59 protein-coding genes, 1 tRNA gene, 2 CRISPR repeat arrays and 1 riboswitch (1 of these 63 only partly in view) are annotated in these 57671 nt (G+C 47.9%); of the genes, 50 read left to right on the top strand and 10 right to left on the bottom strand.

Going from position 1 to position 57671, the window contains the following annotated elements; all coding sequences use genetic code 11:
* Positions 1–119, top strand: partial view of a gp53-like domain-containing protein gene (locus tag ACE418_RS01075; protein ID WP_416448749.1) — the 3' end only. It extends 901 nt beyond the left edge of the window; 119 of the gene's 1020 nt are visible here — the last part of the coding sequence; its start codon lies off the left edge, out of view; it ends in the stop codon at positions 117–119.
* A 1459-nt stretch (positions 120–1578) separates the two neighbouring features.
* On the opposite strand, the gene ACE418_RS01070 is transcribed toward ACE418_RS01075, so the two are convergent.
* The gene (locus ACE418_RS01070; RefSeq protein ID WP_416448747.1) at positions 1579–2187 is read right to left on the bottom strand and encodes a tyrosine-type recombinase/integrase; all 609 of its coding nucleotides are present in this window, start codon (positions 2185–2187) and stop codon (positions 1579–1581) included.
* 454 nt (positions 2188–2641) lie between these two features.
* Here ACE418_RS01070 and ACE418_RS01065 point away from each other — a divergent pair, with 454 nt between their 5' ends.
* The 11 genes from ACE418_RS01065 (at position 2642) to ACE418_RS01015 (ending at position 7299) form a co-directional block, all read left to right on the top strand.
* Positions 2642–3088 carry a hypothetical protein gene (locus ACE418_RS01065; protein ID WP_416448746.1) on the top strand — a complete coding sequence of 149 codons (447 nt, stop codon included), beginning with the start codon at positions 2642–2644 and terminating at the stop codon, positions 3086–3088.
* The gene (locus ACE418_RS01060; RefSeq protein WP_416448745.1) at positions 3085–3252 is read left to right on the top strand and encodes a hypothetical protein; all 168 of its coding nucleotides are present in this window, start codon (positions 3085–3087) and stop codon (positions 3250–3252) included. The genes ACE418_RS01065 and ACE418_RS01060 overlap by 4 nt, the downstream gene beginning before the upstream one ends.
* Positions 3252–3506 carry a hypothetical protein gene (locus ACE418_RS01055; protein WP_302349453.1) on the top strand — a complete coding sequence of 85 codons (255 nt, stop codon included), beginning with the start codon at positions 3252–3254 and terminating at the stop codon, positions 3504–3506. Before ACE418_RS01060 ends, ACE418_RS01055 begins: the two co-directional genes overlap by 1 nt.
* A gap of 1 nt (position 3507) precedes the next feature.
* Positions 3508–3822 carry a hypothetical protein gene (locus ACE418_RS01050; protein WP_416448743.1) on the top strand — a complete coding sequence of 105 codons (315 nt, stop codon included), beginning with the start codon at positions 3508–3510 and terminating at the stop codon, positions 3820–3822.
* Positions 3823–3831: 9 nt separating this feature from the next.
* Entirely contained in the window at positions 3832–4158 is a 327-nt protein-coding gene (locus ACE418_RS01045; RefSeq protein ID WP_416448742.1) for a hypothetical protein, read from the top strand.
* On the top strand, positions 4155–5168 hold the full coding sequence (locus tag ACE418_RS01040) for a hyaluronate lyase N-terminal domain-containing protein (protein WP_416448741.1): 1014 nt from the start codon (positions 4155–4157) through the stop codon (positions 5166–5168). Before ACE418_RS01045 ends, ACE418_RS01040 begins: the two co-directional genes overlap by 4 nt.
* A gap of 15 nt (positions 5169–5183) precedes the next feature.
* Entirely contained in the window at positions 5184–5837 is a 654-nt protein-coding gene (locus ACE418_RS01035) for a hyaluronate lyase N-terminal domain-containing protein (RefSeq protein WP_416448739.1), read from the top strand.
* A 30-nt stretch (positions 5838–5867) separates the two neighbouring features.
* Complete coding sequence (locus ACE418_RS01030) at positions 5868–6086, top strand: crAss001_48 related protein (protein ID WP_416448738.1); 219 nt, start codon at positions 5868–5870, stop codon at positions 6084–6086.
* Positions 6087–6140: 54 nt separating this feature from the next.
* Positions 6141–6335 (top strand): hypothetical protein, encoded by a 195-nt coding sequence (locus ACE418_RS01025; RefSeq protein WP_416448737.1) that lies wholly within the window; start codon positions 6141–6143, stop codon positions 6333–6335.
* Positions 6319–6876 carry an N-acetylmuramoyl-L-alanine amidase family protein gene (locus tag ACE418_RS01020; protein ID WP_416448736.1) on the top strand — a complete coding sequence of 186 codons (558 nt, stop codon included), beginning with the start codon at positions 6319–6321 and terminating at the stop codon, positions 6874–6876. Before ACE418_RS01025 ends, ACE418_RS01020 begins: the two co-directional genes overlap by 17 nt.
* Before the next feature lie 138 nt (positions 6877–7014).
* Complete coding sequence (locus ACE418_RS01015; protein ID WP_416448735.1) at positions 7015–7299, top strand: hypothetical protein; 285 nt, start codon at positions 7015–7017, stop codon at positions 7297–7299.
* A 211-nt stretch (positions 7300–7510) separates the two neighbouring features.
* On the opposite strand, the gene ACE418_RS01010 is transcribed toward ACE418_RS01015, so the two are convergent.
* Positions 7511–7586 (bottom strand) — tRNA-Lys (locus ACE418_RS01010).
* Positions 7587–7799: 213 nt separating this feature from the next.
* On the opposite strand from ACE418_RS01010, the gene ACE418_RS01005 reads away from it, so the two are divergent.
* Genes ACE418_RS01005 through ACE418_RS00995 form a run of 3 tightly spaced genes read left to right on the top strand, consistent with a single transcriptional unit; the run spans position 7800 to position 10926 of the window.
* A complete protein-coding gene (locus ACE418_RS01005; protein WP_416448734.1) occupies positions 7800–9263 on the top strand; it encodes a leucyl aminopeptidase in 1464 nt (487 codons plus the stop codon).
* Positions 9253–10065 carry a PHP domain-containing protein gene (locus ACE418_RS01000; protein WP_416448733.1) on the top strand — a complete coding sequence of 271 codons (813 nt, stop codon included), beginning with the start codon at positions 9253–9255 and terminating at the stop codon, positions 10063–10065. The genes ACE418_RS01005 and ACE418_RS01000 overlap by 11 nt, the downstream gene beginning before the upstream one ends.
* Before the next feature lie 18 nt (positions 10066–10083).
* Positions 10084–10926, top strand: a complete 843-nt coding sequence (locus tag ACE418_RS00995; RefSeq protein WP_416448732.1) for an Asp23/Gls24 family envelope stress response protein — start codon at positions 10084–10086, stop codon at positions 10924–10926.
* On the opposite strand, the gene ACE418_RS00990 is transcribed toward ACE418_RS00995, so the two are convergent.
* On the bottom strand, positions 10923–12401 hold the full coding sequence (locus ACE418_RS00990; RefSeq protein ID WP_416448730.1) for a hypothetical protein: 1479 nt from the start codon (positions 12399–12401) through the stop codon (positions 10923–10925). The genes ACE418_RS00995 and ACE418_RS00990 overlap by 4 nt on opposite strands.
* 245 nt (positions 12402–12646) lie before the next feature.
* On the opposite strand from ACE418_RS00990, the gene ACE418_RS00985 reads away from it, so the two are divergent.
* From ACE418_RS00985 to ACE418_RS00880, 22 genes are all read left to right on the top strand, one after another.
* On the top strand, positions 12647–14197 hold the full coding sequence (locus tag ACE418_RS00985) for an acyl CoA:acetate/3-ketoacid CoA transferase (protein ID WP_416448728.1): 1551 nt from the start codon (positions 12647–12649) through the stop codon (positions 14195–14197).
* A gap of 194 nt (positions 14198–14391) precedes the next feature.
* Positions 14392–14469, top strand: a riboswitch (ZMP/ZTP riboswitch).
* Positions 14470–14523: 54 nt separating this feature from the next.
* The gene (locus ACE418_RS00980; protein ID WP_416448727.1) at positions 14524–15699 is read left to right on the top strand and encodes a phosphoribosylaminoimidazolecarboxamide formyltransferase; all 1176 of its coding nucleotides are present in this window, start codon (positions 14524–14526) and stop codon (positions 15697–15699) included.
* 202 nt (positions 15700–15901) lie between these two features.
* Complete coding sequence (locus ACE418_RS00975) at positions 15902–17893, top strand: molybdopterin-containing oxidoreductase family protein (RefSeq protein WP_416448725.1); 1992 nt, start codon at positions 15902–15904, stop codon at positions 17891–17893.
* 182 nt (positions 17894–18075) lie between these two features.
* Positions 18076–18405 (top strand): YlxM family DNA-binding protein, encoded by a 330-nt coding sequence (gene ylxM / locus ACE418_RS00970; RefSeq protein WP_416448723.1) that lies wholly within the window; start codon positions 18076–18078, stop codon positions 18403–18405.
* Between the two features lie 13 nt (positions 18406–18418).
* Positions 18419–19771 carry a signal recognition particle protein gene (gene ffh / locus ACE418_RS00965; RefSeq protein ID WP_072983238.1) on the top strand — a complete coding sequence of 451 codons (1353 nt, stop codon included), beginning with the start codon at positions 18419–18421 and terminating at the stop codon, positions 19769–19771.
* A 53-nt stretch (positions 19772–19824) separates the two neighbouring features.
* The gene (rpsP, locus tag ACE418_RS00960; RefSeq protein ID WP_014015997.1) at positions 19825–20094 is read left to right on the top strand and encodes a 30S ribosomal protein S16; all 270 of its coding nucleotides are present in this window, start codon (positions 19825–19827) and stop codon (positions 20092–20094) included.
* A 15-nt stretch (positions 20095–20109) separates the two neighbouring features.
* Positions 20110–20337, top strand: a complete 228-nt coding sequence (locus ACE418_RS00955) for a KH domain-containing protein (protein ID WP_014015998.1) — start codon at positions 20110–20112, stop codon at positions 20335–20337.
* An 8-nt stretch (positions 20338–20345) separates the two neighbouring features.
* The gene (locus tag ACE418_RS00950) at positions 20346–20753 is read left to right on the top strand and encodes a YlqD family protein (protein ID WP_020310423.1); all 408 of its coding nucleotides are present in this window, start codon (positions 20346–20348) and stop codon (positions 20751–20753) included.
* A gap of 6 nt (positions 20754–20759) precedes the next feature.
* Positions 20760–21263 carry a ribosome maturation factor RimM gene (gene rimM / locus ACE418_RS00945; RefSeq protein WP_416448722.1) on the top strand — a complete coding sequence of 168 codons (504 nt, stop codon included), beginning with the start codon at positions 20760–20762 and terminating at the stop codon, positions 21261–21263.
* A complete protein-coding gene (gene trmD, locus ACE418_RS00940) occupies positions 21260–21997 on the top strand; it encodes a tRNA (guanosine(37)-N1)-methyltransferase TrmD (protein WP_416448721.1) in 738 nt (245 codons plus the stop codon). The genes rimM and trmD overlap by 4 nt, the downstream gene beginning before the upstream one ends.
* Positions 21994–22566: an RNA methyltransferase gene (locus ACE418_RS00935; RefSeq protein ID WP_416448720.1), complete on the top strand. Its 573-nt coding sequence runs from the start codon at positions 21994–21996 to the stop codon at positions 22564–22566. The genes trmD and ACE418_RS00935 overlap by 4 nt, the downstream gene beginning before the upstream one ends.
* Positions 22567–22580: 14 nt before the next feature.
* Entirely contained in the window at positions 22581–23315 is a 735-nt protein-coding gene (locus ACE418_RS00930; protein ID WP_416448718.1) for a YebC/PmpR family DNA-binding transcriptional regulator, read from the top strand.
* Positions 23316–23589: 274 nt separating this feature from the next.
* On the top strand, positions 23590–23832 hold the full coding sequence (locus ACE418_RS00925) for a DUF1858 domain-containing protein (protein WP_020310427.1): 243 nt from the start codon (positions 23590–23592) through the stop codon (positions 23830–23832).
* A 14-nt stretch (positions 23833–23846) separates the two neighbouring features.
* Positions 23847–24440: a hypothetical protein gene (locus ACE418_RS00920; protein WP_416448717.1), complete on the top strand. Its 594-nt coding sequence runs from the start codon at positions 23847–23849 to the stop codon at positions 24438–24440.
* Between the two features lie 20 nt (positions 24441–24460).
* Positions 24461–25021, top strand: coding sequence for a hemerythrin domain-containing protein (locus ACE418_RS00915; RefSeq protein ID WP_416448716.1), 561 nt, complete (start codon positions 24461–24463; stop codon positions 25019–25021).
* Positions 25022–25245: 224 nt separating this feature from the next.
* On the top strand, positions 25246–26214 hold the full coding sequence (locus ACE418_RS00910; RefSeq protein ID WP_416448715.1) for a hypothetical protein: 969 nt from the start codon (positions 25246–25248) through the stop codon (positions 26212–26214).
* Positions 26189–27895: an NERD domain-containing protein gene (locus tag ACE418_RS00905; RefSeq protein ID WP_416448714.1), complete on the top strand. Its 1707-nt coding sequence runs from the start codon at positions 26189–26191 to the stop codon at positions 27893–27895. Before ACE418_RS00910 ends, ACE418_RS00905 begins: the two co-directional genes overlap by 26 nt.
* 209 nt (positions 27896–28104) lie before the next feature.
* A complete protein-coding gene (locus ACE418_RS00900) occupies positions 28105–28596 on the top strand; it encodes a tetratricopeptide repeat protein (protein ID WP_416448713.1) in 492 nt (163 codons plus the stop codon).
* Between the two features lie 465 nt (positions 28597–29061).
* A complete protein-coding gene (locus ACE418_RS00895; RefSeq protein WP_416448712.1) occupies positions 29062–30075 on the top strand; it encodes a hypothetical protein in 1014 nt (337 codons plus the stop codon).
* Positions 30076–30771: 696 nt separating this feature from the next.
* Positions 30772–31767, top strand: coding sequence for a hypothetical protein (locus ACE418_RS00890; protein WP_416448711.1), 996 nt, complete (start codon positions 30772–30774; stop codon positions 31765–31767).
* Between the two features lie 511 nt (positions 31768–32278).
* Entirely contained in the window at positions 32279–32599 is a 321-nt protein-coding gene (locus ACE418_RS00885; RefSeq protein ID WP_416448710.1) for a hypothetical protein, read from the top strand.
* Positions 32600–33136: 537 nt separating this feature from the next.
* Positions 33137–33346 carry a hypothetical protein gene (locus tag ACE418_RS00880; RefSeq protein WP_416448709.1) on the top strand — a complete coding sequence of 70 codons (210 nt, stop codon included), beginning with the start codon at positions 33137–33139 and terminating at the stop codon, positions 33344–33346.
* Between the two features lie 158 nt (positions 33347–33504).
* On the opposite strand, the gene ACE418_RS00875 is transcribed toward ACE418_RS00880, so the two are convergent.
* Entirely contained in the window at positions 33505–33627 is a 123-nt protein-coding gene (locus ACE418_RS00875; RefSeq protein ID WP_278949655.1) for a hypothetical protein, read from the bottom strand.
* Between the two features lie 743 nt (positions 33628–34370).
* Here ACE418_RS00875 and ACE418_RS00870 point away from each other — a divergent pair.
* Together ACE418_RS00870 and ACE418_RS00865 are read left to right on the top strand one after the other, a co-directional pair.
* A complete protein-coding gene (locus ACE418_RS00870; protein ID WP_416448708.1) occupies positions 34371–35444 on the top strand; it encodes a hypothetical protein in 1074 nt (357 codons plus the stop codon).
* Positions 35445–36188: 744 nt separating this feature from the next.
* Positions 36189–37044: direct repeats of the CRISPR family, unit length 38 nt; unit sequence CTTATAAGGGCATAATCCCCGCAAGGGGACTGAAACTA.
* Between the two features lie 445 nt (positions 37045–37489).
* A complete protein-coding gene (locus ACE418_RS00865; protein WP_416448707.1) occupies positions 37490–39409 on the top strand; it encodes a hypothetical protein in 1920 nt (639 codons plus the stop codon).
* 42 nt (positions 39410–39451) lie between these two features.
* Here ACE418_RS00865 and ACE418_RS00860 read toward each other — a convergent pair whose 3' ends face one another.
* Together ACE418_RS00860 and ACE418_RS00855 are read right to left on the bottom strand one after the other, a co-directional pair.
* Positions 39452–40411 carry a WYL domain-containing protein gene (locus ACE418_RS00860; protein ID WP_416448706.1) on the bottom strand — a complete coding sequence of 320 codons (960 nt, stop codon included), beginning with the start codon at positions 40409–40411 and terminating at the stop codon, positions 39452–39454.
* Positions 40392–41705 (bottom strand): hypothetical protein, encoded by a 1314-nt coding sequence (locus ACE418_RS00855; RefSeq protein WP_416448705.1) that lies wholly within the window; start codon positions 41703–41705, stop codon positions 40392–40394. Before ACE418_RS00855 ends, ACE418_RS00860 begins: the two co-directional genes overlap by 20 nt.
* A 179-nt stretch (positions 41706–41884) precedes the next feature.
* Between ACE418_RS00855 and cas1 the strand changes: the two genes are divergently transcribed.
* Positions 41885–42880 carry a CRISPR-associated endonuclease Cas1 gene (gene cas1 / locus ACE418_RS00850; RefSeq protein WP_416448704.1) on the top strand — a complete coding sequence of 332 codons (996 nt, stop codon included), beginning with the start codon at positions 41885–41887 and terminating at the stop codon, positions 42878–42880.
* Positions 42881–42891: 11 nt separating this feature from the next.
* A complete protein-coding gene (gene cas2, locus ACE418_RS00845; RefSeq protein WP_416448703.1) occupies positions 42892–43203 on the top strand; it encodes a CRISPR-associated endonuclease Cas2 in 312 nt (103 codons plus the stop codon).
* A 10-nt stretch (positions 43204–43213) separates the two neighbouring features.
* Here cas2 and ACE418_RS00840 read toward each other — a convergent pair whose 3' ends face one another.
* The gene (locus tag ACE418_RS00840) at positions 43214–44152 is read right to left on the bottom strand and encodes a WYL domain-containing protein (RefSeq protein ID WP_416448702.1); all 939 of its coding nucleotides are present in this window, start codon (positions 44150–44152) and stop codon (positions 43214–43216) included.
* A complete protein-coding gene (locus ACE418_RS00835) occupies positions 44136–45437 on the bottom strand; it encodes a hypothetical protein (RefSeq protein WP_416448701.1) in 1302 nt (433 codons plus the stop codon). Before ACE418_RS00835 ends, ACE418_RS00840 begins: the two co-directional genes overlap by 17 nt.
* A gap of 146 nt (positions 45438–45583) precedes the next feature.
* Here ACE418_RS00835 and ACE418_RS00830 point away from each other — a divergent pair, with 146 nt between their 5' ends.
* From ACE418_RS00830 to ACE418_RS00790, 9 genes are read left to right on the top strand one after another with little or no spacing between them, the layout of a single operon-like run.
* Positions 45584–47305, top strand: a complete 1722-nt coding sequence (locus tag ACE418_RS00830) for a hypothetical protein (RefSeq protein ID WP_416448700.1) — start codon at positions 45584–45586, stop codon at positions 47303–47305.
* Between the two features lie 5 nt (positions 47306–47310).
* A complete protein-coding gene (gene cas6 / locus ACE418_RS00825; RefSeq protein ID WP_416448699.1) occupies positions 47311–48042 on the top strand; it encodes a CRISPR system precrRNA processing endoribonuclease RAMP protein Cas6 in 732 nt (243 codons plus the stop codon).
* 17 nt (positions 48043–48059) lie between these two features.
* Positions 48060–49631, top strand: coding sequence for a Cas10/Cmr2 second palm domain-containing protein (locus tag ACE418_RS00820; RefSeq protein ID WP_416448698.1), 1572 nt, complete (start codon positions 48060–48062; stop codon positions 49629–49631).
* A gap of 14 nt (positions 49632–49645) precedes the next feature.
* Positions 49646–50314: an RAMP superfamily CRISPR-associated protein gene (locus ACE418_RS00815; protein WP_416448697.1), complete on the top strand. Its 669-nt coding sequence runs from the start codon at positions 49646–49648 to the stop codon at positions 50312–50314.
* Complete coding sequence (locus tag ACE418_RS00810; RefSeq protein ID WP_416448696.1) at positions 50311–51894, top strand: hypothetical protein; 1584 nt, start codon at positions 50311–50313, stop codon at positions 51892–51894. Before ACE418_RS00815 ends, ACE418_RS00810 begins: the two co-directional genes overlap by 4 nt.
* Positions 51818–53290, top strand: coding sequence for an RAMP superfamily CRISPR-associated protein (locus ACE418_RS00805; RefSeq protein WP_416448695.1), 1473 nt, complete (start codon positions 51818–51820; stop codon positions 53288–53290). Before ACE418_RS00810 ends, ACE418_RS00805 begins: the two co-directional genes overlap by 77 nt.
* 13 nt (positions 53291–53303) lie before the next feature.
* Complete coding sequence (gene csx19, locus ACE418_RS00800) at positions 53304–53864, top strand: type III-D CRISPR-associated protein Csx19 (protein ID WP_416448694.1); 561 nt, start codon at positions 53304–53306, stop codon at positions 53862–53864.
* Position 53865: 1 nt separating this feature from the next.
* A complete protein-coding gene (locus tag ACE418_RS00795) occupies positions 53866–55857 on the top strand; it encodes a TIGR03986 family type III CRISPR-associated RAMP protein (RefSeq protein WP_416448693.1) in 1992 nt (663 codons plus the stop codon).
* 8 nt (positions 55858–55865) lie between these two features.
* Positions 55866–56192, top strand: coding sequence for a hypothetical protein (locus ACE418_RS00790; RefSeq protein ID WP_416448692.1), 327 nt, complete (start codon positions 55866–55868; stop codon positions 56190–56192).
* Between the two features lie 82 nt (positions 56193–56274).
* On the opposite strand, the gene ACE418_RS00785 is transcribed toward ACE418_RS00790, so the two are convergent.
* Positions 56275–56406, bottom strand: a complete 132-nt coding sequence (locus ACE418_RS00785) for a hypothetical protein (protein WP_416448691.1) — start codon at positions 56404–56406, stop codon at positions 56275–56277.
* Positions 56407–56474: 68 nt separating this feature from the next.
* Positions 56475–56645: a hypothetical protein gene (locus ACE418_RS00780; protein WP_416448690.1), complete on the bottom strand. Its 171-nt coding sequence runs from the start codon at positions 56643–56645 to the stop codon at positions 56475–56477.
* A 567-nt stretch (positions 56646–57212) separates the two neighbouring features.
* A CRISPR array of direct repeats spans positions 57213–57625; the repeat unit is 36 nt; unit sequence CTCTTATAAGGGCATAATCCCCGCAAGGGGACTGAA.
* Between the last annotated feature and the right edge of the window lie 46 nt (positions 57626–57671).

Here is a 57671-nt window from a genome sequence, read left to right as displayed (position 1 = left end):
ACGCCATTGGAAGTATAATAACAGAAGAATTTCATAATACTGGCGAGAAAACAACATCTGCATTTTATATTAGAGCAAACTACTCGAATGCCATGGATTGGATAGCCATCGGATATTAAACAGTGGGGATACATTGAACAAAATGTGTCGCCAGTCACAGTAATGCTACCACTTTCATGCTCAATGATTTTATCCATAGCGGGTAATGACTATAACAACGCTCATAATGATGCAATTATTTCTTTTATCCCTGTAGATGGGACTAAATTTACGGCGGAGGGGGTACGCCCAACGCAAGGAAACATACAATGTGTGTATTGCCGATGGATTGCCATATGTATATAAACAGTGCAGTGCTTAATACCCGATTATTATTAAATATCCCCATTCACTTTGTGGATTTTTGCTCGAATTATAGATAGTAACAGTACTATTATCCTTAGGTACAGCTCCATACGAACGCTGGGCTTGACCAGAATCTATGCCGGCTAAGCTTAATATTGCATTCGGCATAGAAATTGGTAATGTGATTGTTCCGCTATACATATGTACCCACTGTTTATGCGCACAGTATCAGCCAGTGGTAATCTGTGCCATTTTTGCTTACCGTTTGCGGGCTACCGGTGTATTGCGGCCAAAAAATTAATTGGCTATCAACATAATCAACACCGGCAAAAGTTCCGCCGGTGTTCCACTTAAGCCCGCGGTCAACAACCACCCCAGCAAAATAGGTGTTAAATGCGATTGTAGGCGTTATCACTTGTCCGTTGGGGTTATTGTTATACCTGACTTCTCCCCACTGTTGAACAGTGGGTAGTTACTGGAAATGACCCCGGACAAAACGGCGGAGCTATTGAGACGCTTCCGGTTGCTTTTACGACAGACCCATTTTTAGTGGTAGCTAACGCTACGATGCTACTGGCCAATGATACTACCGGGGTTAGTGCCGGTGGGGATAAAACCAGTGTGTGGGCAGATTCATCAACGTCTAATTATATATATCCATACAAAATTTTAGCAATCGGTATTTAACAATAACATGCGCATCAAATTAAAATCCGATAGCTATAAAACGCAGTTGGAGTATCCCGACCGCAAACAGTGAAAAAACAAACTCTTCATTCACGCTATCCCGATAATCAATACATAAAATTCAGGATTTCCCGAATCGCTCACAACTGTCAAGCTAGTGCTGCCAACCCTGTGAACTTGAAGCTTGGCTATTCGGCCATGATATACCGACTCCGAATTGTCTAAATGCGTAACGAACGCGCATAAAGCAGTTTGTATGGACATCGGGTACGTAAAAGTATATTCATATCCCTGGCCATATCCCCACTGTATACCGAGTCGGAAATGATTAAACAGATAACTCGAATACCAGCTGTTATCAATGATTTTTGTATAATTGAGAATCGCAAAAGTAGCAAAATGAGCGCCTATCCGCATCAAGAAAAACTCAGATAGACGTTGATTTTGCTATTTTTATGAGTAGCAATAGTAACAGCGATAGAGCTGCATAGCAGACGTATTTTATGCAAACACTGGCGGCTCGTATAGTATCGCATTAGTAACAAATTATTTGAGCAGCTCGATGCATTTACGGAGCTGTCGTAGCCCTTTATGCGTGTAGACACGCTCCGTCACATCACCGCCAGCATGACCAAGGATGCGGCGTTTTGCCGTCTCGTTCGCGCCGGCATTATCAAGCAGTGTTGCGACCGTGTGCCGGCAATCGTGCGTAGTATGGCCGTCAGCGCGGATGAGATGCATAACCGACCGCCATACCGTGCAGTACCGGCCATAGTTGTACGGCCGTCCCGTCGTATCGCAGATAAGCGCATCGCCTGGCCTGGTCATACGTGACTCGATAAGTGGGGCAATGCGATGGTGTATCGGTATGATGCGGATACCGGCCGCCGTCTTGCTCTTTGTGATGCGGATATAGCGCTGGCGCAGGTGCACGTCAGATTTTTTTAGATCTAACATCTCGCCACAGCGCATCCCAGTGTAGAGCAGGATAAGGACCGTATCGACGCCGGGGCAGTCTACGGCCGCCCATAGCCGGTTGATTTTCTGCCGGCTAAAGGTGTGATGAGGCCGGACCGGACGATTTCGGCCGATGGAGAGTAGCGGCGCGTAGGATTTCGTGATGATCTCCGTTTTCAGCGCGTACTTTTCGAGCAAAGAGATAAGCGAGCGCACCTTTTTTAACGACGAGTACGAGAGGCCGCGCCGCTTCATGCCGTCCAGGATGCGCTGATAGTCCGTATAACGAAGCTTTGCAACCGGCTCGTAATGTAAATCGGACAAATGCCGAAAAGCGTTTCTATAGCTGTCCAGCGATGATTGTGATGGCCCTGTATCGGCGATATGAGCCGGGAGCCAGCGATGGTACAGCTCGATTAATATGATTTGATGCCCAGGGAGGGAGTGACGACGATGAATTTTGTTATAATCCGCTGCAAAAATTTCCGCTTCTACTTGCGTCGCAAAGTATGCAACCGGGCGTTGCCGCCCCTCTTTCGATATTACAAAAACAAACGGCCGCCGCCGGCGTCCGCTCAAATGCTTGATAGACCCATAGCCATTAGGCTTTCTCATTTTTACCACCTCATAATCTTTTTAGGGAGATGATAGCATGAATACCCAGCACTATGTAGCCGGCTTTAATGCGTCCGGCCGCCGCGTCGTCACGATTTTATGCGAATATGATCCGACGGACCCGTCAAGTGAAGCTCTGCTGAAAGCGGACAAGGAAAAAGCGGCTAAATTAGCCAGTGATGCCACGGTCATTGAGCTGATTGACCAGGCAACATTTGAACAGTATATGAGTAACTGTGTTCGTGACATGTCGACCGGTAAACCTATCCCATACGTAGCACCGGAGCCAACCGCAGAAGAAAAAGCTGCGGCAGAAAAAGCCAAGCTGGCTAGCGAATATGAAGCTAATAAAAACGAAATGCTGACCGCCTTGCAGTCTGCTACCCTGGCAGGTAATACGGATGCCGTAGCCAGCATCCAGCAAGACTATAAAGATATGACAGCGGCCTATAAAGAAGCCGTGGAAGGAGTGACGACAGCATGAGCTTTTGGAAAAAGAAAAAGTATTGTACGTATTGCGGCAGTGAGCTGAAAAGCGATGGCACTTGCCCGAACAAAGACTGCATCGCCTATGTAGCGCCGAAGACCGACACAACCGCCAGCGATGCCAATACGACGGCGAAACCCGACACGAATGGGGGCACGTGATGGACTCGCTGGTACAGATGACTGGCGTCATCGTCGGAATACTGAGCCTATGCGGCGTCATCTTTAATTATGCCGTCATCAAACCCCTGTCGTCGTCCATCCAGGAACTCCGAGAGCTCATCGAGAGCACGCAAGAATACATCAGGGGCGTCGAAGAGAAGCGGCAGAATATGGCTGAACGACTTGCAAAAGTCGAAGCGTCGGCCGCATCGGCGCATCACCGGCTGGACGACTTGCAAGAAAGGGTGAAATGATATGCTGAAAATCATCGGCAACAACATCTACCATATTCGCGGCGATACGGACAGTTTTGATGTGGATTTGACGCAGGAAGACGGCTCGGACATCGGACCTTATACCGCGGTTTTTAGCGTCAAGAAAAAAATCACCGACGATGCGTATGTCTTCCAGGCTTCTGTTCAAGATGGTATCGTGTCGCTGACCCATGACATGACGGCCAATCTAGAAGCCGGTGACTATGTATGGGACATCGAGGTTCGGACCCAGGGCGGCGGAGTGCAGACCGTCGGGCCGGGCCTATTCCGGGTCATCGCAGACGTAACGAGGTGATTAGATAAAATGGCAACATTAAAAGCACAGTTGAGCAGCGGAGGCGGTATTTCCGGTAAATTCGCCCGCCGTGGTGAACGCGGCTATAGTGCCTATGACGTGGCTGTACAAAACGGCTACACGGGTACAGAGGCCGAATTTGCGGCGGCGTTAACGCATCTGGAGTATCTGCCATTTGACAGCCGCTTCCACTTTCCTAACATCGGTGATGTGAACGTGCTGTACGGCGATACGACAGCTAATAAATTGTATCGCTACGACCCGGACGACGGGAAATACTACTGCGTCGGGTCCGATTATAATGACATTATTGCAATTGATGGAGGGCACGCATGAGCGAACAAACATTAAAAGTGAAAACCTTATACCTGCGTAACGATGCGGCCGCTACATGGGTCGAAAAGAACCCGGTACTGGCGAAAGGCGAACCGGGCGTTGAAGTCGACACAGGGAAATTTAAACTGGGCGACGGCGTTACCAGCTGGGTCGGCCTGCATTATGCCGGGGTCCTGGTAAGCGCCAGTGAGCAGAACGGCTATATCCAAATCGACGGCGTCGACACGCTGGTCTATCGCCTGCCCATCGGCGGGGCGTCCATCGGCGGCGTAAAGACCGCTGCCGGGACCGGAAAAGTATCGATTGCGGCCGATGGGACCATGAGCGTCTCCAATGTGGCCAGCGCGGACAAACTGTCTGCGTCTCGGACTATTGCCATCGCCGGGGACGCCACCGGTTCGGCAACCTTTGACGGCTCGGCTGGAACGAGTATCACCGTCGCCCTGGTCGCATCGGGCGTCAAAGCCGGCACGTACAGCAAAGTGACGGTCGATGCTAAAGGGCGCGTCACCGCCGGCAGTAATCTGACGACGGCAGACGTCGGCGGCGTCGGCACAGCCGCCACAAAAAATGTCGGCACGGCAGCTGGTCAGATTCCAATTCTCGATGCCAACGGCAAATTGAGTGAAAGCGTCATCCCGGCTATCGCCATCTCAGAGCCCCACACCGTCGCCAGCGAAACGGAAATGCTGGCCTTGACGGCCCAGGAAGGTGACATCGCTATCCGCACCGACGGCACGGGCACCTGGATTTTAAAACAGGCACCGGCGTCGACCCTGGCCAACTGGGTACAACTCAAAGCGCCAACGGACGTTGTCACCAGCGTCAACGGCAAAACAGGAAACGTCGTCTTGAGTACAGCTGATGTCTCCGAGGGGGGGACTAATTTGTACTATACCCAGGCGCGATTTGTGGCCGCTTTCAAATCGTCGAAATCGACAGACCTGGCCGACTCGGCCGACCTCATCCGTAACAGTGACACGCTTATCCTGGATTGTGGCAATGCGTAAAAGGAGTGACGGACCATGGCCAAAACCGTAAAAGCACAGCTCAAGTGCCGGCATGACACGGCGGCCAACTGGACCGCCAAGAACCCCGTACTGCTGGACGGCGAGCTTGGGGTAGAGACCGACACGACCTTTTTCAAAATTGGGGACGGCGCCACAGCCTGGAAGTCGCTGAAATACGTCACGTCTAAAAGCGCCGTCTATGATAGCGTAGGCCGGCGCATCGATACCAGCTATCTACTGTTATCCGGTGGTACACTATCAGGGAATCTGACGGCGCCATCTTTTCAAACAGGGAGCGGCGCGGCAAACTATTTCCAATGCCGGAAATTCCGTGGTGAGGGAAATGCCGATACATACTATCATGCAATCGATTTCGGGTACGCAGGGCATGACCAGGTGGATTTCTATGAATACGGCGGTGTTTGGAACTTTTGGAAGAACACCTCATCGGCAAAAGGCGGAACATTAGTAGGGAGTATACAATCAGACGGATTCCACGGCGACGTGATAGGTGATTTGACGGGGACTGCCAGCAAAGCGATAGCTGACGCCAGTGGGAACAACATCGCCAGCACGTACGCCAAGAAAGAATACGTCGCCCAGGCCATCAAAGAGGCGCTGGCCGCGGCTACTATTACGTATGACGGCAAAGTAACTTACAAGGGGTAGAACTATCGTAGAGAAAGAGGCGAAAGAAGCATGAAAGACTACATTTATAGAATGGTGGATGAACGTTGTGAATTAAGCGAAAAGTGGGTTAAATTAGAAGAATACTTGAATAAACACTCTAGTGATCTTGATGCCACAGAACGATACTTAATGACAGAGCAATCAGAAGTGATGGACAAATATAAGCATATTCTAAGCGCTCGTATTGTCCATGCTTTGCAGAAAGAAGAACAAAAGGAAAATGAATGATGAACACACTATGGAAAGCCGCAGAGCTGTCTTTTTAATTGAAGGGTGATGCTTATGATTGATAAGATTAACGTGGTAGATTTGACGGTCATTATCGGCCTTGTAGTAGCGCTGATTCTGGCCATTTTTTATGAGCAGAATGAACTAGCTATGTCCATCGCAAGCGGCCTGCTCGGTTATATTGGCGGCAATATCAAGACCGCCGCCACTACAAAGAAAGGAGATAATAGTAATGAAAGTATACATTAACCCAGGTCACGATTTAGATTATGACAGCGGAGCAATCAACCCCAACAGTGGACTGCGTGAGTGCGACGTAGCCGCAAAAATTGGCGCCGCAGTAAAAAAATATTTAGAAGCGGCTGGCTGTGAATGCCGGCTTTTACAGTCGGATAATTTATACTACGACAGCAGTTACGACGATCGCCCCGTCGCTGTTTGCGCAGATGCCAATGCATGGCCGGCAGACGTCTTTGTAAGTATACATTGTAATGCTGCTAACGGGCAGGCACGCGGCACAGAAGTCGAATGTTACAGTTGCATGAGTGACGGTGGAAACCTGGCTCAGTGCATCCAAAGTCAAATTATTGATGCCCTGGGTACAGTAGACCGCGGCGTAAAAGAAATGCCTGGGCTTATCGTCTTAAAACATACCGATATGCCGGCCGTACTCGTAGAAACTGCTTTTATCGACAATGACGATGACGCCGACTTGCTCGTCAACCAATGGGATGACTTCGCACGAGCTATCGCCCGCGGCGTCACCGATTACGAATGCAGCTTACAGTAATCCAGGAGGTGATCATTTATCTTTCGTGCGACGAAAGGGGATGATTAACTTTCTAGTATACACTTTTTATTTTTATATTTTCGGACTGGCCGGACAGAGCCGGACATAGGCATGTCCGGCCAAATTGGAGGGAAAACTATGAGTAAATGGACTGAAGTACGTGATGGTATGTTGGCAGCTCTTGATACGAGCGATGTAGTAGAATCCGCGAAACAGCAGATCATTGAAAGTTTGAGTAATGAAGGGATGACCGCGCTTGAATCCGTAGCGGATAAGTTTGTGACACAGGTACAGGCGCAGGCCGCGTCCGAAACTGGCTGGAATGCTATCCGTGACAAATTTGTTTTGCCGCTCCTGATCAACGGCACGATTTGGGCAGTTAAGTTTGTACTGAGCAAGAGCACCACATCCACAAACGCATAACCTATATAAAACTATAATAATGTAGCAGCCCCTGGTAGTACGCACTGCGATTGTATGCAGATTGCCGAGCCCAGGGGCTATTTTTTATTTATATAATGATTAAATAATGGAGTGATATGTGGCGGGGTCAAAATGGGGTCAAAGACACCATATCTTTTGGGGTCATACGAAAATAGCCACCGCATAAATGCGATGGCTATCAGCTTTGTTATGGTGGACCATCAGGGGCTCGAACCCTGGACACCCTGATTAAGAGTCAGGTGCTCTTCCAGCTGAGCTAATGGTCCATGTTTTGTTGTTCTTTGTACTCGCTGTTTCCTGAGCACATGTAATATAATACACTAAAGCTATGAGAAATGCAAGTGTTTTTTTAAGAAAATTTACAGAATCTTGAATTCCCCTCGATTCTTGATTTTGGCGACATGGCGAATGTATAATGAAAGAAGTGATATGTTACAAAAACTACTTGTTTGTCTATAGATGGAAAGTGAGCGATGTGTATGATTACTTATAATGGCAATGGCGGCATGGACACCGTCGCTGTCGGCCTGAATGAACGGGGGTCGACGCTGTGCCAGCTGCCGGAAGGGGATGTCCAGCTCATCCGGGCCTATGCCGGGCAGCATCCGGAGATCTTGCAGCATACGTCCCTTCATGTCTTCCACTGCCTGTCTGATGGCCGGGCCAAGACGTATTTCCTAATCGGCCTGGAAGGGAAGCCCATCCGCTACTCGACGTATGAAGATTTCCGCATGGCCCGGCGCCTCATGGCAGCGGCCATGGCAGAAGGCGTCAGTGAACTGGCGGTCTTGGCCGATACCCTGGATATGGATCTGGGGTCCCTCATCGACGGCCTGTTGTACCGTAATTATGAATTCAACCACTATAAACGCAAAGCCAAGAGCCGGACGATTCAGAATATCAACATCCTGACCCACAGCCTGCGGCCTAAGGAATTCAACTCCATGTGTTATATGTATACGTCCATCTATGAAGGCATCTACGCGGCGCGGGACCTGGTCAATATGCCGTCCAATGATTTGACGCCGCGCAAATTCGCCGATATCGTCGGGGGCATGCTCAAAAGCGACAACATCCTCATCGAGAACCTCAATAAATGGACCCTGGAAAAGCGCCATATGGGCGGCATCGTCGCCGTCGGCAAGGGCAGCATGAATCCGCCCCAGCTCCTGTCCATTGCCTATCAGGGCGATCCCAACAGCCGCGAAGTCCTGGGCATCGTCGGCAAGGGCGTCACCTATGACAGCGGCGGCCTGTCCCTCAAGAGCCATGCCAACCTGGAATTCATGAAGGACGACATGGCCGGGGCAGCGGCGGCCGTCGGCGTCATGCGGGCCCTGATGCTTCTCAAATACCCTGTCAACGTCCTGGCCGTCATCCCGCTGGTCGAAAACATCCCGTCCGGCATGGCCTATCACGTCGACGACATCCTGACCATGTATAACGGCAAGACCGTCGAAGTCAAGAATACGGATGCCGAAGGGCGGCTCATCCTGGCCGATGCCCTGACCTATGCCCAGGAAAAGGGGGCGACGCGCCTCATCGATCTGGCGACCTTGACCGGTGCCTGCGTGACGGCCCTGGGGACGGTGCGGACCGGCATGATCGGCAACGACCAGGAATGGATGAACCGCTTCTTCAGCGCCGCGACGGAAGTCCACGAAAAGATATGGCAGCTGCCGGCTGATGAAGAATATGAAAAGCTGTTGGAAAGCGACGTCGCCGATTTGAAGAATGTCGGCGGCCCCGAAGCGGGTGCCATCACGGCAGGCCTCTTCCTCAAGCAGTTCGTCCACGATGGCACGCCGTGGATCCACTTGGACATCGCCGGCCCGGCATTCAATGAAAAAGCCGACGAAACGGGCCTCATCGGGGCGACCGGCGTCGGCATCAAGTCCATTCTTCATTTATTGCAGGGAGGCGTGGCGTCCAATGATCGTTGACTTACACATGCATACGAATTGTTCTGATGGTGTATATACACCGGAACAGCTGACCCAGATGGCCGTCGCTGCCGGGCTCAGCGTCATGGCCATTTCCGACCACGATACGGTAGCGGCCTATAACGGCAGCCATCGCTTCGCTCCTGGCATCCGCGTCATCCCGGCCATTGAAATCAGCTCGGAATGTGATGGCGAAGACGTCCATATCCTGGGATACGGCATCGATACCCAGAACCAGGGATTGCAGGACTACTGCGCGCAGTTTAAGGAACGGCGTTTCAACAGGGCCCTGGAAATCGTCGACCGCTGCCGCAGCTTAGGCTATGATATCGACCGCAGCGGCATCGAAGCGACGCTGCGCCAGGGCGGGACCGTCGGCCGGCCTCATATTGCCCGTCTGCTCGTGGCCAAAGGTTATTTCCCGGACGTCAAGACCGTCTTCGATAAACTGCTCTATCGCGGCGGTCCGGCTTACGTCCCCTATCACCGCCGCAGCATCGACGACTGCGCAGCCCTCATCCGCCAGGCCGGTGGTACGGCCATACTGGCTCATCCGGGCCTGCTCAAGCGGACGCTGGGCCAGGTACTGGCTCATGACTTTGACGGCGTCGAAGTCTATCATCCCAAGAACCGCGGCCGCTATGACGAATTCCTGGAACTGGCCCGGCAGCGTCACTGGTACGTCAGCGGCGGCTCGGATTTCCATGGCACGACAGGCCGTTTCCCGGAAAAGGTCGGCGTCTTTACGGTCGATGCCAAGGCGGTAAAGGCCCTATTGGATCATGTTGAGGAAAAGGCTTAGGAAAAGCAGGTGAGACGCATGGAAGTTTTTGGCTTTATTGGCGCCAGCGGCACCGGCAAGAGCCACCACGCCCTGGTCGTCGCCTATGACCACGATATCCAGGCCATCATCGACGATGGCCTGCTCATCGACCACAACCGCATCGTCGCCGGCCGGTCGGCTAAGGAAGAGACGAACCGCTTGAAAGCCGTGCGACGGGCTATTTTCAACAAGCCTGAAGATGCAGCGGCCATGCGGGCGGCGCTGGAAAAGATCCATCCCGATAAATTGCTCATCCTGGGCACGTCGAAGCACATGATCCACCGCATCTGCGAGTCCCTGCAGCTGCCGGAAGCATCGCAGTTCATCCGCATCGAAGACGTGTCGTGCCCGTCGGAAATCGCCAAGGCCCGGGCCATCCGCATCAAAGAGGGCAAGCACATCATCCCCGTGCCGACGATGGAACTGAAGCCCCATTTCCAGGGCTACCTCCTGGACCCGATCCGGTCCTTCTTTTACGGTCGCAACGGCAAGAAGATATCGCCCTTTGAACGGTCCGTCGTCCGGCCCGTCTTCAGCTATTATGGGAAATTGACCTTTTCCAACGATGTCCTGGAAGCGCTGGTGCGCCATGCCCTGAAAAAGAGTCCGGGCGTCACCAAGGTCAACCGCCTGCGGGTGGCCATCAATTACAACTCGACGCGCAATGGCCTGGCCATCATCCTGTCCCTGACCATTGCCTACGGCCAGCACATCAAGAAGCTCATGAGCCACATCCGCCGGGATATCCAGCAGGAAGTGGAATACACGACGGGCATGTCCGTGGAAATCCTCAAGATCACCGTCCGCAGCATTTCCCAGCCGGAAAAGCCGGACAACTAGGCGTCGCCGTTCTCTTCGGTCAGGACCGTCATGAGCGGCGTGATGAGGCCCCGCAGGGCTTCGACATTTTCGGCCGAAAACCCTTTGTAATGGGGCGACCGGCTCAATCCGTCGAAGAACTCGTGCATGCAGGAAATGAGCTGGGAATTGTTGAGCAGGTAGATGGGCTTGGTCTGGGGGAGGATATGATGAGTATTCTTCTTGAAGAAGGCCGATGTATAATTGCCGTAAAAGGCGAGATTGGAAAAATTCGTATAACTGCTTTCTCCCGATGCCGGGAGGAGGATCCCGTAAGTAATGGCCGAGTTCTGCTTCATCTTTTCGACGATGAGGTTGAGCTGGGCCTTTCTTTCGTCTGGCGTCATCTGATAGTTCATGTCGGTCAGGTAGAAACAGCCCGTTTCCAGATAGCGGATGATGGAATTCTTGGGCATGATGATCTTCATGCGCCCCTGCTCGATGATACGGTACCAGATGTACTGGATGCGCCGGACCCATTCCTTGGTGGCATTGGGATATTTCCCTTCGTCGATGAGCTGGCACAATGACGTATAGACCTCGTCGGGGAGGAGGAATTCCAGGCCGTTGGTCAGGAAGAAGAGGTAGTTGTTGGACGTAAAGAAAATGTCGCGGTAGCCGAATTTTTCCATGCCCAGGGACTGGCGGGGCTCCATGAGGACGGGCTGGACCATCATGTAGGCGCAGCACTTCTTGTAGATCTCCCGGACCTGGACCGGGTCGGTAATGGTCAGGCACATGTCGATGTAGTCGTCGCCGTCGACGTAATAGAGGTAGGCAAAAGCGTCTTTGAGGACGATGATGTTGCGGTACGATTCATGGTCGATTTCATGCATCGTGAAGTTATAGGTCAACAAGTGGTCCAGGCATTGATAGAGGCTGCTGGCGGCCTGGGGCATATGGTCGGCGAAGACATCCATTTTCAGGCCTAAGTGGACATCGCAGGACCAGCGGTCGTTGTGACATTCTTCCAGGAGCTGCCAGATGCCGTTCTGGTCGAGGACGTGGAACTGGCCGGTCATGACCAGCATCCCCTGGGACTGGAGGCCTTCCAGGTATTGGTGGAGCAGCTGGCGCAGGGCCGTGTGGCAGTCGGCGCGGCCGGCGTAGAAATGGATGGCCTGATCGCGGCTTTCGCTTTTCCCCGTCTTGGCCTGGGCCTGGCGGTAGGCCCGGCTTAGCAGGTCGTAGAGGTGGAAAGCCAGGTCCTGGCCATCGTCGGCAAAGGAGAAGATGCGCTTCAGGTCGGCTTCCTGGTGCTGTTTCTGGGCGATGCCAGCAAAGAAGCGGGCCATGTCCTCGTGGATGCGGTCGGCATGGCGCGAAGCCGGCAGACGGGCGCCGTTGACCCATTTGCTGATATAGGACATGTCATAGTCGATGGCCTGGGATAAGGTCGTATATTTTGTTTCCGTATATTGCAGCAGCTGCTTGAGGACTTCTGCATAAGGATTCATAAGTAAGACTCCTTCGATTGTAAAATTGAATACGTATATATTCCTTATATTCATTATATAGCCTGGATGGGACACCTTCAAGGAAAGACCTTGTCACGTTTGTCATCTCCAGGCAACTTTTTCATTTTCTGTCACGGCTTTGTGCGTATTTTTCAAGGACAAAAGGGGTTATACTAAAGCCAGAAGATGAGAAGAAAAAGAGCTCATCAAAGTCAAGCAAGGAAATCTATAAGGAGGGAGTCATCATGGCAAAACTGATTACAGCAGAAAATGCAGCATCGCTTATTAAAGATCGTTCGACTATCGCCGTTTGTGGTTTTGCACAGTGTGCATTGCCGGAAGAAGTATTGCAGGCCCTGGAAGACCGCTTTACCAAGACAGGATATCCGCAGCAGCTGACACTGGTCCATACGGCCGGCATCGGTGACGGTGTGAGCAAAGGTGCCAGCCATTTCGCCCATGAAGGCATGCTGAAACGGGTCATTGCCGGTCATTACAACCTGGCTCCCAAACTGGGGAAACTGGTCATGGACAACAAGGTCGAAGGCTACAACCTGCCGCAGGGTACGATGGCTCAGTGGTTCCGCAGCATCGCCGGCCGCAAACCGGGGCTCTTCACCCGCGTCGGTCTCAATACTTTCGTCGATCCCCGTATCGAAGGCGGGAAACTGAACAGCATCACGAAGGAAGACCTGGTCGAAGTCAAGGAACTGGATGGCGAAGAATACCTGTGGTACAAACCGTTCCCGATTGATGTCGCTATCGTCCACGGGACCTGCGCCGACTTGAACGGCAACGTATCGACGGATAACGAAGAAGTCCGTATGGAACTCCTGCCCATGGCCCTGGCAGCCAAAGCCAGCGGCGGCATGGTCATCGTCCAGGTCGAAACACTGGCTGAAAACCGGACGATTCCGCCGAAACACGTCGTCCTGCCGGGCATCGACGTCGACTATATCGTCTTGTCCAAGGTCCGCCAGGTCCAGAACCCGGCCTATACCGGTGAAATGCGTATGCCTCTGTCCCAGATTCCGCCGATGGAACTCAATGCCCGCAAGGTCATCGCCCGCCGGGCTGCGATGGAACTCGTGCCCAATGCCGTCGTCAACCTGGGTATCGGGATCCCGGAAGGCGTCTCCAGCGTAGCCAATGAAGAAGGTATCGGCGACCAGCTGACCCTGACCGTCGAAGCCGGGCCGATCGGCGGTGTACCGGCCAGTGGCGCCGACTTTGGCGGTTCGGCTAACGCCGATGCCATCGTCGACCATCCGTACCAGTTCGACTTTTACGACGGCGGCGGCCTGGATATGGCTTTCCTGGGCATGGCAGAATGTAACACCAAAGGCGACGTCAACGTCAGCAAGTTCAAAGACCGCATCGCCGGCTGCGGCGGTTTCATCAACATCACCCAGAACACGCATAAAGTCGTCTTCTGCGGCACTTTCACGGCCAAAGGCCTGCGCGAAGAAATCCGGGATGGCAAACTGGTCATCACTCATGAAGGCGCTGTCCAGAAGTTCATCGATAAGGTCGGCCAGATCACCTTCAGTGCTGAATATGCCCACAAACACAATCAGCAGGTCATGTTCATCACCGAACGCTGCGTCTTTGTCCTCACCGATAAGGGCTTAGTCCTCACGGAAATCGCACCGGGCGTAGATCTGCAGAAGGACATCCTCAATCAGATGGAATTCGTACCGCATATCGCCGAAGACCTGAAGACCATGGACGAACGCCTCTTCCGCGATGAACCCATGGGCCTGGCCCAGGACATCTTTGAACAACAGGCAGGATAGTGGCTCGTGGCACTGTAGGGGGCGCACGTGGGCGCCCCGTTCGGAATTTGGATGTTTCTCCCAGTAAACCGAATGGGAAATGGAAATCACATCATCCTGTAGGGGCGCCCCACGTGGCGCCCCTACAGAAAAAGGGACCGTCCGAAGGGCGGCCCTTTTTCTTGACATCTCCCGTCTGCGGACGGTATAATAAATCTGAAACATGTGACTGACGGAAGTGGAGTTACCACGGGGAGCATGATTCATACGAGCCGACCGTCTGGGCGAAACGTTCCAGAAGTGTCGGTATTTTTTTATTTTTGCTTAACTATTCAGGAGGAATCACCATGAAAGAACTGCAATTAAAATACGGCTGCAATCCCAACCAGTCGTCGGCCCGGGTTTATATGAAAGATGGCAGCGACCTGCCCTTTACGGTCCTCAACGGCCGCCCCGGTTATATTAATTTGCTCGACGCCTTCAACAGCTATCAGCTGGTCAAAGAATTGAAAGAAGCCACAGGCCTTCCGGCAGCGGCTTCCTTCAAGCACGTCAGCCCGGCTGGGGCCGCCGTCGCTACGGACATGAGTGATACCCTGAAAAAGATATACTGGGTCGATGACCTGAAATTATCGCCCCTGGCTTCGGCCTATGCCTGTGCCCGCGGTGCCGACCGCATGAGCTCGTACGGCGATTTCGTCGCCCTGTCTGACGTCTGCGATGTCGAAACGGCAACGCTCCTCAAACGGGAAGTCTCGGACGGCGTCATCGCTCCGGGCTACAGTGACGAAGCCCTGGCTATTTTAAAGACCAAGAAGAAGGGGAACTACTGCGTCCTCCAGATCAACCCGGACTACAAGCCGCGCCTCGTCGAATCGAAAGAAGTCTATGGCGTCACCTTTGAACAGGAACGCAACGAAGCCAAAATCACGACGGACCTCTTCAAGAATATCCCGACGAAGAACAAAAATATCCCGGCAGCGGCCCAGCGCGATCTGATGATTGCCCTCATTACCTTGAAATATACCCAGTCCAACTCGGTCTGCTACGTCAAAGACGGCATGACCATCGGCGTCGGCGCAGGCCAGCAGTCCCGCGTCCACTGCACGCGCCTGGCCGGCAACAAGGCCGATATCTGGTGGCTCCGCCAGAATCCGAAGGTCCTGAACCTGCCCTTCCGCGACGATGTCCGCCGCCCGAACCGCGACAACGCCATCGATGTCTATATCTCCGATGACGATGAAGACGTCCTGGCTGACGGCATCTGGCAGGACTTGTTCACAGAAAAACCGGAACCGCTCACACGGGAAGAAAAGAAAGCCTGGATTACCCAGCTCCACGGCGTAGCCCTGGGCAGTGATGCCTTCTTCCCCTTTGGCGACAACATCGAACGGGCCCATCGCAGCGGCGTCGACTACATCGCCCAGGCCGGCGGCTCCATCCGCGACGACAACGTCATCGAAACGTGCGATAAATACAACATCGCCATGGCCATGACCAGCCTGCGCCTGTTCCATCACTAAGCGCTTCCCTTGGGAAGAAAAAGGAAATCGTACATATCCCAGAGCGGGCGCCCCACGTGGCGCCCCTACAAGAAAAGGCGCTGTCGCACGAAGGGTTATGCCATCTGCTAACTGCTAACTGCTAACCCCTAACTGCTAACTGCTTAAAAGGAGCTGTCGCGATGCGACAGCTCCTTTTTTCCACGAAACAAGAGGTGATACCATGAAAACCTACACATCTGTCTGCCCTTATGACTGTCCCGATGCCTGCGGGCTCGTCGTGTCTGTTGAGGACGGCCGCGTCGTATCCGTCGCCGGCGACGCCTCCCATCCTTTTACACGCGGGACGCTGTGCCCGAAGATGGCCCATTATGAACGGACTGTCCATTCGCCGCGCCGCCTGACGACGCCGCTGAAGCGGACCGGCCCCAAGGGGAGCGGCCAGTTTACGCCCATTTCCTGGGAACAGGCGTTGTCTGACATCGCCAAGGAATGGAAAGCCATCATCGCTGACACCGGTGCCGAAGCTATCCTGCCTTATTCCTATGCCGGTACCATGGGCATCATCCAGCACGACGCCCTGCACGGGTTCTTTTACCGTCTGGGCGCTTCTGAACTGGACCGGACCATCTGCGCTCTGGCCAAGGGGCGGGGCTTCAAGGCTGTCATGGGAAGTACCATGCCGACGGCGCCGCAGGAAGCGCAGGACAGCGACTGCATCTTCCTCTGGAGCATCCACATGCTGGCTACGAATATCCACTTCCGCCACGATGTCGAAGCGGCCCGGGCCAAAGGGGCTGTCGTCTGGTGCATCGATACGTATCGCCATAAGACGGCCGACCTGGCCGACCACTTCATCGCCGTCCGCCCCGGTACGGACGGCGCCCTGGCCCTGGGCATGATGCACGTCCTCGACCGCGACGGCCTGGCTGATGAAGCCTTCTTGGCCCGGAACGTCGTCGGCTGGGATGCCTTGAAGAAAACGGTCCTGTCCAAGTATACGCCAGCAGAAACGCAGCGCATCACCGGTGTGCCGGCAGCGGCTGTCGTCGGACTGGCCCATGCTTATGGCCGGGCCCGGGCGCCTTTTATCCGCCTCGGCAGCGGCCAGTCCCGCTACCGCAACGGCGCCATGACGACGCGCCTCATTACCTGCCTGCCGGCCGTCGTCGGCGCCTGGGGAAAGCAGGGGGCAGGCCTCTTGACTTCGGCGTCGGCGTCGAAAGCCTATGATAAAGAAATCGTCACCCATTCCGCCTGGAAGCAGCCGGGCCGGCGCGTTGTCAACATGTGCTGTATCGGCCAGGCCCTGACGGAAGACGACCGCATCCGCAGCCTCTTTGTCTATTCGTCCAATCCGGCCTGTACGGCGCCGGATCAGAACCAGGTCCTGAAAGGCCTCAGGCGGGACGATTTATTCACCGTCGTCCACGAACGCTTTATGACCGACACAGCCCGTTATGCCGACATCATCCTGCCGGCGACGACCTCCCTGGAGCACGACGACGCCTATTATTCTTATGGAAATTATACGATCCAGTGCGGCTATGCTGCCATCCCGCCCGTCGGCCAGAGCCGCTCCAACTGGCGTGTCGCCTGTGACCTGGCCCATGCCATGGGCATACGGGACGCCTTCTATGACCAGTCGGAACGGGACCTCGTCGAAGCCCTGGCAGTGTCGACGACTAAGTGGCCGTTGCCCGTCGACCAGGAGCGCCTCCGTCAGGGCCTGCCGACGCCGCTGCCCATGCCGGCGGATTACCAGACCCGGTTCGGGACGCCGTCGGGGAAAATCGAAATCTACAATGCGGCCTTGACGCCGGCCCTGCCGGACTATCTGCCCCTTACAGCAGACGACGGCCCCCTGGCCTTGGTCAACGGGCCGGATATGCGCATCCTCGATTCGTCCTTTAACGAACGGGATGAACTGACGGCATCCCACACCATGGACCTCTTCGTCCATCCTGATGATGCGGCCCGCTACAGCCTGTGCGACGGCCAGACCGTGACCTTGGCCAATGAACGGGGCCGGGCCGATTTCACCGTCGTCATTTCCGACCGGACCGTGCCGGGCCAGGTCGTCAGCGAAGGCGTCTGGTGGCGGGAACGCGTCAAAGGGCAGGGGGCTTCCATCAATGTCCTCACATCCCAGCGCCTGACCGATGAAGGCGCCGGCAGCACCTTCTACGACGTCCGCGTATCCATCGTACCGTAATAGTTGGTAGTTTGCAGTTTGTAGTTTTTAGCAAACGGGACGAAATTTAAAGCATCCACGAGGCACGGCCTGCGGGCCGCCCTTTGGGCGGCCCCTACGAACTCTGACAAGTAAAAATACTTGACAGACGTGGCGGTTTCCGTTATAATACCAAAGTACGCTGTTTGAAAGGCGGTGAAGCCATGCTTGAAGATGTAGTCCGCAAGGGACGGCTCCTCGATTTATACGGGCCTTTGCTTACGGAGAAACAACGGCGCTGCATGGAAATGTATTTCGACATGGACCTGTCCCTGAGCGAAATCGGGGAGGAACTGAACATTTCCCGCCAAGGTGCCTATGATATGCTCAAGCGCGCTTCCCATTCACTGGAAAGTTACGAACAGCGCCTTCATCTGCTGGCCCGCTATGATGCGGTCCGGGATAAGATTGATGAAGTAGAGCGGCTTCTCGACCGGGAAGGACCGCAAACCCTTGAAAGAGCGAAACAGCTTTTGCATGAAATAGAGTTATAGAAGGAGGCCCCTTATGCCATTTGAAAGTCTGTCCGAACGATTCCAGGCGGCATTTAAAAAACTCCGCGGCAAAGGGAAGCTTTCTGAAGAGGATGTCAGCGAAGCGCTGAAAGAGATGCGCCGCGCCCTTCTGGAAGCGGACGTCAACTTTGCCGTCACCAAAGATTTCATCAAGAAAGTCAAAGAGAAGGCCGTCGGCGAAGAAGTCTTCGGCAGCCTCAATGCGTCACAGACGGTCATCAAGATCGTCCGCGATGAACTGACAGAACTCCTCGGCGGGACACAGAGCCGCATCACCATTTCTCCGAAGCCACCGACCATCATCATGCTTGTCGGTCTCCAGGGGGCTGGTAAGACGACGACGGCCGCCAAGCTGGCCAAGAAATTGAAGTCCCAGGGCAAGAGCCCGCTCATGGTCGCAGCCGACGTCTATCGTCCGGCGGCTATCACGCAGCTGCAGGTCCTCGGCCAGGAACTGGACATGCCCGTCTATACCGAAGAGGGCAGCAAGGACCCTGTTGCCATTGCTCAGCACGCCATTCCCTATGCGACCAGCCATTTACGCGATGTCGTCATCATCGATACGGCCGGCCGTTTACATATCAATGAAACCCTCATGGACGAACTTATCAACATCAAGAATGAAGTTCATCCCCATGAAATCCTGCTCGTCGTCGACGCCATGACCGGTCAGGATGCCGTTACGGCTGCATCGGCCTTCGATAAAGCCCTCGGTATCGACGGTATCATCATGACCAAGCTCGATGGCGATGCCCGCGGCGGTGCCGCCTTGTCCATCAAGGCTGTCACGGGCAAACCGATCAAGTTCATCGGCGTCAGCGAAAAGCTCGACGGCCTGGAAGAATTCCACCCGAACCGCTACGCATCGCGTATCCTCGATTTGGGCGACGTCGAAACGATCATCGAAAAAGCCCAGGCGGCTTTCGATGAAGAGTCGATGGAAAACATGAAGAAGACCATGAAAAGTGGTACCTTCACCTTCGATGACTTCCTGTCCCAGCTCCATATGATCAAGAAGATGGGCAATATGGGCAGTCTCCTGAGCCTCATCCCAGGCATCGGGAAATATAAGAAAGAACTCGACAAAGTCGACATGGATGGCAAAGAATTCAAGCGGATCGAAGCCATCATCACATCCATGACGGCCCAGGAACGGTCGAGTGCCAATCCCAAGATGCTCATCAAGGACAGCCGCAAGCGCCGCATCGCCAAGGGCAGCGGCACGCGCGTCCAGGATGTCAACCGCCTCATCAAGCAGTTCGCAGAAATGCAGAAGATGATGAAGCAGGCCAAGAAAGCACAAAAGAATAAACGACGGGGTTTCATGCCGCGTCTGCCTTTTTAATGGATTTCCCTTTTTTGTGGAAATAAGATACTATATCAAGGAGGTGATTTTCAATGATTAAAATTCGTTTGGCTCGTTTAGGTGCTAAAAAGAAACCGATCTACCGCGTCGTCGTCGCTGATTCCCGCGATGCTCGTAACAACGGTCGTCCGGTTGCTACATTGGGCATGTACGATCCGTCCAAAGACATGGACTCTCGTCTGACCGTCGATGCTGAAGCAGCTGTAGCATGGCTCGGCAAAGGCGCACAGCCGACAGATACGATCCGTTCTATCTTCAAAAAAGCTGGCATCATGGCTCAGTTTGAAGCATCCAAAAAGTAAGTGAGGCTGGATACTATGGAAGAATTGATTGCATGTATCGCCCGGTCCCTCGTCAAGAACCCGGATGCGGTTACAGTTACCAAGATTCAAAAAAAAGGCCTCGAAGTCTATCAGCTTCATGTCGCACCCGAAGATATGGGTAAAGTCATTGGCAAACAGGGTAAAATTGCGAAAGCATTGCGCCTTGTTGTCAAGGCTGCGGCAGTGAAGGCTAACAAGAAAGTATCAGTGGATATCGTATAGGAGGAACCATGGATCAGATTACATTGCGCGTTCCTGTCGCTGTCAAAGCAAAGGTTACGCAGGCCCTCAAGGATCGTATCCTCAAAGGTGCTGACCAGGCCCTGAGTGACATCGATCGGGAAATGCAGAACCTGGAATTCCAGGCCAAACGCATGATGACCGAACAGGCCAAAATCGATGCCCAAGGGTTGATTTCCTTGCGTGCTAAAGTAGAAGAACAGAAACAGCGTCTCGCCGCAGCCAAGGCTAAGGCACAGCACGACAGAGAAGAAGCTGAACAGTTGACAATCGGTTCCGAAATCAGACAAGGCACGCTTGAACAGACTGTCGTTGTCAATGTCGGCGATGATTTAGAAAAATTGATGGGAACGGAAATCCTGCTTGAAGACGGCAAGATCGTTTCTATCCGCCAATAGAATACGATGGCTGAATTAGATCTCTTTACAATCGGTCAAATCGTTGCCCCGCACGGCGTGCGGGGTGATGTTCGTATTTATCCCGATACGGATTTTCCGAAACGATTCCTGAAAATGAAATACGGTTACATTGACGGCAAGAAATATGAAGTAGAATCCGCACGTCTTCATAAGCGGGTCGTCCTCATGAAATTTGCCGGCGTCGATGATCGCAATGCCGCGGAACGGCTGGTCAAGAAAGACCTGCAAGTACCGCGCGAAGATTTGGTGCCCCTGCAGAAAGGCCAGCACTACATCTACGACATCCTCGGCTCGGCCGTATACGACCTTCAGGGCCATGAACTGGGAAAACTTACAGACGTACTGCGCACGGGCAGCAACGACGTCTATGTCGTCACTGCCGATGACGGCAAGGAAACCCTCCTGGCCGCCATCCCCGATGTCATCAAGTCCATTGATGAAAGTGCCAAAAAAATCGTCGTTGATCCGCCGGAGTGGGTGGACGAATGAGAATCGACATTATCTCACTCTTTCCGGAGTTCATCGAAGCTTTTTTCCAGCACAGTATCATCGGGCGGGCACGGGCAGCCGGCCTGTTGGATTTGGATGTGACCAATCCCCGTAATTTTACGTATGACCGCCATCACATGGTCGATGACACGATTTATGGCGGTGGCTGTGGTATGCTCATGAAGGCAGCGCCTTTGTATGCCGCTGTGGAAGCCGTACGGCGTCAGGTCCCGCGGCAGCGCATCATCTTCATGGGGCCCGCAGGGCAGACCTTTACGCAGGCCAAGGCACGCGAGCTGGCGACATACGACCAGCTTATTTTATTATGCGGCCATTACGAAGGCGTCGATTACCGCGTCGAACAGGATCTGGCCGATGAGACCATTTCTGTCGGCGATTACGTCCTCACAGGCGGCGAACTGCCGGCTATGACCGTTACCGATGCCGTAGCCCGCATGATTCCCGGTGTCCTCGGCGCAGCCGCCGGGGCCGCTGACGATTCCTTCTATTCGTCGCTCCTGGAATACCCGCAGTACACTAAGCCTGCCGTCTTTCGCGGCATGGCCGTGCCGGAAGTCCTGCGAAATGGCGACCATGCAAAAATCGATGCCTGGCGTCGGGAAGCGTCGCTGGCGCGGACCTTGGAATTACGGCCGGACCTTTTGCAGCACTGCGATTTGTCGCCAGCTGACCAAAAGATACTGGCAAAATTGAAAGGGGCGAAGAAAGGATGAAATCCCCTTTGTATGTCGGATTGGTTCATTATCCCATATATGATAAGAACTTCAACGTCATTGCTACGGCCATCACCAACTACGATTTGCATGACATTTCGCGGTCGGCCAAGACCTATGGCGTCAAGAAATATTTCATCATCCACCATATTCCGGGGCAGCTCGATATGGTGCATAAAATCATGGATTTCTGGGAAAGCCCGGTGGGCCGCAACTATAACGGCTACCGTACACAGGCTTTCGATATCGTAGACATCCGCCCGTCCATCGAAGCGGCTGTCGAAGCTGTCACCACCGCAGAAGGGAAGAAACCTTACGTCGTCACGACGGATGCGCGGACCTATGCCAATACCATTTCCTATAAGGAATTGCGGCAGAAGCGGGAAGAAGACGATACGCCGATCCTCCTGCTCTTTGGCACGGGCTATGGCATGACAAAAGAAACGATGGAAAAATTTGATTTCATCCTGGAACCGATTTACGGGGCCGGGGAATATAATCACTTATCTGTCCGTTCGGCAGCTGCTATCATCTTAGATCGCCTGGCCGGCGAAGATTGGTGGAAATAAAGGGAGGCATTTGAATGTCTGGACATTCTAAATGGGCGAATATTAAACGTAAAAAAGGGAAAAACGACGCAATCCGCGGTAAGATTACGACCAAAATCGGCCGTGAAATCACGATTGCTGTCCGCATGGGCGGTCCGGACCCGGTCGGCAACATGCGTCTGAAGCTGGCCCTTCAGAAAGCAAAAGAAAACAACATCCCGAAAGATAACATCAAACGGGCTATCCAGAAAGGCGCTGGCGCTACAGAAGGCCAGAACTACGAAGAAATCGTATACGAAGGCTACGGCCCGGCAGGCGTCGCCGTTACGGTCAACGTCCTCACGGATAACCGCAACCGCGCAGCTGCTGCTGTCCGCCATGAATTCTCCAAATCCGGCGGCAACCTCGGCGCTACGGGCTGTGTCAGCTGGATGTTCCACAACACGGGCATCTTCGTCGTTAACCGCGACCAGGCTGATGAAGACCAGATTATGGAAGTCGCCCTCGATGCCGGTGCTGATGACGTAAAAGTCTCGGACGAAGACTACGAAATCATCACCACGCCGGAAGCTTTCGACGCTGTCGAAAAAGCCCTGGCTGACAACAACATCGAAACGGAACACGCATCGATCACCATGATTCCGGAAAACACGATCAAACTCACCGGTGAAGACGCTGAAAAAATGGAACGCTTCGTAGACGCCCTCGACGAACTCGACGACGTCCAGGATGTATATCATAACGCAGAACTCCCGGAAGAGGAAGAATAAGAGTGGTTAGTGGCTAGTTGTTAGTTGTTAGTGAATGGTTTTAAATTTAAGAGCATTCACTGCAAACTGCAAGCTGCAAACTTAAAAAGGCGCTGTCGCAAAGACAGCGCTTTTTTACGAGCCACGAACCACGAACCACGAGCCACTAATTTCCCAACCGTTGTAATAACAACCGATTCCCTCCGCTATCCATGGTATACTACGTTCAGAAGTTGAGAGAACCTCACTTAGAGATTAAGATATAATTCATCCACTTGCTTAGGAGGTAGGTACTATGTTGAAATCTGTTTTGAATAAATTTGCTATGAATGAAAAGGTTACGTCTGATATGATTATGGGCGATATCATCCGCCTTCATCCGGAAGTTGTCGACACCCTCATTTCCCAGGGGATGCACTGCCTGGGCTGCCCGTCGTCGCAGCAGGAAAGCCTGGCCAATGCCTGCTTCGTCCACGGCCTCGACCCGGAAATCGTCACTAAAGCCGTCAACGTTGCCATCGAAGCGAACAAACAGTAAGAGGAGGTATCATCATGAGCGCATTTTTAGGACCCATCCATTTTTGGTTATACAATAAAATCCAGTTCCAGGAAAGCCTGATCGACGAACTCATCCGCTATGCTTCGTCCCAGGGCTGGTCCGACAGCGACTTAGCTGACAAATACGGCAGCAAAGACCGCCGCCAACTCGATGAAGTCATCGACGAATCGAACATCCACGGCTGGCTCCAGTCGCGCATCCACGATGCCGAAGGCCGCTATGCCGCTTTGGTACTCGACGTCGCCGGCGACCGGGAAGACCGACTGACGGCACTGAAACAGGCCGCTTATGATTTCGGCGCCAGCCAGCACCTCACTGCCGCTACGGCACCGGAAGCCTTCCACCGCCTGGACGACCTGCTCCTCGATGGCATGCCCTGCGACCAGGTCAACCGCGTCCGCGAAAGCGACGACCGCCGCATCGCCTGGGACCGGACTATGGACCTGCACAGCGAATTCTGGAAGGGCCACGGCGACCGCTACTATGCCCTGCGCCAGGCCTTAGTCGACGGCCTGCTGGCCGCTACAGATTACGCCTTCGCCAGCCCGGCCGAAGGCCAGTATGAAATCGTCAAGAAATCTGCTTAAACGAAAGAGAGGGAGCCTTTATGTATTGCACGGAAGTCATGGTCAAACAACATGCCAATATTTCACGGATGCTGAAAGTCATCAAAGAATCGTGTTGCGCTATCTTGGAAGGCGCCGAAATCGACCAGCAGGAATTTGCTGAAATCCTCGATTTCATCCGCCGTTATGCCGACGGCCACCATCACCGCCGGGAAGAACTCGTCCTCTTCCCTGAAATGGTCGACCATCTGGAAGAAGTCGCCTCCATCATCATCAAGCACGGCATGCTCGTCGAACACGACCTCATCCGTGCCCACGTCCGGGCCCTCGACGAAGCCCTGAAACTCTACACCCAGGAACCGAAGACGGAATACAAGCTCCAGGCCCTGACTGAAGCCATGGCCTATGCCAACCGCCTGCAGCAGCACGTAGAAAAAGAAAACAACGTCGTCTACCCCCTGGCCGACCGCGGACTGTCGGACGCCATCAAAGCCAAAATCGACCAGACCGTCCGGGACATGGAACAAGAAGAAGGTCCGGAATTCGTAAAAGGCTACATGGAACTCCTGGAACGTTTGGAAAAGAAATATAAAATCGCGTAGCCCGGCTCTCCTGATAGGAGAGCTGTCAGCGAAGCTGACTGAGAGGTTGCTTTTTTTACATAGTTTGTAGTACGGAGTTTGTAGAAGATGGCTTAAAATTTTTACCCGTTGCTAGCCACTAATCACTAAAAAAACTTGTCGCGCGGCGACAAGTTTTTTTTTATGCCAAGACACATTCTGTCTACCTGACTATATATAATAGATAACCCAAGGAGGCGATAGGTATGAAACAAATCGACGTAGTACAAGCACAGCAAGCTATCCAGTTCATCTATAACTGCTATAAGAAATTTGATCTTGACGTGGACGAATGTCGGGCGGTCCTTACCCTGGACCTGCCCTATTACGATGAGTTTTCAGCCAAACACATCCGCAGCATTCTCTTTCCCCTGTACAAGCAGATGAAATTCAGGACATATTGGGTCATGCGTTTTTCCATGCCCATCTTTGGGACCCTCGATTATTATGATCGTACGGTCAATCTCCTCGACGACATCCCGGGCCTCAATATGGACGAAGTACTCACGCTCATCGACAACTGTTTCAAAAAGGCCGGCACGACCTTGCAGGCAAGCCGGCGCCGTTACGCCTGGGAACCCATCTGCAATCACCGCGATGAACAAGGAAACCTGCTGATCCATAATCTGCCGAATATGGTACAGACCGTTGAATGTGAACGCTGCCATGCCGTCTTTCCCCTGAATTTCAACGAACAACTGGGAAAATATGTCCATGGCTACCTCTTGGACGACTGCCACTTCTACGACTTCGAACGGACTGGCGTTGCCGAGAAAGCAGAAGAAGTCCTGGCAAAAGACAAACTCTCCAACGTCCATTCGCTGACGGACTATTACCGCATGCGCGAAGAATTGAAAGAACAGTACCAGGCCGTCATGGAAGACAAGATGGCCTGCTGGGAACTGGTGGGCCGCCTGAATACATGCCTCTTAGAAATCGATGGCCTGAATACCTTCACGCGTCACCAGGTCGAAGACAGCGTATTGTATGCCGAAAAAGAAATGATAGACCGCTACCTCTGGCAACATGGACTTCAAAAACAGCTCAAAGCCAGACTGAAAGAATTCGGCACCCTTCCGTCCCTGAAGTATCCTTGGTATAATAAGGAGAACACGATGACAGAAGATAAAGAGAAAGGAAAGATACTGCATGGCACGTTTTTATCCCACCATTGACGATGATTTTCATGGCAGCGATGGCGAAATCCAGGTCTACCAGGCCTTACAACAATTAAGTGACGGATATGTCGTCTTCCATTCCTTCCGTTGGCTCGGTGAACCAGGCCAATACCGAAGCGAAGGGGAAGGCGACTTTATCATTTTCCACCCGACCAAGGGCATCTTGTCCATCGAAGTCAAATCCGGTGGCATCGGCTATGAAGACGGCAGTTGGATCCAAATCAACCGCAGGAATAACAGTGAAAAACGCATCAATCCCTTAGGACAGGCTGCGGAAACGCAATACCGTATCCAGCGGATCCTGCGCCAGCATTTTCCCTATGACTGTCCCATGATCGGCCGGGCAGCCTGGTTCACGTCGGTCGCTATGGATTCGAAACTGCGTCTGCCAGCCGAAGCTGTTCCGGAAATTATCCTGGACCAGCTGAGTTTAGCTCACCCAGAAGAAGCCCTGGACAAGGCCTATGCGTATTGGCACGACCATCTGGGGCGGTCCTTTACACCGCTGAAGCCGCCGGAATTCAAAGCCCTCATCCAGACACTCATGCCGTCTTTCCGCATTGCCGAAACGATTTCCAGCAGCAGCCGGGAAACGAAGACGTCTTATGTCCAGCTGACCAATCAGCAGTTCTCTATCCTGCGCTTTTTGCAGGAACAGCGGACGGCGGCCATTTACGGCCCGGCCGGTACCGGTAAGACCATGCTGGCCGTAGAAAAGGCGCGGATGCTGGCTAGTCAGGGGAAAAAGGTCCTCTACCTGTGCTTCAACGAATTCCTGTTGCAATACCTGCGCCACCATTACCATGACCCGCAGATTACCTTTCATAATGTACGCACTTTGGCCGAAGAAATTCTCCAGGACGATACCTTGCCCCTCAATAAAGTCGTCGCCGTCTTTGAAGAGTATTTTGAAAGCGAATTCAATGATGACGACTGGCCCTATCCCAATATCGTTGTCGACGAAGGTCAGGACCTGAGCGATTCCATCCTGGAACACTTGAGCTTCCTGGCCGAATTGCAGGACGGCTGTTTCTACATCTTTTACGACCGCAATCAGTACATCATGAGCCGCAAGACGACGGGCTGGATCGATAAGAATGCCGAATGTCGCCTGGTCCTCTATAAGAATTGCCGCAATACCGCTGAAATCGCCACGTCCATCGGAAAACTGATGCACATGAAAGACAGCTATGTCAACACCATCCAGGGCATGACGCCGAAAGCCGTCTTTTATGGGAATGAAAAAGAACTGCAGAAACAGGCAGACCGCTTCGTCAAAGACATGTGCCAGCAAGGCGTCGCCCTGAAGGACATGGTCATCCTCACGGCCCACTCCGTCGCCCATAGCGGCCTCAAGGACTGCCGGGCCCTCAACGGGATTCCCGTCACGACGGAACCGGAAGACGGCAAAATCCTCTTCACGTCAGTACGGAAATTCAAGGGCCTCGAAGCCACGGCGGTCCTCCTCATCGACGTCAATCTGTCGGAACTCCCGGACGACCTCATGCAGCGCCTCATCTACGTCGGTTCCTCGCGGGCTACGATGTACCTGAAAATCGCCTTCTGCGAAGACATCGAAAAGAAAGACTACGGCCTCATCCTGGATGCCCTGACCGACGAACCGGTCAAACACAACCGCAGCGGACTGGTCAAAACCCTGCACTTAGAAGCGGACTAATAGGAGCGCAGGCCAGTGCAAGGCTCTCTTTCTAGGAGAGCTGTCAGCGAAGCTGACTGAGAGGTTGCTTTTAAATTTAACCCCATCCGCTGACTGCTAAAAAAGGCGCTGTCGTCGTGCGACAAGCCCTTTTTGCCTAACCCTGACAAAACCTGTCCTCCTCAGATGCTATAGTAAAGATAGAACTTGTATTTCACAGGAGGGTAATCATGGATAGAAGCGAACAGACCAAGAAGAATCAGGCCATCAACTTGTATACGTGGGGCTTAGAACTCCTCTCTGACGGCGGTCACGTCCGAGATGCCGATAAAGTGGGCTGGATGCTGATAGAGAATGCTGCCACCCAAGGCGACCGGGACGCTCAGAACTATTTAGGCGATGCCTATTTTTACAGTTACAAAAAAGATGAAAAAGCTGCCTTTTGGTACACCAAAGCCGCCGAACAGGGCCTGCCAGAAGCCCAGGCCATGCTGGGGATGCTCTATCTCCTGGGACGCGGCGTCACACGGAATTACACTAAGGCACGCCATTACTTCGAACAAGCCTTGCAGGGCAGCGAACTCAACGTCGAAGCCGCCGTGGCCCAATATTGGCTGGGCCAGATGTATAAAGAAGGCATCGGCGTCCCAAAAGACAAAGAAAAAGGCGAAAAATTGATCCGCCTGGCCGCCATCAACGGCTATGAACCCCATGGGAAATAAGTGAGCGCAGGCCGCAGGTCGCAGGCAGCCGGTCGCCTTGGAATCAGATGCGGCTTCGCCGCAATAAACTCAAACTGACAACGCCGCTTCGGGATACCCTCAGCGCGTAGTGGGCCGCCCGCCGCTACCAATCGTCCGGGTAACTGTCCTGTATCTGACGAATCAGAAAGCTTTGGGACGGCCCCTACGACCTCGCATACAGGCAATAAATGGAAACGCTGTTACTGGCTACAAAAAAATCACGGCCAACGGCCTTGTGCGTAGGGGACGACCTTTAACCTCTCAGACCGCCTTTGGCGGCCAGCTCCCCTATAAAGGGAGCCTTGTGCGGCCCGTTGCGAGATTTCATCACAGCCTTTTCGAGTATAATGGCAGGCTTTTACGAGCCACGAAACACGAGCTACGAACCTGGTTGTACAAAAAAATCAAAATTTGGTACAATGAGGTCAAAAGGAGGTGTGGCCGATGAATGAAGAGATAATGCAGGATGTAAAGGAGCAGCTGGCAGGGGCGTTGGATTACGATCAAGCAGCTAAAGGTGTTTTATCGCAGAAAAAGGTGTTAGCTTATATCTTGAAACGGACGGTTCCCGAATTTGAATCGGCCAGCCTCGACGATATTGCTAATATCTACATCGAAGGGACGCCGGAAGTCAGTACCGTTCCGGTCTCTAAGGATAAAACGAACGCGGTCCGACACTCCTTAGAGCGACAGGATACACCGAAAATCAAAGGGGCACAGAATGAAGATAACAGCATAACGGAAGGCAGCATCGTCTTTGATATCTTGTTTCGGGCGAAGGCACCGGAAACTAATGAGCTTATTACCCTGATTATCAATGTAGAAGCACAAAAACGATTGAACCCGAAAAAAAAGACCGGAGATACCTATCCTCTATTAAAAAGAGCTGTCTATTATGCCAGCCGATTGATTTCTTCGCAAAAAGGGACTGAATTCATCAATAGCGACTACGATAAAATAAAGAAGGTCTATACCATTTGGATCTGCATGGAAGCCCCACAGGGGAAAAGTGCGATCAACCGCTATCAGCTGAAAGAACAGCATTTGCTGCACCGCTATAAGGAGCCTTGTCAGAATTATGACCTCATGGGCATTATCTTTGTCTATCTGGGAAACAGCAAAGTCAAGGACCAGCTGATAAACCTGCTCGATTTGATGTTCAAATCGTCAAAGGACGCTAGCGAAAAGATTACAACCTTGCATAATGATTTTGGAATTGATTTGACACAAGAAGGAGAGGGGGATTTGGCAGTCATGTGCAACTTAGGAGAAGGAATATACGAAGATGGCCTGATAAAAGGTAAGGAAGAAGGTAAAAAAGAAGGCAAAATAGAAGGAAAATTGGAATTCGCTCTCGAATTGTTAAAAGATGGGATGTCCTTGGAAAAAGTGGCAAAGTATAGCAAATTATCGTTGTCTATGATTAAAGAACTTGCTAAACAGAATAAATTGATTTAGGAACAATTACAAAAACACCGCCACGGGGCAAGAAACCATTGGCGGTGTTTTTATTGAAATTTCCTCGGACTCAGATGCGGCTTCGCCGCAATCAACTCAAATTAACAACGACGCTTCGGGAAGCCCTCAGCGCGTAGCGGGCCGCCCGCCGCTACCATCCGTCCAGGTAACCGTTCTATACTTGACGGATTAGGATATTTTGGGCGGCCCCTACGGATGCGGCTATGCCGCAACAAACTCATGAAATAAACGCAAAATAAACGCAGTTCGCAGGCGGCCGGTCGCAGTTCGCAAAAAAAACGGCTATCAGCCGTATGCGTAGGGGCCTGGCGCACGAAGGTTTCTGCCATCATGTGAGGTCCCTTTTGCTTTATAGTTTGTAGCATAGAGTTTGTAGTTTGTAGAAGATGGCTTTAAATTTAAAACCATTCACTAAAATAGTAGGCCCTGAATTCGACGAACGACCTACGACGAACGAAAAATGGGGCGGCCTGCGAACTGTGAACTGCGAGCGGCGGGGCCGGTAGGCCCCAATTTACATTAACATTTCCTTAAGTTTTTGGAAATTCGATTAAAAAACGATTAGAATTTCTATTTGGCCCTGTTTTGTGGTGTATGATGGAATCATGAGCCGCTCTATTGCAGAGCAGGAACGATTATTATACAATAAAAGTGAATCTGGAGGTGTAAAACATCATGTCCGATTCGGCACAACAGGCTAAAGCGCAGAAAAAAGCGTATGACGAGGCGTGCAAGCGGGTCCTTTCAGAGAGGAGCATCATGGCCCATATCCTGAAGGCCTGCACGGAAGAATTCAAGGATTGTGATTTGCAGGATATTGCCCAACGCTATATCCAGGGTAAACCGAGCATCAGCCGCATTGCCGTGGAACCGGAAGCTATTTCGCCGCGCATCGAGAGCGAGCAGATGGAAGACAAATCCGGAGAGGAAGGAACGGTTTATTATGATATCCGGTTCCATGCCGTAGCTCCCGTTGATGGAAGGCTAATTCAGCTTCTCATCAACCTGGAAGCGCAGAACGATTTCAATCCGGGTTATCCCTTGTTGAAACGGGCTGTCTACTATTGCGGCCGCATGATTTCCAGTCAGTACGGCACGGTTTTCGTGAAATCCCATTACGAAAAAATCCAGAAGGTCTATTCTATCTGGATCTGTACAATGCCAACGAAAAAATGGGAGTACAATATTTCCAGTTACCAACTGGCAGAGAAACATCTAATTGGTCATACACAGGCCGAGCGGAGCCATTACGATTTAATCAATATCGTCTTGGTCTGTCTGGGAAGTAAGAACCATAAACAGCTAAAAGGCATCCTGCGATTGCTGAGTATGCTGCTCTTGGACAACATCAGTTCCCAAGAAAAAAATGAATTGTTAATAAATGAATTTAACGTAATGATGACACCGCACTTAGAGAAGGGAGTGGCAGCCATGTGTAACTTGAGCGAAGGTATTGAAAAACGTGGAGAACGACGTGGGGAACGACGTGGAGAAAAACGCGGCCGTAAACTAGGTGAAGAAGTAGGCGAAAAACGTGGTTGGAATTTAGGGAAGCGAGACGACGTACTGGAAATGCTGAAAGATGGTTTACCTTTTGAAAAGATTGCTCAGTATACTAAATTATCCTTAGAAGCTATTGCTGACATTGCAAAGCAGAATAAATTGATTTAACAAACGCAGTTCGCTGGTTGCAGATAGCAGGCCGCCGCGGTTCTGCGGACCGCAAAAAATACACAGCCCACGGCCTGTACGTAGGGGCCAGACTGTAGGGGCTTCCACGTGGGAAGCCCGCTAGAGAGATTTACCTACAGCCAATTCGAGTATAATGGCAGGTTTTTACGAGCCACGAACCACGAGCCACGAACCACTATTTTTTCACAAGCCGAGGGTCACTCGAGGCGATGTATTCAATTTGAGTTTGTTGCCGCAAAGCGGCATCTGAGTCCGATGCGGCCTGCGAACTGCGGTCTGCGGGGCCGATAGGCCTAATTCCATTTCCTGGAAATCCCGAAATATACGAAATCGCCGAAGAAGCGGATTCGTGACATGACGAAAATGGAACGCTGGCTGGCCTACTTTGCCAACCAGCTCATACGATCGTAGGGGTCGCCCGTGGGCGACCCGTCAACATGATAGGGCTTGTCTTATTCATGCGTGTGGGTTAGAAGGAGGGAAACTGATCATGAGCGATGAAGCCATCCATAAAGCCGTAGATGCCGCCCGGACCTTCCTGCAAAACGACGCCGAACGCCTGGCCTACATCAACCGGGAACTCGCCATCCTAGACTATAACTCAGACCATCGCGATGCCTTTGAAGAGGGCAAAGCTGAAGGCCGTAAAGAGGGAGAGGCTAAAGGCCACGAAGAAGGAATGAAGGCCGGACAGAAAAGGCTTCGTCTTTTAATGAGTGCGCTATTTAAAGAAAATCGTTATGACGACGCAAACCGAGCGGCTAGTGACCCCGATTTTTGTGAAAAACTTTTTAAGGAATATGGGATTTAGTTGGTGATAAAGAGGCCATGTATGGAAGCCTGAGCTATCATGCATGGCCTTTTTCGGACTCAGATGCGGCTTCGCCGCAATAGACTCATAGAATAAACGCAGTTCGCAGGCGGCCGGTCGCAGTTCGCAAAAAAACGGCTATCAGCCGTATGCGTAGGGGCCTGGCGCACGAAGGTTTCTGCCATCATGTGAGGTCCCTTTTGCTTTATAGTTTGTAGCATAGAGTTTGTAGTTTGTAGAAAATGGCTTTAAATTTAAAACCATTCACTAAAATAGTAGGCCCTGAATTCGACGAACGACCTACGACGAACGGATCTACGCCGCGAACTGCGAACTGCGGCCTGCGACCGGCGGGGCCATAGGCCCCAAAAATTCGATGAACGATGAACGACCTACGACGAACGAAAAATCGACGATGTCGTTACTTTGAATTTGTTGCCGCTTAGCGGCATCTGGATTTGAGGCGGCCTGCGAACTGCAATCAGCGGCCGTTAGGCCTATATACACTTAGAGAAGGGAGTGGCAGCCATGTGTAACTTGAGCGAAGGTATTGAAAAACGTGGAGAACGACGTGGAGAAAAACGCGGCCGTAAACTAGGTGAAGAAGTAGGCGAAAAACGTGGTTGGAATTTAGGGAAGCAAGACGATATACTGGAAATGCTGAAAGATGGCGTACCTTTTGAAAAGATTGCTCAGTATACTAAATTATCCTTAGAAGCGCTGACATTGCAAAGCAAAATAAATTGATTTAGGGCCAAAATACAAAAAATGACCACCAACAGTGCAAGACACCGTTGGCGGTTATTTTTTATTACCATTATTCAATTCAATCACATCCAATATAGCATTTAGAAACAAGGACTTTCAGAAACGGGATCGTAGACATAGACCATAGTAACACCTCCTCAATCATGGAAAATCCGATAGGCCGACGTGGCCCCGGCGACAAACATGACAGCGCTTTCAGAAGCCGCAGCTTCTGCTGCCGTAGTTACTGCAGAAATGACGATAGGGATAAGAAATGGCATATGAATTAACCTCCTTTACGAATCAGAAACAGCCGTAATGATAGCAGTGATGGCAAAACCAGCGACGAACCAAGGCATAAACAACATCTCCTTTCAAGCAATCAGAATCTACATTAGGGGGAGCACCTCCTTGCAAGACATATTATACGAGAAAACGAAGAGGGAGAGTTAACGGAAAAAGTAGGAAGTTATGGCTGAGAACTCAAGTCGGACGCTGTAGTATCTATCTGGCCGGATTGGCCATGAAGCACGCTCCGGGCGGCAGTGGCTCCAGCGACGAACATGACGACTTCTTCCAAAGCAAGGGCTTCAGCAACCGTGGTGACGGCAGACCCAACAAGGGGAGCAAGGAAAAATGGCATAGGAAAAACCTCCTTTAGGAAATCAAAAAACATAGTAGCGAATCCGCTTAGTAAATATCGATATCGACGTAAACATCAATGTCCATGAATCTCATCTCCTTATCGATACAGACAGTGATTAGTCATCACAAAATACTTCGTGGAAAAGGTCTTCCAGACTGCTCATCAGCTCATACAGCATCGTATCATTCACTTCCTTTCAAAGAATCCATAGGTCCGAGTGCTTCTTACAGGACATAGTATATCGTAATCTGAGGACGGTCACTTGCCAGAAAAAGTAGGAAGGAAAGAAAAAATGCAGGTGGGGATATTTTACAGTGACCTTCCTGGTTGTACAAAAAATTTAAAATCTGATACAATAAATCCAAGGAGGTGTGGCCGATGAATGAAGAGATAATGCAGGATGTAAAGGACCAGCTGGCAGGTGCGTTGGACTACGATCAAGCGGCTAAAGGCGTTTTATCGCAGAAAAAGGTGTTAGCTTATATCTTGAAACGGACGGTTCCCGAATTTGAATCGGCCAGCCTCGACGATATTGCTAATATCTACATCGAAGGGACGCCGGAAGTCAGTACCGTTCCGGTCTCTAAGGATAAAACGAACGCGGTCCGACACGCCTTAGAGCGACAGGATACACCGAAAATCAAAGGGGCACAGAATGAAGATAACAGCATAACGGAAGGCAGCATCGTCTTTGATATCTTGTTCCGGGCGAAGGCACCGGAAACGAATGAGCTCATTACGCTGATTATCAATGTAGAAGCACAAAAACGATTGAAACCGAAAAAGAAGACCGGAGATACCTATCCTCTATTAAAAAGAGCTGTCTATTATGCCAGCCGCTTGATTTCCTCGCAAAAAGGAACCGAATTCAGCAATAGCGACTACGATAAAATAAAGAAGGTCTATACTATTTGGATCTGCATGGAAGCCCCACAGGGAAAAAGCGCTATCAACCGCTATCAGCTGAAAGAACAGCATTTGCTGCACCGCTATAAAGAACCTTGTCAGAATTATGATCTCATGGGCATCATCTTTGTCTACCTGGGAAACAGCAAAGTCAAGGATCAGCTGATAAATCTGCTTGATTTGATGTTCAAATCGTCAAAGAACGCCAGTGAAAAGATTACAACCTTGCATAATGATTTTGGAATTGATTTGACACAAGAAGGAGAGGGGGATTTGGCAGTCATGTGTAACTTAGGAGAAGGAATATACGAAGATGGCCTAATGAAAGGTAAGCAAGAAGGATGGGAAAAAGGCAGAAGAGAAGGCAGAAAAGAAGGTAAGGAAGAAGGCAGAAAAGAAGGTAAGGAAGAAGGCAGAACCGAAGGAAAATTGGAATTTGCTCTCGAATTGTTAAAGGATGGGATGGCTTTAGAAAAAGTAGCGAAGTATAGCAAACTATCGTTGTCCATGATTGAAAAACTGGCCAAACAAAATAAATTGATTTAGGCAAAATACAAAAAATAACTGCCAACAGTACACAACACCATTGGCGGTTATTTTTTATTCCCTTTATTCAATTCAATCACAGAAATCGACTTCCTTTACGAATGGGAATCCGTAGCAGCCGTAAGAACGGTCATAATAGCAAAACCAGCGATGAGCCAGGGCATAAACAACCTCTCCTTTCAAAATACCAGCTTCAATCCTCATCAGAGAAAATCTCGTCAAGGACGGACAGCAGAACCAAATCAAACAACGACATCATCTATCACCTCCTTATCGATACAGACAGTGACTAATCATCAAAAAATACTTCGTAAAAAAGGTCTTCCAAGCAATGCATCCAGTCTTGCAGCATCGTATCATTCACACTTCCTTTCAAAGAATCCATAGGTCTGAGTGCTTCTTACAGGACATAGTATACCGTAATCTGATTTCTTATACTTGTCAGAAAAAGTAGGAAGGAGAGGGAAAAATGCAGGTGGGATTTTTCACAAACTCTAAAATCATGAAATCAGCCTGATTTTTTTCCTGAAAAAATGCCGACAAATGCCTTTATTAAGCCATCTTTTCGTGGTATACTATAAACATGGAGAAGCCTCAAAACAGAGAATCCGCCCCGCATCAATAAACAAGCGGGTTTCCGGACATTATGAAAGAAATTTTCACAGAAATCAAGGCTTCTCAAGGTAGTCCCCCGAAAACCGGGTTTTGAACCCGCATGGTTAAGCCACTGACAGGGGGCGCTCTCTTATAAGGGCATAATCCCCGCAAGGGGACTGAAACGTTTATAAAACAGATAAGCAAAGTACAATGACTTTACATACCCTCTTATAAGGGCATAATCCCCGCAAGGGGACTGAAACGCAAACCCACCAGATTCACCAACATTCTTTTTAGAGACTCTTATAAGGGCATAATCCCCGCAAGGGGACTGAAACGGTATATACCAATCCAGAAACTCAGGCAGCTGGCTCTTATAAGGGCATAATCCCCGCAAGGGGACTGAAACTCAGCATACACGACGTCAGCCCAGTTTAATTTTTCTACGTCTTATAAGGGCATAATCCCCGCAAGGGGACTGAAACTATAGAATCCTTCATTTAAACATTCTATGAAGAGCACCTTATAAGGGCATAATCCCCGCAAGGGGACTGAAACTACAGGTGGCGAATATAATCATACATTAAGTCAACAGCTTATAAGGGCATAATCCCCGCAAGGGGACTGAAACTAGACTCTACACTGATACAACATCCGTTGTCGACTTATAAGGGCATAATCCCCGCAAGGGGACTGAAACGTATTAGAGATTATAAGACTACACTGCGTAGAGCTAGTGACTTATAAGGGCATAATCCCCGCAAGGGGACTGAAACTTATTTTTAATGCGAAGAAAGCCAAATACGAAATTGAAGACTTATAAGGGCATAATCCCCGCAAGGGGACTGAAACTTTATAATGGCAATTTCGTACAATCCTTCCTTACCACCACTTATAAGGGCATAATCCCCGCAAGGGGACTGAAACTCCGATAAAAGGAAGCCATAATTTTTATAGAACTCACGCTTATAAGGGCATAATCCCCGCAAGGGGACTGAACTCAATGCAGATGGATTTTAAACGCAAATAACCGCCAACAGTGCAGAACACCGTTGGCGGTTATTTTTTATTACCATTATTCAATTCAATCACATCCGATTATGTTTCCCAAGGGAAAGGGAATGGCCAAGAAGGATAAGGCAAAACGAAAAAAGAAATATGGGAAAACGTCATAATGCAAACCTCCTTATAAATGTAAATATCATTAATCATCACTGAGAATTTCTTTAATAACAGCACCGATTACAACATCAAGCAGAGACATATTATTCACTTCCTTTCAAGATAATCCATTGGGTTCAGTACTTCTTACAGGTATAGTATATCCTAATCGGGATGCTGGGATTTGACGAAAAAAGTAGGAACTGACAAAATTCAGAAATGAAAAAAGGGTTCTGACATGGTATAATTAAACATATAATACGGCAGAGCAGAAAGGAGCGTTTTGTATGACAGGTTCTGACGATACGATTCATGTAATGCTTTTATTTTTGAGCGATACCAAATACAATGCAGCTAAAAATATGGTTCAATCATTTGATTATGATGAGATTGATGGTAAAGTGCAGCTTACTAATGAAGCTGCTGTGCGCTATCTGATGCAAAATGGCTACCAGGGAAAAACTGTAACCCTTTCGAAGATTTACTTATTTGCCAGTAAAAAAGTTCAGAACGCGATTACTGGATCTATAACAAGAACGGATGAGGCAACGGGAAAGACGATTCGAGAAGAGAAAACATTTTATCGGGACGACGGGACGCCGTGGACTCATTTAGCATACTTCGGACATCGTATTTCGGATATGTTTCCACAATTACAAGAGGAAAATTCTACCTTCATTACTAAAATCAACTATGATGAAGATTTACCGGCAAAGAAATCGATGCAGTCTGTTGTCGATATGGCTGGGCGGATACAGCAGGATATGAAGTCGTTATGGAAAGGGAAGAAAATAGTTCTTCATGCTGATTGCACAGGCGGTTTGCGCCATGCGAATATGATGATGCTTTCTGTATTGCGCCTCATGCAGTATAGTGGTATCGAAATCGGTAAGATTTTGTACGCCAATTTTAATTCCAAGCCGAAACGTGTTGAAGAGGCAAATTTGATTTATGATACCTTTGGGTTAGTCGCTGGGGCTGAAGAATTCTCAAATTATGGGAGCGTACAGGCTATTAAGAAGTTCTATAATAATGAAGAATTGGAATCGCCGGAATTAAAGACGCTTCTCCAAGCGATGGAACAATTTGATGACGCTATTAAATTGTGCCACTACGGGTATTTCAAGAAAGCCATTCAGCAATTACAGACGGCTATTAGAAAATATCCTGCTTTGCAGGTTGCGGGGCAAGAAAGTCCTGATGAAACAGCACAAACTATCTATTACAATACCAGTTTGGCAGCTACTTTACTGCCACGAATCAAAAAGGACTATAGAGAGCTTTTGAACAGCGAAGAACTAGATGACTTGACCTTAATTGACTGGTGTCTGAATCATGGATATTTACAGCAGGCTTTGACTTTATATACTGAACGGATTCCGGAAGTGTTATTGGATCCAGAACGGCATTTGTTGCGGTTTAATCCGGTGTTCCGTAAAGATTTAGATGCGTTAATAGCGAAAGATTCAATGGGACGCAGTGAAAATTTCCTTATTCTTAATGAATTTGGGAGAACTGAAACAGAACATTCTGTAGCAGTGATAATTCCTGATTATACAGCAACAATTCAGGAATTTAAAAAACAACTTCAAAAAAATATAAAATATTTTGTCAATGGAGATATAGATGTACAAGATGTTATCGATAACGTGGATAAGTTTGCTGAAAAACATCCAGTTTTGCAAGTAGAAAACAAAGATTTTTTAAAGCAACTATTGATTCATATAAAGAAATGGCAATTACAACCAGCCTTACTTAAAGGTTCTGTGACAGATGAAGTATTTCTAGAATTATTACATAGGTTTTTACACTCAGTGACGATTTCTGAAAAGAGTAATAATTCATGGAAAGAAAATGTTGAAAAATTATGTAATACGCTTCAGAATTGCCCGTATGGTAAAGGTAAGCTTATACCACTTTTGAATTTTCTTAAATCGCAGTTGAATATTGATCATATTGGTGAGTTGATTTGTAATTTAGAAAAAAAATATACAACAGAAGCATTAGTTTTAGTAGAAAATCATTGTTTGGAAAGTGATTTTGATGATGACGTGGTATTGAAAATCTTGACGGATTACTACGAAGTAAAAGACGAACGGAATCATACCAATCATGCCCGGTTAGAGACGGATAATATCAAATCGTCTGAAGAATTAAAACAGTTTATAAAGACACGATTAAATAAAATCAGGGAACTCAGCCATTAAAAAATAGGGGCTTGCCGCCATGCGACAAGCCCCTATTCTTCATTAATAGTACGAAAGGGATGCTTTTAAACGAGAAATAATTTTTTGTTTTATTGGTTCTGGTTCAAGAACGGTTACGGCTGATCCTAAAGATAGAATCCGATTGATAATGTCATCTTCATCAAAATCATAATAATATACGGTCAAAAGATATTGTGATAATTCTTCATCGGAAACGACAGCCTTTTTATCGAAAGGAAAGAACATAGAAAAACAGCGTTCTATGGCATTTGTCTTTCTTTTTAGGCGCAATGTCACCGATTCTTGATGTTTTTGGTAGTACTGTGTTTCTTCATCTTGAGTCGTTGTGGCAATGGGAGCATCTGTCATTATCAGCTCTTTAATTTGTTCTGGGCAAAGTCGATATAATTGTTTTTCTGATTCATCCCAGCATATGAAGCGATATTCGTTTTTTACTAAATCATAGGCTAAATGGGTTGGTGAAAGTGTCGTTTTTATTCTTCTTTCTCCTTCAGTCTTCCCTGTCAGAATGACTTTACGTTGCTGGACCAGGGCTTGCTGAAAGGTTGCCAAATGGGTATGGAGTGGCTCTTGCTGTGCATCTTCACCTGTTTCTTGGATAATCGAAAAGTGAGAAGATGGGAAAATATTCTGAACAAACTTGACGTAATTTTTCAATTTATTCTTTAGTTTTTCAGGGAGAAGAAAATCATATCGGCTATCATTGAGCATTTCTTTGAGCCAGGCTAACTCCGTGTCAGATAGATGGGTTATGGGCAGTGCTCCAGAGATATTATTTATCGCGATGCCATTGGGAAAAGAAAAATAAAAGGGAATCAGGATGGTTTGTATATATTCTTGTAAGTCTGGCGATTCCGGATAGTGGCAGAGCTGTTTCACTATATCGGACTTGTGATATGTATAACCGTGCTCAATAGAGGTAATAAGACGGCATAGGTCAAGAAATAATCCATTTTTTAATTCACTGTATAGAGATATCATAATTCGACAAGGCCTCCTTTAAATCATTTGTCATGCGATTGCGCAAGAAATTTTTTTTGTCTTCATAAATTTCTACATAGGGAAGCGTTCGAAGCCAAGGGAGTATTTCCAGACGGTCCTTACAGTAAAGGAGACAATGGGTGCAGCCCTTTGCATCTTTCATAATCTGGGCAGGTGGGAAGCCAGGCTGTTGCTTGGCTAAAATTATTTTTAATACTTTTTCTTGTTTTTCCATTGTCGGGGCATGAAGGCGCAAGTTGATGATACTTTCCCCTTGGGGCTTCAACTCTGGCAGAGAAAAAGAAGCAGTGTTCCGTATTTTTTTTATGAAATCGACGCGTAGCCAAACTATTCCTGTTTTAGTCCTTAGCAATAGATATTGGCGGCAATAAAAAGGATGGAATACGATTTTTACAGGCAGGCCTGACCAAGATTTTTGATGACGATATTCGACTTCGATGAACTTCTTGTTATCGATAGCATGTAATAAGATGTCGACCCATAATTCATCAATGATTCGGATAAAGGCATTATTTTTGAACTGATATAATCGGGCAGAATCGTCATTTTTCTGATATTGTGATTCCAAGCGTAATATATACTGGATAGAAGCCCCAGGAAGGGAGCAGGGGGAAATATTTCGATAAAAAGCGATGGCAGCGTCTAATTGTTGTTTTTCTAAATCGGATAAATCGAGGTGAGGACGATCATCCTTAGTATAGACATTAATGTTTCCGCGCTTTTGGCTTTTTAAATAACCGGCCTTTACGAGTAATTTCAGACAATCATTGAATTGATGATCATCCGTTGTGTCTATTTGCAGATAACCCGAATACCAGCTCCGTAAGATACTGTTATTGACCAGGTCTTCAATCTTTTTTTTGATTTCCGGAGTGGACAGGGGCGTATCTGATGCATAGAGGATTTGAAGAATGATAATATAGAAGAACAGCCATTTGGGTTTCAACGTTTTCGTCTTGAACAAAGAAATCAAATAGTTATCTGCTCCATGATAGGCATCACCCCAAAAGTGAGTGATACTGTTTCGGTTGTGGTTATCAATCCGCAGATTGGCTTTTGGACAGAAGGTCCGGATAAATTTCAGCTTCTTGTCATAATTTCCCTTTGTGATTTTGAAATTAGGGAAAATATTGCGATAGTAGCAGCCATATGCGATGAGCCGTAAAAATTTTCGCAGGCTGTTGAAGTCTTTGATATATGTTGAAAAAGGAGCCTGTTTATTCCAGTCTTCAAAGGTAAAGGGAAGCTGGCAGTCAGATTCATGGGCTTTCATGGTCATCGGTCCTCCAAAGTAATTTTTCTTTTATTTTAACACACTTTATGTTGCCCAGTTTAGCAGGATTCAGGAGTGGCGAGTTTTTAATTTCACGTTTTTTTGAAATTATTCTGATACTGTTTCCGGTTATAATGAGGTGTATCAAAAAAGTCATGTGTGAGAAAGGAGTCGATCTTATGTGCTTTGTTTATTTAACGGAACCGGGAATGCAATTATCTAAGTCAGGTGGAACGTATACGGTATGTAAGGAAAAAGAAGAAGTGTGCCGGATTCCGGCAGAAACGATTGAAGGCATCGTATTGATGGGGAGTGTCCAAATTTCTTCTCCAGCTGTGGCCGATGTCTTAAGACGGAAAATCCCTGTTTCCTGGATTACGACATCTGGTCAATATTGCGGCTCCTTTCAGCCTCCGTCGGGACAACAGGCACTTAAGCAACGGCAGCAAGTCTTATTGCAGGGAACGCCGTTTTCGCTGGAGATGGGAAAGAAATTCATTGAAGCCAAGGTTCATAATCAAATAGCTTTGTTGCAGCGATGCAACCGTACAGCGAAAAATCAGGAAGTGAAAGAACAAATTGGATATTTGAAAAAATTACAAAAGGAAATCCCTTCGGCGGAAGACCGGGACCATTTATTAGGGATAGAAGGTATTTCGGCTAAAGCCTATTTCCGGACCTTAGGCCTGATGGTTCGGGATGACTTTGATTTTTCGGGCAGGACCAAAAGACCGCCGACAGATCCTTTTAACGCGATGTTAAGTTTTGGATATACTTTGTTGAGCCATGAAATTCATACAGCCATTGTTACTCACGGCCTTCAACCCTATTTTGGTATCTTGCATGAACTGCGAAACGGGCATGCTGCTTTAGTGTCAGATTTATTGGAAGAATGGCGGCCTGTCATTGTAGATTCGATGGTTTGGTCCTTAGTACAACATAGAGAAATCCGGCCAGAGCATTTTGAAAAGCGAAAGGGCTGTAAGGGTGTTTATCTGACCAAAGAAGGGAGAGATATTTTTTTACGCGGTTATGAAAAAAAGATGCGGACTGCGCATGTAGTCAATGGGTATAGCCATACTTTACGGCAATGCGTGATTCGGCAAAGTTACCATTACAGCCGGGCTATCATGCATCAAGATGCTTCGTTATATACGGCATATACCATTCGTTAGGAGGGATGAGAATGAAGGATGAAGAAAAAGGTCCCGTCAGAGAATCTTGTTTGAAATATACGGTGCTGATTATTTACGATGTGTCTGATAATAAAAGACGAAGCCGCCTGGTCAAATGCCTGGAACAGTACGCCGTGCGGGTCCAGAAATCGGCTTTTCAAGGGTGTTTGACCAAGGCACAATGCAAGAAAATGAGCAAGCAGGCCCGGCGTTTTATTGATGCGAAGACCGATTCTTTACGTATTTATACTGAGTCGATGGAGATGAACATCCAGTCTTGGGGCAAACGGGCTGCGATGGGCGAAGAAGTGTTGATTTTTTGAAAAAGAGGGGTTATTGGTATGCGTCCCAACTGGCTTTCAAACGATGAATGACTTTGTTCCGGAGTGGTGCCGGAGACAGCACGGTGACGGCACTGCCCAGGGAGATAATATTTTGGAGGACATCGGGTTCATCAAAGTCATAATAATGAATTTTTAAGCGATATTCGTCAGTTTGTTCATGATAAATGCTTTCCTTTTGGTAAGAAGCAAAAAGAAGAAAGCAGCGAATGACATTGTTGTACTTTGGCCGCACTTTCAGAAGCACTTCTTGTTCATGCTTTTGGAGAAACTTTTCAAAGGCAGCCGTTCTGTCGGGCGCTTTTGCGGAAAGTATGGTGATTCCCGATACTTCGGCTGCAGGGATACGGCGGAACACTGTGTCGTCAGTCGTCGTAATCCAAAAAGAAAAGCGTTTGGCAGCGGCATCGTATTCGAGACGGAAAGGAATACAATTAAAAGGTTCATCAGGGCAGGTTCTTAACGTTAAATTTATTTGCTGGTCTTGCATCAGGCTTTGCTGGAAAATTGTCAGTATCATGCACAATGGTCCTTTATCAGAAGCGTCGCCTTGAGGCCGTATGTCTTCGGCAGCAAAAATGGGTAATAGCGGAGAAATGTCTTGCAAAGATGATTCCAGCTTTTGACGCAATTCTTGGGAAAGAAGAAATGTAAACTTTTTATCTTCCAGCAATGTCTTTAACCACTGTTTTTCGGCTATACTGGGGCTTGCATCTGGTAAATGCAAGGAAAAGCGGGCGGCCATTCCAGCCGGAGTATTTTTAAAGAAGACCGTTTTCAAGGCATCTTCCAGATGGAGAAGTTTCGTATGGATTGGGAGCTTTTTATCGATATCCATTTCCTTATAAATTGTACCTTCCTGGCTGTTCTTCAGCAGGGCGTATAGTATACCGATAAGCTGGTTATGATATTCATTAAATAAGTCCATCATAGTTTTGTAAGGCCTCCTTCAAATCTTGTTTGATTCGGGTCTGAACCTTATTCCCTTTGTCATCAGAGACGACGATGACTTGAGGGTGGAGGGTGCGAAGCCAGGGAACCAGGGCGAGAACATCTTCCGTTCTTATGCGGCAGAAACTAAATCGGTCTTGCTGATGATATTCTTCTGCATAAGGGTAGTGGTCATAAATCGTTGCTAGCAGGGCGTGATGGGTTTGAGATGAAGTATAGTGCAATTTTAAAATAACTGTAGCTGATTCTGAATGGTTTTCCTTTGATATAATTCTTTTCTTCTGCCCTTTGTCCAGGCTTATATCCGTCATACAGGATAGCTTAAAGGTCATGCGTGTTTCATGAATCTGAATGATAACATAAGACCGCTGATAGCTGTCCCATTTTATGCGGACTGGAAGGCCAGACCACCTTTTTGGCTTATTATGATAACGGAATGAAATGGGGATTCCTTTACTTATAGCTGCTTGCAGCAAATATAAAGAATCATCATTCACCATATTTAGGGTATTTCGATTCCTGACCTGATATTTTTGAGGCCATGTTGAATGATTTAATTCCAGTGTCTTGAGCAGATCCTGGCCTGGCAGTGCCAGAGGGAAAATGGCACTATAAAAAGTAATGGCATAATAGAGTTCCTTCTGTTCTTCTAATGAAAAATCTGGCAGAGGCCAAGGAGATATATCGTATTTTTTATTCTTTCGTTCTATGTAGCCATATCTTTCTAAATTATGGATGCGGCGGATGATTTGCGAATTCCAAGGAAGTGAGTCTGCATGGATATAGTGTGATAGAAGCTGATAAGCCTCTTTTTTTCCTGACGATAATGGCCCAGCCTGCCGTTTTTCCCAATCGATATCCTTGAATGCTTTCATCAAACGATTATTGACAGCATCAATGATTTGTTTCTGCAATAATCCTTGGGGTGATGATGCCATGATGTCGAGGATGATGAAATCGCAGAGGACATGTTGTATATCAATGCTTTTCATGGAAAAAAGCGGATACATATAGTTGGATACGGTCTGATAAGCATGATTGTAAAAAAAGAATCGATGTTTTTTCTTTTCTGCAGCACATTTCCAACTGGTTGGGGATAAACAGAAATTCAGTAATTCAAGACGCCTGTCGTAGGTACTGGCATAAGGCAGTCGATTTTTTATCTGCATCCGTGAATAACAGCCATAACTGATTAGACTGAGGAAAGGCCGCAGGATATCCAGGGATTTTATATATAAGCAGTCAGGATTTCGCGTTTTTTGCATAAAATCACCTCTTTTTTGATAATATCAGCCTTTGAGGAAGTTTTCAATGTCAAGTTTTCGCCTAATTTTAAAGTTAGCAGGATTTTATAGATTGTCTGTCGAATAAATACAGTATTATATGTGTTATTTTACAAGAAGGTGAAAAGATGATTCGCAATTTAGTTACTTTTGTGATGACCCCTTATAGAGAAGCTGCAGCGCAATGCTATCGAAGTCAGGATGGTTTTAGTGCTGACTGTGCTCAGACCAATGAAACGGCGTTAAAATATTTAGACTGGAAACTACAGCAAAAGCAGGAACAGATTGATGCAGTCTATGCTTTTGTTTCTGATAAGGCGCAAGAGGGATTTCAACAATTCTGCAATATATTTACCGATACGTCATATCCCATAATGGATGTCCCTCTTACGGACAATGGGAAATTGAGCGGGGCCTTGCCGAGTATTGCTAAGATGTTCGATTTTGTGCAGGAATATGTTCAACAACATAAAGAGGATACAATCCGTATGCACGTCGATATGACCGGCGGTCCGCGACATGCATCTATGATTATGATTGCCCTGCTGCAGATGCTGCAGTATCAGGGTATTGAAACGGGTATGGTCATTTATTCTGACTTTGGCGCAAAGACTGTTGAAGATGCAACGGATCTGATGCAGTTATATACTTTGATTTCTGGAGCCGAAGAATTTACCTCTTATGGTAATACGGAACAGCTGCAACGCTACTTTTCCAGACAAGAAAATATTTCCTTGCCACTGAAGTCTTTACTGTATCAAATGGAAAATGTATCAGAAACGATTCGCGTCTGCGGAAGTTATGAAACAATGGAAATGCAGCTTGAGTTACTGGAAAAAGCTATTGTCCAATATGAAGCAGCTATGACGGATAACGAAGCGGCTAGTGAACAAGATGGAATCTTTTATAAGTTGTTGCCTCAAATAAAAAAAGAATATCAATCTATTTTGCCGGAGGCCCCTCAAAAAATCAATCCTGCAGATATTATTACCTGGTGTGCCAATAGAGAATTTTTGCAGCAGGCGTTGACTTTCTATACGGAATGGCTGCCCCGCTATCTAGTCCAGGAACATTTCATTAATATAGCCGATCCCCAAATCGTTGAAACTTGTAAGCGGAGTGGAAACTTATGGTCTAGCTGGGAAATATATTTTTTGAAGAATTATCTGCCTAATACATGGGATTTAGAAGAAATACGGAATACAAAAGGCCCCTTGTCCGGCAAGCAGATTAACTATGTTGTCCGGCTGTATTGCGATCAGGAAATAAAGTTTTGTGAATTTGTGAGTTATGTGAGTGGAAAGAATGAAAAAATGGATGCCTTATTGAAAGAAATGGGGCGTATCGAAAGACGTTTGACAAACAAACCTTTTGCAAATAGTCATATCTTTCAAAATCTTCCGCATAAGAATTTGGTTTATCAGGTTGTTTGTGCGGCTTGCCCCCCGAAACAGCCGCTTGACTCTTTTATTACCAGCCGGTTTTCTAAAGAAACATCTTTCAAGAATATCGTTTTTAAAGCGATGCTGGCGGTCCCAAAAGATAGACTTGCTGAATTATTAGCTTTAGATGGAGCATATGACAGTAACAGAAAGCCCAAAGAAGCATTGGCACAACAACGGGCCGATGTTTTTAAATGGTTGTTCCAGCAGAAAAAGATTACATCGCCCTTTTCTGAGGAACAGGTTTGCGACTTTGTCAAGACGTATACTTATTCAGTCGATATGTGGCGCAATACGTTCAATCATGCCAGCAGTGTCGATGCCAATAAAGAGACGAATGACCAAATCAGGGATGCCATCATTCACAGCATTGCTTTTTTGACTCATGCTGATAAAGAGAAAGGATGAGGCTGGTGTTATATCGTATTGAAATCCCCGTGACATTCCCAGAAGGGCGACACGCTCATCCGGCTATGGGGTCTATCTTCCATGGTGCGTTAATGGAACGCTTTCCACCGGATGTTGCCAATGCGTTTCATCAAGATGGGATGAGACTCTATAGCCAAAGCATCCTCTGGAATGAAAAAAATAACACGTCATTGTGGCGTATAGGTGCTTTGAATGATGAAGTCGCAGCCGTTTTTCTCGATGCTTTACAGATGTCACCTGAACTGTATCTGAAACAACAGGGGTATGCCGTTCACTTAGGTCCTGTTTCTTGCCGGAAACAAGCTTTTGATCAGCTATTGCATTTCAAAAAGAAACCGAAAGGCGCGGAAATCGTTTTTTTGACGACTACCAGTTTTAAACGCCAAGGTTCTTATGTACTGTTTCCAGAATTACCGCTTTTATATCAAAGTGTATTGCTGCGATGGCCCATGATGATATCAATACCCATGGAACCAGAAACCGCTCAGGTGTTAGGCTATTATACGGTTATTCGGCAGTATGATTTACATACGGCTTTATTTCATCTGGAAGGACGGTCTGTACCAGGTTTTGCAGGAAAGTTAGGCATCCGTTTCTGTGGAAACCAGGATGTGAATTGTTTAGCCGCAGCTTTACTGCAATGTGCTGTTTATACCGGTATAGGAATAAAAACAGCTTTAGGTATGGGGGCTGTTCGCGTCCGGATTTTTGAATGATATGAGGAGGGAATCATATGAGTGAGCAAGCTATTTTGTTTGATACCCGGTCGATTCAGCGATATATTTTTTCTGGGAATACGCTGAAAACCAATATCGGTGCTTCTTATTTAGTAGACCATATTTTTGAAGATATTCTCTTAGGCAAGGTGTTAAGCCCTGAAAATCGGGATAAGTATGAAATCAGTTCGGTTGATTTTACATCTTGGCAAACGGCAGCTGAACCAGTCGAAGTACTGCCTGCTGACTGCTATGTTGCCTATATTGGCGGTGGCAATGCGTTGCTCCTTTTCCGTAAGAAAGAAAAAGATTACCGCAAGGATATCGTCACTGCTTTTACGATGCAGTTATTAGTCGATTGCCCGGGGTTGAAGACCGGTGCCGCCATTGGCGATATTGACTTATCTTCATCGGAAAATTTCCAGACAAGTCTGAATCAAATGTATGCGCTGTTGAAGCAGAACCAGAACACCGTATTTCCTCGTGTCAATGTTCCTTATACCGGATTGACCCTGGCCTGTGACATCAATGGAGAAGCGGCTAACTTTTATGATACAGAAGGTTGGATTGATAAGACGCCCCGTTTTTTCTCGCAAGAAGTACGAGCCAAGACCCAAGCAGCTATGGAGGCCAATAAAGAATTGAGAAGCAAGTTCAAAGAACAGCTAGGCGGGGTTTATCATTTCCCTATGGAACTGGATAAGCTGGGGCAGCGGGAAACCGAAAATGATATTGCCATTGTCCATATTGACGGCAATCAGATGGGTGTTCGTTTCAGCAAATGTCAGAATTTAGCGGAACGAAGCCAATTGTCGCGGGAAGTCAAGGAACAGACTGAAAAAGCTTTTGCCAATTTGTTAGATACAATTACGAAAGAATATTCGGGGTATGAAGAGTTCCTCGATTTGAAGAATAACGATTTACCCATACGACCGCTCATCTTAGGCGGTGATGATGTTACCTTTGTCTGCCCTGCCAAAATGGCCATTACCTATGCAAAACGGTTTATGGATTTCATGAATCAGGACTTAGGGATTCTGACTGTAGGCGGTTCAAAGCAGATTTCTTCTTGTGCCGGTGTGGCTATCTTGCCGACAGCATACCCCTTTTTCCGAGGATATCAGCTGGCAGAGCAGTTATGTGATGCGGCCAAAGCGAAGTCGCGCGATGATGCATCGACGTGCTGGCTGGATTTTGCGATTCTTCATGGTGAACAGGCTCCGGAATTATCGCAGATTAGGCAGAATGAATACACCGGGGCTTTGGGAAATATGCATTTTGGTCCTTATCGCGTCGATGATGATACAGATAAACATGCCTTAGCGGCTCTAATCCAGTGTGCTTCAGCATTTCGCGATGCCCTGCCCAGCAGTAAAGTCAAAGGGATGCGCTTCGTCCTTCAGCATGGGAAAGCAGATATCCATACCTTTATGGAACAGTGGCATCATCAAGATCTGCTTATGCCGGATATCCCGCAATGGGAAAATTATACTTCTGAGCTTTGGTATGGTGTGGCCGGAGCTCCGTTGGAAACACCCTATGTAGATGCCATTGAAATGATGGACTATATTCCAGAATTTGCAGGTTAAAGGAGGCTGTGTTCATGGAAAATTATACTATCACGATTCGTACTATTTCACCTTTATGCCTGGGCTCCGGGCAAGCTGATGTCAATGTCGATGCCGACCTTGTCCATGATAAATATGGTCTTCCTTACTTTCCAGGGAAGCGCTTGCGCGGCCTGCTATATGAAAGTGCCTTGGAAGTTTCTGAAATGGCTGCTTTATGTGGACAGCCTTTTCTTACCCAAAGAACAGTCGATGAGTTGTTTCACCATGTGAGCGATTCGCCGGTGCGTCTCATCATTCCAGACTTTCATTTGCCTGATTATGAAAAGATGATTGAAGACTGGCAAGTCTTGCAGACTACGTTCAAAGATACCATCCGTCCGGAAAATGTCCTGGATTATTATACTTCCTTGCGTTTCCAGACGGCGATTGATGAAAAGACGGGGAATGATGAAAAGACGGGGATTGCCAAAGACCATTCCTTGCGGAATATACGCGTCCTGAATCGGGGGATTACTTTTAAAGGTACGGTGTCGCTCATAAATGCTTCTGCAATTCATGAACAGGCTTTAGCGTTAGCCCTCCAAAATTTACGCCGTGCCGGGACCAATCGGAATCGTGGTTTTGGCCAGATTGAATGTGAAATGGACGGACAACATGCTTTGATTGATCAGGCTTTTCGTAAAGGAGGGAATCAGTCGTGAATCTTATAAACGTTACCATAAAAACACTGTCGCCAGTCGTTCTTACTGGAGCGGGGAGTTCCCGCATTGTTACCTCGTGCAATGACTCCTTTAGTGGTACTGTCTTGCGTGGTGTCTTGGCGGGCAAGTATATCCAGAATAAACAATTAAAAGAACACGCAGAAAGAAATAAGGACTTTTGCCGTTTCTTTTTTGAAAAATTGCGGTTCGTACAGGCCAATCCCTTCGTTCAGGGACACAGGGCTGCTGTTCTTCCTTTATCTTTGATGAAAGCTAAAGATAAAAATGCCGCTCGTCCTATTATGGATTTATTGCAGGATGCTCCGGCAGCCGGCTATAAAGGATTGAAGGGATTGGCTTGGATTGCAGATAATATGATTCATCCGGTTACGGTTCATTGCAGTATGGGATTTCACATGAGTCGTTCTTCTGAAAGTGAACGATTAGGTGGCCATAGTCAGGACGGAAAAGTATTCACTTATGAATCCATCGATGCTCACCAAGTATTTTGTGGGGCTGTCGTAGGCGATAAAGCTGATTTGCAAGATTTTGTCCAAGCTTTTGAACAAAAGCAGTTCGTTACGCGCCTGGGTCGTTCTAAGTATACGCAATATGGGCAATGTGAAATTAATTTTTCCGACATTCAGGATTTGCCGGATATTCCCTTAGAAGAACATGTTTTCTTAATTCTTGATACCCCGCTTATTCCCGATTTTGGCGATGCCACTCAGGCAGATGCGGTTTTGCAATGCGTTGTTGATAAAATGAATCAGCTGACAGAAAGCGATGATTTTTATTTAGGAGCTGTCTATGGGGCTAGTCAGAGTATTGAAAACTTTGTCGGCATTTGGGCTATGTATCGGCCTCAGCAGCAAGCTTTGGCAGCGGGAACGGTTTTTGAACTTTGTAAGAAATCGGCATGGACGGATCAGGATAAGCACCTGTTGCAGCTTTGCCTGTATGGCGGCGTCGGAAGCCGCACGGAAGAAGGTTTTGGACAGATTCGTCTTTGGCAGCATAAAAATTTGGCCTTAGCTTCTGAAGATGAAGGGACACAAAAAAAGGCAGAAGCCTATACTATGCAATCCGGAGAGGTCAAGAAGGTTGTTTGGCATATTTTAGAAAAACGATTGGCTGAACAGTTGCAAATCCAGGCCTTTGAAGATGTAAATCAGTTAGAGTTTCCGTCGAAAGAATCTATGACACATACTTTTGCACGATTAGAATCCTGGCTTGGAAATCGCAATGAAGTGGAACATATCCGTGACCGTTTTTATAAACGGATACACAGTGATGTACGGGACGGCAGTCCGATGAAGAATCATCTCCAGGATTTACGTTTTCAGAAGCAACAGCTCTTGGATATTTTGTCGGGTAGTGCACCGATGCCATTTGAGCGGCCGGAATCTTTGCAGGCATTAAAAAACGCTATTCCGTCTGCCTTAGCCAAAGAAGTTGATTTCAAAATATGGGAAGACAGCACATTGAAAGACAACATGTTCTATGAATATTGGTTATGGTTTTTCCGCCATGGACGGAAACGAGCTGTACAGAGAAACCGGGAAAGCGAGGCGGACTAATATGGGGAACAGAAATAAAGCACAAATACGTTATCAGATTCTCATCGAAGGGACTTTACAATTAGATTCTCCCCTTTTGATTGGAAGCGGCCAAGATAAAAATAAATCAGAAAAAAATAAACCAGAAAGAGATATCCATGTACTAAAGGATCAGAATAACAATCCTTTTATTCCAGGGACTTCTATTACCGGCGTATTGCGACATATGCTTCATGGGAAAAATCCGGAAGCTGCGAAAATCTTATTTGGATATATCGGTCAGAATGGAAAGGAAGCAGGTTTACAGAGTTCAATTATAATTTCAGATGTTCTTTTAGAGGATACCACAATTGTTGTCCGGGATGGCGTATGCATTGACCCTGATACGGGAACGGCTAAAAAAGGACAAAAATATAATTACGAAGCTATTGAACGCAGTACGCCACAGCATAAAGCAGCAGGAAAGTTTCATATGATAGTTACTGTCAGAGATTATCAAGTGGAAGTACTGCCGAATTGGAAGAAGGTCATCCAGGATTTAGTCAATCGACTAGCTGTGGGAATCCGCCTGGGGGCTTTGACGACAAAGGGGTTTGGACGCGTTTCAGTGCGGGATATTCAAGCGGGCGTTTATGATATGACCCAATTTTCGGATGTAAAGAAATGGCTTTTACGCCAGCCTGCTGCACAGGTTGTAAAGGGAGAAAAGAAAGCATTTCAGCCTAAAGGAACTTTTATCGTTACCGGACAATTTGCTTTGAAAACTTCCTTATTAGTACGGAACAAGGAAGTGACGGATGCTGATAGAGAGAATAAAATTCATGCTATCCCCATGAAGAGTGGCAGCGATTACTTAATTCCCGGCACCTCCGTCAAAGGGGTCCTCCGGCATCAGGCCATGTATATTTTACGGGCTATGGGAAAGACTCAGCTCTTGAATCAGGAATTCGATAAATTAATGGGCTGCTCAACAGAAGAAAATAGGCAGAAGAGCCGCTTTATGACCGATGAAGTTTATATCCAGCCGAAAGATGTAACACCGCAAAAACAGACCCGTAATGCCATCGACCGTTTTACAGGAAGTACTATGGATAGCAAATTATTTGCAGAACAGGCCTTATGGCAAAAAGACAAGAAAATTCCGACTGTTACCTTGCGCTATACGATTGATGAAAGCCAGGACTGGGAACGAGGTATGGCCTTGTTTTTATTGAAAGATTTATGGACCGGCAATGTGGCTTTAGGCGGTGACAAATCTGTAGGGCGCGGGTATTTGCAAGGCCTTACGGCGACCATTCAATATTATCAGGATGAAAATACCTTGAAAGAATGGAAAATTACGGACAACGGTAAGGTGGTTCAAGGTGATTCTGTAGAACTGGAAGCATTTGCCAGTGCCTTGGTTCAACATCAGTGAGGAGGCATGAAATATGAACGACATGGATTTAGCAAGAAATCCATTGCATATACAACATGGAAATGTAGAAAAAATCCCTATTAATGGTGAAAATAGTTTGGATACCCTCTTAAAACAGTACTTGACAGCAGATGCTACCATTGTATGCTGGCAGCGTCATCGTATCATTTGGGGACTTTGGAAAAATCAGGTCATACAACTGGCTGACGGTACCCAATTAGATGAAGATAAGATTCTGGAAATCCGCGTTTTTAATGAAAGTGAAGAAATCCATCTGGTCCGCAAAGGGCAGCGGTACCGTGGCCGATATGTACATGACGGGGCAGGACAAGGGAACTCCTATGTAGATAGTTTATCCCGTTTCTTTGGCAAAAAACAGGGACAGGCTGATGGATATATCACGCTGCGTGACAGTGAACGTTTCCTTACAATGACCCTGCCTTGTGATGATTCCTCGCTAAGCTATTACGGTTTAGTAACGCGAAATTATATCACAGCCGATGAAATGACCGGCCAGGCCGGTTATACTGATTATCGCTTTGTCAGAATTACGTCAGCGGAAGGAGGGCATTAAAATGGGAAATAGTTTAGCTGAAGAATTAGCAAGACTTAATCTAATTAGTGAGGAAAAAGTGGAGGCTATAGAAAAAGAAAAGGATGAAGCTGCGGCCAAGAAAAGTAAACAGCAAACAGAAAAACTGGCCCAGCGTAGCAAGTACCGAAGCTCCTCATCCTATTCCAAAGGAAACGACAAGATTGCAACAGCCCCTTATAATTTCGTGCCTATGGTACATGCTGTGCTGCCATCGCCTATGGATTCGCAGCATGATTGGCAGCATATGACAGAGAAAGAATGCCAGTCTGCCTATCGCGATTATATCCATGGACAGCAAACTTATAGCGGTTCCTTGAACTTACGACTGGAAAATTTGACGCCTCTGTTTGTAGGAGCTGGAGAAGGGACAGAATTCTTTTCGCCTGCTGGTAAACCAATGATTCCCGGTAGTACGTTGCGCGGGATGGTCCGCAGTCTTTTTAAGATTATTACGGCTGGAGCGATGCGGCGGAATGAAGATTTCACGGATCGTCACCTGTACTTCCGTTGCCTGATGGCGCCTAAGAGTATGAGTCAGATAGCTGAATTGCACGATTACTATGTATCTCGGATGACGACAAAAGTAAGGGGGAAAAATGGTGAACGTATCGACGCCAAGAATACCAAGTCAGGATTCTTATTCCATAAGAGCGTGGATGGGGCTTACTATATTTCTCCATGCCAAGAAGGTCATATTTCTATGGATGAATATGAGACACAGTGGAAAAAAATTGGCAAAGTATCTCGTGTTGATTGGTATGATAAAGACCGTACTGCCTATATTTTAACTGGTAAGCAATCATCAAAAGATCATCCCAAGGAAAATATCCGTTATCTTTATAATCCGGATTGGCAGACTGAATATCCCGTTCCTGAATCTGTTATCCAGGACTATAGTGATGACAAGAACCGCAGAGGTGTCGATTTAATAAATAAAACTAAGGATAGGAAGCCGAATACTAATGTAAAATGCGGTGATGAGGCCCGACGCTTTGCCAATCGGGAAGATATTGACTTTTTGGCACCGTGCTACTTCGTTCTAGAAAATGATCAAGTCCAGGCCTTTGGTCATGGCCGCTGGTTCCGTATTCCTTATCGCAAATCCGTCGGCGACCGTATCGATGATCGCTTGGAAGATGAAAATATCGTTGACTTTACCGATGCTGTTTTTGGCCGAAAAGCTTTATGGGCTGGCCGCGTTTCTTTTGAAGATGCACAACTTCAATCAGCTCCTTCCTATGCCTGCAAGGACTATGTTATCCCTTTGATGAAGGCGAATCCGACATCGTATCAGCTTTATTTGAAACAATCTAGGCAGCTGCCGGCTCATTGGGACAGCCCGGCTGCTGGTGAAGTCAGAGGATATAAGATGTACTGGCATCAGCAAATCGGTAACAATGACTGGCGGACTCCGTATTCAAAAGGGTTAGAGCAGCATACGCATGAAATCCATCCTTTAACTAAAAATAATGTCTTTACGGGTAAGATTCATTTCCGCAATTTGACAGCTGTTGAATTGGGTGCCTTCCTTAAAGTCTTTCAATTAGGCAATGCTAACCAGGATATCGTCTATAAATTGGGGTTGGGGAAATCCCTGGGCATGGGCAGTGTCAGAATCCAAGCCAATCTCTCTTTAGATAGTGGCGGACGCTATACGGCACTGTTTGATAAGGATACCTGGAAAACTTCAGAAGATGTTGCTGATACGACGCCGTTCTTAAAAGCTTTTGCTGATTATGTATCATCGTGCTTTGGAAAGGATAAGAAAGTTTATCAGGAATATAAAAAGTCATTGGATACGCTGGCTCTTATGCTGGATTGGAACCATACGAAACTTTCCAATTGGAACGAACGAGTGGCTACGATGTGTGAAGGCGTAAACCAGGGTTCCATCTCAGGTGGCGTCGATGAACGCTTCAAGCTGCGGAGCATATTGCCGACCGCAGAAGATGTCGTGAAAGGGAAAAAATAGGTGATTCTATGAAATTCATTAATTTAACACCTCATGATGTCCGCATCATACCTGAGGGAAAAAAAGAAGTGTTCATCCCAGCCTCAGGCCAATGCGCGCGGTGTGAGGTGAAAGAAGAACTTTGCGGATATATTGGAAATATTGCTATCTATCATACCTCGTATGGCGAAGTACAGGATTTACCGGAACCGAAAGAAGGTGTCTATTATTTAGTATCGACAATCGTTGCTAAAGCCTGCAAGGGCCAGCGCGACGATTTGCTGGTGCCGTTTGACTTTATTCGTGATGAAAGCGGCAATATCATTGGATGTAAATCCTTGTCAAAAGTACAATAGTAGATAGAAGTGCAGTGATAAGAATGACCGCCAACAGTGTAAAGACACCATTGGCGGTCATTTTTTATTACCCTTATTCAATTCAATCATAGAAATCAACTTCCTTTACGAACGGGAATCTGTAGCAGCCGTAAGAAAAACCATGATGGCAAAGCCAGCGACGAACCAAGGCATAAATAACATCTCCTTTAAACAGACCAGTATCAATCATCATCGGAGAAAACCTCGTCAAGGACAGAAAGCAGGACCAAATCAAATAACGACATCATCTATCACATCCTATTAATGGGAACTCAGAACGGAAGCAGAATCATCTGTCTGGCCAGATTGACCATGAAGCACACTCCGGGCGGCAGTGGCTCCAGCGACAAACATGACGACTTCTTCCAAGGCAAGGGCTTCAGCAACCGTGGTGACGGCAGAACCGACGAAGGGAACGAGGAAAAATGGCATAGGAAAAACCTCCTTTAAGAAATCAAAAAAAGTAGTAGCGAATCCGCTTAGTAAATATCAATATCGACGTAAACATCAATGTCCATGAATCTCACCTCCTTATAGATACATACAGCAGTTAATCATCAAATACTTCATGGAAAAGGGCTTCCAGACTGCTCATCAGATCATACAGCATGATATTATTCACTTCCTTTCACAGAATTCATAGGGCTGAGTGCTTCTTACAGGACATAGTATATCGTAATCTGGCAACCGTCACTTGCCAGAAAAAGTAGGAAGAAGAGAGAAAAATGCAGGTGGGATTTTTCACAAAGTCTGAAATCGTGAAATCCGCCTGATCTTTTTTCCTGAAAAAATGCCGATAAATGCCTTTATTAAGCCATCTTTTCGTGGTATACTATAAACATGGAGAAGCCAGAAAATAGAAAATCCGCCCCGCATCAATAAACAAGCGGGTTTCTGGATATTATGAAAGAAATTATCACAGAAAACAAGGCTTCTCAAGGTAGTCCCCCGAAAACCGGGTTTTGAACCCGCATGGCTAAGCCGCTGACAGGGGGCGCTCTCTTATAAGGGCATAATCCCCGCAAGGGGACTGAATTGATAGATTTAATTTTAAGTATCTTATTATATAAGACTCTCTTATAAGGGCATAATCCCCGCAAGGGGACTGAACTTAAAATCATCTTCAACGTCATCAATGATACGTTTGAACTCTTATAAGGGCATAATCCCCGCAAGGGGACTGAACTACGAATGATATCATGAAATATAATGTAAAAGGTATCACTCTTATAAGGGCATAATCCCCGCAAGGGGACTGAACGCTATGAGTATGATAACCATCAAGAGATGTTCTCATATCCTCTTATAAGGGCATAATCCCCGCAAGGGGACTGAAACAACAAGAAGTGGATAAAATAAGGAAAGGAATTGAGCTTAACTTATAAGGGCATAATCCCCGCAAGGGGACTGAAACAACAAGAAGTGGATAAAATAAGGAAAGGAATTGAGCTTAACTTA

The organism is Megasphaera jansseni, from assembly GCF_047974155.1.
GTDB lineage: Bacteria > Bacillota > Negativicutes > Veillonellales > Megasphaeraceae > Megasphaera.
Note: the sequence above shows the minus strand (reverse complement) of the source record. Positions and strands in the feature narration are given on the sequence as shown.

Coding starts and splice junctions, on each gene's coding strand:
- ACE418_RS00875 (WP_278949655.1), bottom strand. CDS start 33,627: ATGCCATTTCTTATCCCTATCGTCATTTCTGCAGTAACTACGGCAGCA.
- ACE418_RS00925 (WP_020310427.1), top strand. CDS start 23,590: ATGTTGAAATCTGTTTTGAATAAATTTGCTATGAATGAAAAGGTTACG.
- ylxM (WP_416448723.1), top strand. CDS start 18,076: ATGCTTGAAGATGTAGTCCGCAAGGGACGGCTCCTCGATTTATACGGG.
- ACE418_RS01050 (WP_416448743.1), top strand. CDS start 3,508: ATGCTGAAAATCATCGGCAACAACATCTACCATATTCGCGGCGATACG.
- ACE418_RS00930 (WP_416448718.1), top strand. CDS start 22,581: ATGTCTGGACATTCTAAATGGGCGAATATTAAACGTAAAAAAGGGAAA.
- ACE418_RS00795 (WP_416448693.1), top strand. CDS start 53,866: ATGGGAAATAGTTTAGCTGAAGAATTAGCAAGACTTAATCTAATTAGT.
- ACE418_RS00950 (WP_020310423.1), top strand. CDS start 20,346: ATGGATCAGATTACATTGCGCGTTCCTGTCGCTGTCAAAGCAAAGGTT.
- ACE418_RS01005 (WP_416448734.1), top strand. CDS start 7,800: ATGATTACTTATAATGGCAATGGCGGCATGGACACCGTCGCTGTCGGC.
- ACE418_RS00780 (WP_416448690.1), bottom strand. CDS start 56,645: ATGCCATTTTTCCTCGTTCCCTTCGTCGGTTCTGCCGTCACCACGGTT.
- ACE418_RS00830 (WP_416448700.1), top strand. CDS start 45,584: ATGATTCGCAATTTAGTTACTTTTGTGATGACCCCTTATAGAGAAGCT.
- ACE418_RS01030 (WP_416448738.1), top strand. CDS start 5,868: ATGAAAGACTACATTTATAGAATGGTGGATGAACGTTGTGAATTAAGC.
- ACE418_RS00935 (WP_416448720.1), top strand. CDS start 21,994: ATGAAATCCCCTTTGTATGTCGGATTGGTTCATTATCCCATATATGAT.
- cas1 (WP_416448704.1), top strand. CDS start 41,885: ATGTGCTTTGTTTATTTAACGGAACCGGGAATGCAATTATCTAAGTCA.
- ACE418_RS00860 (WP_416448706.1), bottom strand. CDS start 40,411: ATGATATCTCTATACAGTGAATTAAAAAATGGATTATTTCTTGACCTA.
- ACE418_RS01060 (WP_416448745.1), top strand. CDS start 3,085: ATGAGCTTTTGGAAAAAGAAAAAGTATTGTACGTATTGCGGCAGTGAG.
- ACE418_RS00890 (WP_416448711.1), top strand. CDS start 30,772: ATGTCCGATTCGGCACAACAGGCTAAAGCGCAGAAAAAAGCGTATGAC.
- ffh (WP_072983238.1), top strand. CDS start 18,419: ATGCCATTTGAAAGTCTGTCCGAACGATTCCAGGCGGCATTTAAAAAA.
- ACE418_RS00820 (WP_416448698.1), top strand. CDS start 48,060: ATGAGTGAGCAAGCTATTTTGTTTGATACCCGGTCGATTCAGCGATAT.
- ACE418_RS00990 (WP_416448730.1), bottom strand. CDS start 12,401: ATGAATCCTTATGCAGAAGTCCTCAAGCAGCTGCTGCAATATACGGAA.
- ACE418_RS00805 (WP_416448695.1), top strand. CDS start 51,818: ATGAATATTGGTTATGGTTTTTCCGCCATGGACGGAAACGAGCTGTAC.
- ACE418_RS01000 (WP_416448733.1), top strand. CDS start 9,253: ATGATCGTTGACTTACACATGCATACGAATTGTTCTGATGGTGTATAT.
- csx19 (WP_416448694.1), top strand. CDS start 53,304: ATGAACGACATGGATTTAGCAAGAAATCCATTGCATATACAACATGGA.
- ACE418_RS00955 (WP_014015998.1), top strand. CDS start 20,110: ATGGAAGAATTGATTGCATGTATCGCCCGGTCCCTCGTCAAGAACCCG.
- ACE418_RS00900 (WP_416448713.1), top strand. CDS start 28,105: ATGGATAGAAGCGAACAGACCAAGAAGAATCAGGCCATCAACTTGTAT.
- ACE418_RS01045 (WP_416448742.1), top strand. CDS start 3,832: ATGGCAACATTAAAAGCACAGTTGAGCAGCGGAGGCGGTATTTCCGGT.
- rimM (WP_416448722.1), top strand. CDS start 20,760: ATGGCTGAATTAGATCTCTTTACAATCGGTCAAATCGTTGCCCCGCAC.
- ACE418_RS00785 (WP_416448691.1), bottom strand. CDS start 56,406: ATGATGATTGATACTGGTCTGTTTAAAGGAGATGTTATTTATGCCTTG.
- trmD (WP_416448721.1), top strand. CDS start 21,260: ATGAGAATCGACATTATCTCACTCTTTCCGGAGTTCATCGAAGCTTTT.
- ACE418_RS00895 (WP_416448712.1), top strand. CDS start 29,062: ATGAATGAAGAGATAATGCAGGATGTAAAGGAGCAGCTGGCAGGGGCG.
- ACE418_RS01020 (WP_416448736.1), top strand. CDS start 6,319: ATGAAAGTATACATTAACCCAGGTCACGATTTAGATTATGACAGCGGA.
- ACE418_RS00905 (WP_416448714.1), top strand. CDS start 26,189: ATGGCACGTTTTTATCCCACCATTGACGATGATTTTCATGGCAGCGAT.
- ACE418_RS00975 (WP_416448725.1), top strand. CDS start 15,902: ATGAAAACCTACACATCTGTCTGCCCTTATGACTGTCCCGATGCCTGC.
- ACE418_RS00985 (WP_416448728.1), top strand. CDS start 12,647: ATGGCAAAACTGATTACAGCAGAAAATGCAGCATCGCTTATTAAAGAT.
- ACE418_RS00870 (WP_416448708.1), top strand. CDS start 34,371: ATGAATGAAGAGATAATGCAGGATGTAAAGGACCAGCTGGCAGGTGCG.
- ACE418_RS00915 (WP_416448716.1), top strand. CDS start 24,461: ATGTATTGCACGGAAGTCATGGTCAAACAACATGCCAATATTTCACGG.
- ACE418_RS00855 (WP_416448705.1), bottom strand. CDS start 41,705: ATGAAAGCCCATGAATCTGACTGCCAGCTTCCCTTTACCTTTGAAGAC.
- ACE418_RS01035 (WP_416448739.1), top strand. CDS start 5,184: ATGGCCAAAACCGTAAAAGCACAGCTCAAGTGCCGGCATGACACGGCG.
- ACE418_RS00865 (WP_416448707.1), top strand. CDS start 37,490: ATGACAGGTTCTGACGATACGATTCATGTAATGCTTTTATTTTTGAGC.
- ACE418_RS01065 (WP_416448746.1), top strand. CDS start 2,642: ATGAATACCCAGCACTATGTAGCCGGCTTTAATGCGTCCGGCCGCCGC.
- ACE418_RS00910 (WP_416448715.1), top strand. CDS start 25,246: ATGAAACAAATCGACGTAGTACAAGCACAGCAAGCTATCCAGTTCATC.
- cas2 (WP_416448703.1), top strand. CDS start 42,892: ATGAAGGATGAAGAAAAAGGTCCCGTCAGAGAATCTTGTTTGAAATAT.
- ACE418_RS00790 (WP_416448692.1), top strand. CDS start 55,866: ATGAAATTCATTAATTTAACACCTCATGATGTCCGCATCATACCTGAG.
- ACE418_RS00980 (WP_416448727.1), top strand. CDS start 14,524: ATGAAAGAACTGCAATTAAAATACGGCTGCAATCCCAACCAGTCGTCG.
- ACE418_RS01025 (WP_416448737.1), top strand. CDS start 6,141: ATGATTGATAAGATTAACGTGGTAGATTTGACGGTCATTATCGGCCTT.
- ACE418_RS01040 (WP_416448741.1), top strand. CDS start 4,155: ATGAGCGAACAAACATTAAAAGTGAAAACCTTATACCTGCGTAACGAT.
- ACE418_RS00995 (WP_416448732.1), top strand. CDS start 10,084: ATGGAAGTTTTTGGCTTTATTGGCGCCAGCGGCACCGGCAAGAGCCAC.
- ACE418_RS00885 (WP_416448710.1), top strand. CDS start 32,279: ATGAGCGATGAAGCCATCCATAAAGCCGTAGATGCCGCCCGGACCTTC.
- ACE418_RS01055 (WP_302349453.1), top strand. CDS start 3,252: ATGGACTCGCTGGTACAGATGACTGGCGTCATCGTCGGAATACTGAGC.
- ACE418_RS00840 (WP_416448702.1), bottom strand. CDS start 44,152: ATGATGGACTTATTTAATGAATATCATAACCAGCTTATCGGTATACTA.
- ACE418_RS01015 (WP_416448735.1), top strand. CDS start 7,015: ATGAGTAAATGGACTGAAGTACGTGATGGTATGTTGGCAGCTCTTGAT.
- rpsP (WP_014015997.1), top strand. CDS start 19,825: ATGATTAAAATTCGTTTGGCTCGTTTAGGTGCTAAAAAGAAACCGATC.
- ACE418_RS00815 (WP_416448697.1), top strand. CDS start 49,646: ATGGAAAATTATACTATCACGATTCGTACTATTTCACCTTTATGCCTG.
- ACE418_RS00920 (WP_416448717.1), top strand. CDS start 23,847: ATGAGCGCATTTTTAGGACCCATCCATTTTTGGTTATACAATAAAATC.
- ACE418_RS00835 (WP_416448701.1), bottom strand. CDS start 45,437: ATGCAAAAAACGCGAAATCCTGACTGCTTATATATAAAATCCCTGGAT.